The organism is Bradyrhizobium canariense, from assembly GCF_019402665.1.
Taxonomy (GTDB): domain Bacteria; phylum Pseudomonadota; class Alphaproteobacteria; order Rhizobiales; family Xanthobacteraceae; genus Bradyrhizobium; species Bradyrhizobium canariense.
Genome location: NZ_VSST01000075.1, coordinates 1 through 53,891, shown reverse-complemented (window position 1 = coordinate 53,891; position 53,891 = coordinate 1). Strand labels below are relative to the sequence as shown.

Below are 53,891 nucleotides of genomic sequence, written 5' to 3'. Positions count from 1 at the left end.
GCAAAGCCCTCGCTTGCGGGAGAGGTCGCGCCGAAGGCGGGTGAGGGCTCTCTCCTCTTGGGGATTCCCAATGTGGAGGCACCCTCTCCCCGACCCTCTCCCGCAAGCGGGAGAGGGAGCGCACCTAGTACGCTTCACGCCTCAATCTCCGCCGCCCCCGCTTTCAGCATTTTTTCCAGCGTTTCCAGCCGGTCGGCTTCCCGCGGCGGCTTGTCCCAGCGCAAGCGGCTGATGCGGGGAAAGCGCATCGCGACGCCGGATTTGTGCCGTGGTGAGCGCTGCAGCCCCTCGAAGGCGACCTCCAGCACCAAGCCCTTGTCCGGCTCGTGCACGACGTGGCGGACGGGGCCGAATTTTTCGGTGGTATTGCGACGCACGAAGCGGTCGATCTGGAGCAGCTCCTCGTCCGTGAAGCCGAAATAGGCTTTTCCGACCGGCACCAGCTCGTCACTGCCCGCACCTGCGGTCCAGACGCCGAAGGTGTAGTCGGAATAGTAGGACGAGCGTTTGCCGTGGCCGCGCTGCGCATACATCAGCACGGCGTCGATGATGTGCGGATCGCGCTTCCACTTCCACCACTGTCCCTTCGGCCGTCCTGGCAAATAGGGTGCATCGCGCCGCTTCAGCATCACGCCTTCGACGGCATCCGCGTCCTCGCCCGCACCGGCGCTCGCGGGATCGGCGCGTGCGGCGGTCAGCGCCTCCCAGCTTGCGAAGGCGACGGTGGGCGACAGATCGATGCGGGGATCGTCAAGCTTGCCGATGAAGGTCTCCAGCCGTTCGCGCCGCTCCGCAAAAGGCAGCTCGCGCAAATCGTTCTCGTCGTCGCCGAGCAGATCGTAGGCGCGCAGATGGATCGGAAACTCCTTGATCAACTTCGGAGACACGAGCTTGCGGTTGAGCCGCTGTTGCAGAACATTGAAACTCTGCACGCGTCCTTCGCGCAGGATCAGAAGCTCGCCGTCGATGGCGCCGGGTAGCCGCAACGACGGCACGAGGTCCGGAAAGCTTCCGGTGATGTCCTCGCCGGTGCGCGAATAGAGGCGCGCGGTGATGCGGTCGTGCTCGTCGCGGCCGGCCACCGCCTGCACGCGGATGCCGTCCCATTTCCATTCGGCGATGTAATCGGCGGGATCGAGCGCGGCGAAATCGGTGTCCTCGATCGCGTGCGCCAACATCACCGGGCGGAACGGGGCGGGATCGCGATTGACCGGCTTGTCGCCGCGGCCTTCCAGCCAGGCGAACAGGTCGAGATAGGGCGGCGCGAGACCGGGCCAGATCAGCTCGACCTCATGCGGGTCCTTGTCACCGAGTGCCGCGGCCGCGGTCTTGGCCAGCCGCGCGGAGATGCCGATGCGCAACGCGCCGGTGACGAGCTTCAACAGCGCCCAGCGGCCGGTCTCATCCAGCTCGTCGAGCCAGCGCTCGAGCTGTTTTGGTAGCTCGGTCTTGCCGAGTGTGCGCAGCGTGGTGACGACCTCGGTCAGCGTCGGCGGCGGTGGATTGTTGTGGTTGCTCGGATGAAGCGCATCGCTGGCATCTCGCCCGCGGTACCCCCCTCCCTGACCCTCCCCCACAAGGGGGGAGGGAACGGTGAGGTTCGTGCATCCATCACTTTGGGAATCGCTGTTAGCTCTCGCGCTCACTGATAGCGCCGCGCGCAACTGCGCTCCCTCCCCCCTTGTGGGGGAGGGCGGGGGAGAGGGGTAGCCCGGAAAAGATTCGTCCTTGTGTGCATTCCGCTTCGGCCACATCAGCGCCACCGTTTCCGAGAGGTCGCCGACATAATCGTAAGACAATCCGAACAGCACCGGATCGGTGCGCGACGCGATCAGATCTCGGATCAGCGCGGGCTTGGCGTGCTTGAAGCTCAGCGCGCCGGTCAGCGCGGCCAGGGCATAGCCGCGATCAGGATCGGCGACCTCGCGAAAATAACTTGTGATCAGCCGCAGCTTGTTGTTGCGGCCGGGCTCGTAGGCGAGGCGGTCGAGAAGTTCGGCGAAGCGGTTCATGCTTCGGCCTCGTCAGCGAGCGGCGTCTCGGTCTCCTCCTCGTTGCCATAGCCGACCAGATCGAGCGGCCGTGCCTGCAAACCCTTGCTTTGGCACCAATGCACCAGCGCGTCTTCCTGGCCGTGGGTGACCCAGATCTCGCCGGCGCCGGTCGCGGCGATCGTGGCGGTGAGGCCGTCCCAATCGGCGTGATCCGAGATCACCAGCGGCAGCTCGATGCCGCGTTGCCGCGCGCGGGCGCGCACCCGCATCCAGCCGGAGGCGAATGCCGTGACTGGATCGGGAAACCGCCGGGTCCAGAGATCGGACGTCGCAGAGGGCGGCGCCAGCGTGATGGTGCCGGCAAGTGCCGCCTTCTTGACGCCCTTCACCGGCCTGAGATCGCCGAGCTCGATTCCGCGGCTCTGATAGTAATGCGTGATCTTCTCCATCGCGCCATGCAGATAGATCGGCACGTCGTAACCCGCTTGGCGCAGCAGTGCGATCGCGCGTTGCGCCTTGCCGAGCGAATAGGCGCCAACGAGATGCGCGCGCTCCGGAAACAGCGCCACCGATGCCAGCAGCTTCTTGACTTCGTCGGCGGCATCGCCATGGCGAAACACCGGCAGGCCGAACGTCGCCTCGGTGATGAAGACGTCGCAGGGCACGAGCTCGAACGGCGTGCAGGTCGGGTCGGGTGCATCCTTGTAGTCGCCGGAGGCGACGATGCAGGTGTCCTTGCAGGTCACCGCGACCTGCGCCGAACCGAGCACATGGCCGGCCGGGTGAAACTTCACGCTGACATCGCCGAGCCGGATCTCCTCGCCATAGCGGATCGCTTGTGTCGAGCCGGCAAAATTCTCGCCATAGCGCAGCCGCATCATGTCCAGCGTTTCCTGCGTCGCCAGCACCGCGCCGTGGCCGGCGCGGGCATGATCGGAATGGCCGTGGGTGATCACGGCCCGCTCGACCGGCCGGACGGGGTCGATATGGAAGCCGCCCGGCTTGCAGCATAGGCCGGCGGCAACTGGCAGCAGGATGTCTTGCGGACGCATGCCTGATATATAGGTTGCGACCCCGCATCTTCGAGTCATCACCGCTTCGTTCCCTGGTTCCCCAATGCCCCTGCGCCTGTTCCTGACCTCCGGCGATCTCATGGCCGACCGCCGCTTCGAGTTCGCGCGCGATCTCCAGCTCAAGGGCGATCTGGCGGCTGCCGCCGACCTGCTGGAGCAGACCATCGAGCTTGCGCCGAATTTCACCTCGGCCTGGTTCACGCTCGGCGAAATCCGCGCGCAACTCGGCGAGCGCGACAAGGCGATTGCGGCCTTTCGCAAATCGCGCGAGTCCGACCCGGGCGATCAGCATGGCGCTCATCTGCATCTGATACGCCTCGGCGATGCGCAATTGTCGGAGATGCCGAAGGCCTATGTGCAGGCCTTGTTCGATCAATACGCGCCGCGCTTCGAGCACGTGCTGATCAACGATCTCGGCTATCGCGCGCCCTCGCTGATCTTCAAGGCGGTGGTGGCTGCCCGCGTCGCCGCGAAGAAGCCCGCCCTGTTCAAGCGCGCCATCGATCTCGGCTGCGGTACGGGGCTTGCGGCCGCTGCCTTCGCAAAACAGGTCGACCAGTTCATCGGCATCGACCTGTCGCCCGGCATGGTCAAGGAGGCGCGCGCAACCGGCCTCTATGCCGAGCTCGAAGTCGCCGACATGATCGAAGGCCTGCGCAGCAGGAGCGATGCGAGCGCAAACCTCGTCGTCGCTGCCGATGCGTTCGTCTATCTCCCCGATCTCGCGCCAGTGCTCAGTGAGGCCAGGCGCGTGCTCGCGCCCGGCGGCGTGCTTGCGTTCACGCTGGAGACCCATGACGGCAGCGGGATCGTTCTCGGCGAAGGCCTGCGCTATGCCCATTCGGCGGAATATGTGCGCGATGCGATGGCGCAGGCCGGCCTCAAGGTCCTCACATTGGAGCGGGCCTCGCCACGCACCGAGAACAACGAGCCGGTGCGCGGCCTCGTCGTGGTCGCCGAGAAAACTTGAGTCTAGGCGCTATACGCGACGCTTTGAGCGTCATTGCGTCGCAAAGCCGTGACTTCCCACTTGCGACACGTGCCGCGATGCCAGCACTATGTCCTCGCTAGGGAGAAACAAACAATGACCAAGAATCCATCGCGGCGCGATTTCAGCGCCGCCGCGCTCGCGACCATCGCGGCATCCACCTTGCCCGCGCCCTATGTCTGGGCCGCGGAAAAGAAATACGATGCCGGCGCCAGCGACACCGAGATCAAGATCGGGCAGACCGTGCCGCATTCCGGCCCCGGCTCGCTCTACGGCGTGCTCGGGCGCGTCGGCGAAGCCTATTTCCAGATGCTGAACGAGAAGGGCGGCATCAACGGACGCAAGGTCAAATTCCTCACCATGGACGATGCCTACAGCGCGCCGAAATGCGTCGAGGCGACGCGGCGCCTGGTCGAGCAGGAGGAGGTGCTCGCGCTCTACGGCTCGCTCGGCACCGCACCGCAGACCGCCGTGCACAAATACCTGAACTCGAAGGGCGTGCCGCAGCTGCTGCTCAACACCGGCGCGTCGAAGTGGAATAATCCGAAAGAGTTCAAATGGACCATGGCGGGCCTGCCGCTCTATCCGACCGAGGCGCGCATCCTGGCGCGGCACGTCGTCAGCGTGAAGCCGAACGCGAAGGTCGGCATCCTCTACCAGAACGACGATTTCGGCCGCGACTTCCTGGGTCCCTTCAAGAAAGTGCTGGCCGATGCCGGCGGCACCGCGCAGGTCATCATGGAACAGACCTATGATCTGACCGATCCGACCGTCGATTCCCAGCTCATCAACCTCTCGAAGTCGGGTGCGGACGTCTTCTACAACATCTCCACCGGCAAGGCGTCGTCGCAGTCGATCCGGAAAGTGGCCGAGCTCGGCTGGAAGCCACTGCAGCTGCTCTCGGCCGGCTCGACCGGCCGCTCGATCCTCAATGCCGCGGGCCTCGAGAACGCCGCCGGCATCGTCGCCATCCGCTACAACAAGGAGGTCGGCCTGCCCAAATGGGAGAAGGATCCCGACGTGATGGCGTTCGAGGAGCTGCGCAAGAAGTACACGCCGGCGATCGATCAAGACAACACCATCGCCTTCGCCGGCTACGGCCAGGCCGTCACCATGGGCGAGATCCTGCGCCGCTGCGGCGACGAGCTCACGCGCGCCAACGTGCTGAAGCAGGCCTCCAACCTCAAAGGCTTCCACTCGCCTTATTTCCTCGACGGCGTCACCTACGACTACACGCCTGACGACTACACGCCGATGAAGACGCTCTTCATCTCCACCTTCACCGGCAAGGACTGGGACATCTCCGACAAGCCGATGTCGGAGTAGGGGCGGGCGGGATGCTGTAGGGTGGGCAAAGGCGCACTTGCGCCGTGCCCACCATCTCTCCATGCATTCGGGTGCACATGGTGGGCACGCTTCGCTTTGCCCACCCTACGGGACCACCCCCTCGACGAACCCACCCCCACGGCTTACCTGTGATGCCGTGCCGCCCCGCATCCGCAAATCTCCGGCCGAGCCTGCCGCGCTGCTGCCCGACCACTTCCAGGCGTGGTTCACAGCCCGCGGCTGGTCGCCGCGCGCGCATCAATTGGCGCTACTGGAGAAGGCGCGCGAGGACCGGTCCGCACTGCTGATCGCGCCCACCGGCGCCGGCAAGACGCTGGCGGGATTTCTGCCGACGCTGGTGGAGTTGAGTTCTACGCCCGAAGCTTCGGCGAAATCGGTGATCTCCACCGGCCGCAGTCTGCAACGCACCGGCGGCCTGCACACGCTCTACATCTCGCCGCTCAAGGCGCTCGCGGTCGATATCGCGCGCAACCTCGAGCGTCCCGTCGCCGAGATGGCGCTGCCGATCAAGATCGAGACCCGCACCGGCGACACGCCGACGTCGCGGCGGCAGCGGCAGCGGCGCTATCCGCCCGACATCTTGCTCACGACCCCCGAACAGCTCGCGCTGCTGCTGTCCTCCGACGACGCGCCGTTCCTGTTCTCCTCGCTGAAGCGCATCGTGCTCGACGAGCTGCATGCGCTGGTGACGTCCAAGCGCGGCGATCTTCTCTCCCTTGGGCTCGCGCGGCTGTGGCGACTGGGGCCGCAGATGCGCGCGATCGGCCTGTCGGCGACCGTGGCCGAGCCGGAATCGCTGGCGCGCTTCCTGGTGCCGCAGCCCGGCGGCACGGAAGCGGCGGCCGACATCGTCCTTGCCGGCGGCGCGGCGCCGCCGCTGGTCGAGATGATGGACACGCGCGAACGCCTGCCCTGGGCCGGCCATAGCGCGCGCCACGCGCTTCCCGAGATCTATGAGCTGATCAAGGCGAACAAGACCACGCTGGTTTTCGTCAACACCCGCAGCCAGGCCGAGATGCTGTTCCAGAATCTCTGGAGCATGAACGACGACAACCTTGCCATCGCGCTGCATCACGGCTCACTCGACGTCGCCCAGCGCCGCAAGGTCGAGGACGCGATGTCGGCGGGCAAACTGCGCGGCGTGGTCTGCACCTCCTCGCTCGATCTCGGCGTCGACTGGGGCGACGTCGATCTCGTCGTCAATATCGGCGCGCCCAAGGGCTCCTCGCGCCTGATGCAGCGCATCGGCCGCGCCAACCACCGGCTCGACGAAGCCTCGCGCGCGGTGCTGGTGCCCGCGAACCGCTTCGAGGTGCTGGAGTGCCGCGTCGCGATCGACGCCATCGCGGAGAATGCGCAGGACACGCCGCCGCTGCGCATCGGTGCGCTCGACGTGCTGGCCCAGCACGTGCTCGGCTGTGCCTGCGGCGAGCCGTTTTTCTCCGACGAGCTCTACGACGAGGTGCGCACCGCCGCGCCCTATGCCGATCTCACGCGGCAGGATTTCGACGACGTGGTCGATTTCGTCGCCTCCGGCGGCTACGCGCTGAAGACCTATGAGCGCTTCGCGCGCATCAAGCAGGACAAGGAGGGGCGCTGGCGCGTCGCCAATCCCAAGGTGCGGCAGAGCTACCGGATGAATGTCGGCACCATCGTCGAGGACGACATGCTGAAGGTGCGGCTGGTGCGATCGCGCGGCGGTGGTCAAGGAAAAGCAGGCGGGTCGACGGGCGTGATCGCGCGCGGCGGCAGGCTGCTCGGCGAGATCGAGGAAGCCTTCATCGAAGGCCTCAGCCCGGGCGACACCTTCGTGTTCTCAGGCGAGGTGGTGCGCTACGAGACCCTGGTCGAGGACCAGGTCTATGTCTCGCGCGCCAACGACAAGGACCCGAAGGTGCCGTCCTATATGGGCGGCAAGTTCCCGCTCTCGACCTATCTCGCCGAACGGGTCCGCCGCCTGCTCGATGACGGGCGCGCGTGGGGCGCCTTGCCGGAGCAGGTGCGCGACTGGCTGTCGCTGCAAAAGGACGTGTCGCGCGTGCCGGCGGTGCGCGAACTGTTGGTCGAGAGCTTTCCCCGCGCCAACAAGCATTACATCGTCTGCTATCCCTTCGAAGGCCGTCTCGCGCACCAGACGCTCGGCATGCTGTTGACGCGCCGGCTGGAGCGCGCCCGCGCCCGGCCGCTCGGCTTCGTCGCCAACGAATATGCGATCGCGGTCTGGGCGCTCGGCGACCTGTCCTCCATGATCCGGGACGGCAGGATCGACCTCGATGCGCTGTTCGACCCTGATATGCTCGGCGACGACCTCGAAGCTTGGCTTGCCGAATCCGCGCTGATGAAGCGCACGTTTCGCAATTGCGCGATCATCTCCGGCCTGATCGCGCGCCGTCACACCGGCGAGGAGAAGAGCCGCCGCCAGGTGCTGTTCTCGACCGATCTCGTCTACGACGTTTTGCGAAAACACCAGGCCGATCACGTGCTGTTGCGTGCCGCGCGGGCCGATGCCGCCACCGGCCTGCTCGATCTGCGCCGCCTCAGCGACATGCTGATGCGCATTCAGGGCCGGATCACCCACCGGGAACTCGACCACGTCTCCCCGCTCGCCGTCCCCGTGATGCTGGAAATCGGCCGCGAGTCAGTCTATGGCGAAGCTGGAGACGAGCTCCTGGCGGAGGCCGCCGATGAGCTGGTCAAAGAGGCGATGGGATAACAGCAGGTTTTGACGTGACGGCAGGCGCGCTGGTTTCAGGAGATAACGAGGACATGCGCGTTTCGAATGTCAGCATCAGCAGCGTGACGTTCGTGGCCGATCTTTCCGGGGCACTGTTCTGGGAAGAGCAGCGCCTGCTCGTCGTCTCCGACCTGCATCTGGAAAAAGGTTCCAGCTTCGCCATGCGCGGCGTGCTGCTGCCGCCTTACGACACCATCGCGACGCTCGGTCGTCTCGCTGCTGTCATCTCCCGCCATGATCCCCGAATCGTCATCGCGCTCGGCGACAGCTTTCACGATCGCACCGCGCATGGACGGCTGTCGGCGGAGGATCGCGACGCGGTCGCTGCCTTGCAGGCCGGCCGCGACTGGATCTGGATTTCGGGCAATCACGATCCGGCGCTGCCGCGTGATCTCGGCGGCACCGTCGCCGACGAAGTCGCGATCGGCCCGATCACCTTCCGCCACGAGCCGACCGGCGCGGGCGGCGAGATCGCCGGCCATCTCCATCCCAAGGCCCGCGTCTCCACACGTGGCCGTTCGATGGAGCGACGTTGTTTCGCCTGTGATGGGATGCGCGCCGTGATGCCCGCCTTCGGCGCCTATGCCGGCGGCCTCAGCATCCGCGACGTTGCGTTTGCAAAGATCTTTCCGAAGAACGGTTTTGTCGCGCATTTGCTCGGCGACCGCCGCGTCCACGCGATCGCGGCGTCGCGGTGTTATTGACTAGCTATCGCTTCGATCGGGCTGAACCCTCTCACCACGCGCACACTGCGCTCCCTCCCCCCTTGTGGGGGAGGGCAGGGGAGGGGGGTAGCCCAGGAAAAGTTGCGCGTTGGCGTCGCGCAAACGCGTGTGCGAATCGAGATAGTCCCCGTGTGGTACCCCTCTCCCTAACCCTCCCCCACAAGGGGGGAGGGAACGTACCGGTCTCGCAGCCGCAGATCGCGACTATCGCAACGGTTCACGCCGCCTTCGCCTGCACGTCATCGCAGAACTCTGCCAGCCGATCGGCGAGCCGCAGCGTCGCGGGGCTTGCACCCGGCGCGGCCATCAACGCGACTTCGGTCCGGTTGATTGGCGCAAATCCATCCTTCGCGGTCAGCACGCGGTGGTCGGACTGGATCGCCATCTCCGACAGGATGCTCAGCCCCATGCCGGCAGCGACCGCGGCTTGGATGCCGGCGAGGCTCGATGACGTATAGGACATGTGCCAGATGCGGCCCGCACTTTCCAGCGCGTGGATGGCGCCGGCGCGGTAGAGGCAGCCGAGCGGAAAGCCGATCAGCGGCACCGAGGCGACATCCGCGTGGATCGGATGGCTCTTGCTGGTGACCCAGTGCACCTGCTCCGGCCACACCGCAATTGCGCCCTTCTCACCGGCTGCGCGCTTGAACAATGCGAGATCGAGCTCGCCGCGATCGAGGTCCCGCGCCAGGTTCTTGCTCTGGTCGGCGCGCACATCGAGCCGCAGGCCCGGATGCGAACGCGAGAAGGCGCCGAGCAGTTTCGCCAGCCGGTACGCCGCAAAGTCTTCGGGGATGCCGAGCCGGATCGCGCCTTCGCCGTCGGGCTGGCGCAGCACGTCGCGAGCCTCTTCCGCAAGCGACAACAGCCGCCGCGCATAGGACAGCAGCCGTTCGCCGGCTTCGGTCGGGCGCAAATCCTTGCCGTCACGATGCAGCAGCACCTGTCCGACATCCTCCTCCAGCCGCTTGATCTGCTGGCTGACGGTCGATTGGGTGCGATGGACGCGCTCGCCGGCGCGGGTGAAGCCGCCGGCATCGACCACCGACACGAAGCTGCGCAGGAGCTCCAGATCGAGCATGGGCGCCTCCATTCGAGAATCCACTGAGTAGAAGTTAATCATTTAATTTCCAAATGACAAGCCGGCTCCCTAGATCGAGGGCTCAGGAGATTGTCATGTCGCTCGCCCCCTCGCTTGCCGCTTCCCGCAGCCGCTTCAATACGCTGCCGCTCGCCATCGGCGCGTTCTGCCTGCTCTGGAGCTACGCCTTCGTCGCCGGCAAGATCGGCGTAACCCATTGCCCGCCGCTGATCCTCCTCGCGGCCCGCTTCTCGCTCGCCGGCATCCTGATCCTCGGTGCCACGCTGGCCCGCGGCGACGACTGGTCGCTGTCGTGGCGCGATGCCGCGATCTTCGCCGCGCTCGGCGTTGCCAACAACGCGCTCTATCTCGGCCTCGGCTACACCGGGCTGCAATCGGTCTCCGCCGGCCTCGGCGGCCTGATCGTGTCCGCCAATCCGGTGTTCACGGCGGGCCTCGCCGCGATTCTGCTCGGCGAAGGCATGACGTGGCGCAAGGCGAGCGGCCTCCTGCTCGGCATCATGGGCGTGACCTTGATCGTCTGGCACCGCCTGTCGGTCGGCACCGACTCGCTGCACGGCATCGTGTTCACGCTGGCCTCGCTTGCCTCCCTCGTCGCTGGCACCATTTTGTTCAAGCTGCTCGCGCCAAAGGGCTCGTTGTGGATCGGCAATGGCGTGCAGAATCTCGCCGCCGGCATCGTGCTGACGCCGGTCGCGCTCACCTTCGCTGACGTCCATGCCATCGACTTCACGCCGGGCCTGATCGGCGCTTTCGCCTTCCTCGTGCTCGGCGGCTCGATCATGGCCTACTGGCTCTGGTTTCATCTCCTGAAAGTGTGTGGCGCGACGGCTGCCAGTGCCTATCATTTCCTGATGCCGCCGCTCGGAATGCTGTTCGCGTATCTCGTGCTCGGCGAGCATGTCGAGGCCCGCGATCTGCTCGGAATCATCCCGGTCGCACTTGGCATCTATCTGGTGACGCGGCCCGCAAAATCCGTCTCGTAAGAGGAGTCCATCATGCCCATTTCCATCACCCTGATCGGCGGTCCCACTGCGCTGATCGAGATCGATGGCTTCCGCCTGCTCACTGACCCGACCTTCGATGCGCCCGGCGCCTATCAACTGCCGCATGTGAAGCTGGAGAAGACGATTGGACCCGCGCTGAAGGCCGACGCAATCGGCCCGGTCGACGCGGTCCTGCTCAGCCACGACCAGCATTCCGACAATCTCGACAATTCCGGCCGTGACTATCTGCTTAAAGCGCCGCGCGCGCTGACGACCGAGGCCGGCGCCAAGCGCCTGGGCGGCCATGTCGAAGGCCTCGCGCCATGGGCGACCTCGCATCTGAAAGACGGTGACGGCAATACGCTGACGATCACCGCCACGCCCGCGCGCCACGGCCCGGCCGGCATCGAGCCGCTGTCGGGCGACGTCATCGGTTTCGTGGTGTCGTCGAGCCGGACCGACACCACTTCGGTTTATATCAGCGGCGACACCACCTGGTTCGACGGCGTCGCCGAGGTCGCGCGCCGCTTCAAATGCGGCGTGGTGATGCCGTTCGCTGGCGCCGCGCAAACGCGCGGGCCGTTTCATCTCACCATGGACACCAACGACACCATCGAGACCGCACGCGCCTTCCCCGATGCGATGATCGTGCCGGTTCATACGGAGGGTTGGGCGCATTTCCGCCAGAACGGCGAGGATCTGCGCAAGACGTTTGATGTGCTGGGTTTTGGCACAAGGCTGCGATTGCTGGAGCCGGGGGTGCCGACCGTGGTGCAGGCGCCGTAGCCCCAACTGTCATGCCCCGGCTTGACCGGGGCATCCAGTACGCCGCGGCGGTAGTTGTGAGAGCGAACTGCCTAACGCCGGCCTCTGGAATACTGGGTCGCCCGGTCAAGCCGGGCGACGACGAGAGGAGAGAGCGTAGTTCCCTCAATCCTTCCTGAAAACAATCGACGCCATCCAGCCCGTCATCAGCGCCATCGCGGCGGTGACGAGGCCGTAGATCAGCCCGTTCTGGCGCGCCGTCGTCGCGACGAACTGCTCGAAGCCGACCTTGACGATCTCGAACGCGGTCTCGGTCTTGCCGATGAACGCGCCGTCGGCGAACAGCTTGATCTCGACCTCATAGGTGCCGATCGGCACCTCCGCCGGCAGTGGAATGCCGGTGCGGAACAGGGTCGATGTCAGGAACGTCACCGCGCTCGGATCCTCGCGGTAGAGACCGCGCTGGGTGCGCAGGCGGATGAAGGCGGAGCGGAACGCGTCGTTCGGCACCACATCGGCATAGTCGCCGCTGACGCGTTGGGTCAGCAGCACGTTGTTGAGCCCGATCTGCTGGCGTCGCGCGATCTCGGGCGAGGTGATCGCCTCGAAGGAGCGGTTGGCGAACAATGCGAGATAGCTCGGCACCGCCAGGAACTGGCGGTAGTCGGTGTTGATCCAGATCCCGAAGGTGCGCTCCTTGCGCCGCGTCACCATGTCGGCGCGGGGGCCCATCACGGTGACGACGAGATCGTAGGTCTTGCGGTCAGCGGGCGTAGAGGCGTCCTTCTCGACCGAGCCGAAGAGCACCAGCTCCTCGCCGGAATAGTTCGGCGTCACCGTAACGCGATGGTTGGAGACCGACACGATCAGCCGCTCGGCGCGTGCGACGGAGCCGAGCAGCAGGACAAGCAGGACCGCGAGAGCTGCGCGCATCATCCGTTCACTCCCAGCTCGCGGATGGTGAAGAGATCCTCTGGCCGGATCACCAGCTCGATGGCGAAGCGGACGCCGACCGAGAGGATCAAGAGGCCAAGCAGCAGCCGCAACTGCTCGCCGCGGATCTTCTGGCCGGCGCGGGCGCCGAATTGGGCGCCGGTGACGCCGCCGACCATCAGGATCAGCGCCAGCACCGCGTCGACCAAATGATTGGTCACGGCATGCAGCAAGGTCGCAAACAGCATCGTGACCAGCGTCAGGACCATCGACGTCCCGATCACCGTCGAGGTCGGCACCCGCAGCAAATAGATCATGATCGGCACCAGGATGAAGCCGCCGCCGATGCCCATGATGGCGCCAATGAAGCCGATCAGGATGCCGACGATCACGATCGGAATGACCGAGAGGTAGATCTTGGAGCGCTTGAACCGCATCTTCAGCGGCAGGCCATGGATCCAGTTATGCGTGCGTCGCGGCGGCACCGCGCCGCGCCGGGTCCGCATCAGGGCACGCAGGCCTTCGGAGAACATCAGGCTGCCGACGGTGGTGAGCAGCACGACGTAGGACAGTGCGATCATCAGATCGAGCTGGCCGAGCGCGCGCAGCTGCGTGAAGGTCCACACCCCGAGAGCCGTCCCGGTTACGCCGCCGCATAACAGCACGCTCGCCAGCGCCGGGTCGATCGCGCGTCGCCGCCAATAAGCGAGGGCGCCGGAAAAGGACGAGGCGGCGATGTGGCTTGCGACGGAAGCGACCGCGACTGCCGGTGTGATGCCGATGAAGATCAGAAGCGGCGTCATCAGGAAGCCGCCGCCGATCCCGAACATGCCGGAGACGAAGCCGACCGCCGCGCCCATCGCTAGCACGAGGAAGACGTTGACCGGAAGATCGGCGATCGGGAGATAGAGCTGCATCGAGAGACCACGCTTCCGGCGAGACGGATCGATTGCGCGGAATGCTCGCAGGAGGGCAGAACGATTGCCGCGTCCCTCAATAGCGGAATTCGGTAGCGGGCGGGACCAGGAATTTCGGGCGTGGTGAATGGGGGTGAGGAATCAGATGGCCACTTTTCGTGCGCCGAGGACTTCGCCACGTTCTCCACGGTCATGCCCCGGCTTGACCGGGGCATCCAGTACGCCGCGGCCTTTCCGCATCAAACCGGTGTCTCTCCAATACTGGTACGCCGCCCCGTTGTCGTGAGAGCGAGCTCTTTAACGCCGGCCTCTGGAATACTGGGTCGCCCGGTCAAGCCGGGCGACGACAAGAGGAGAAAGCGTACTAAACCGATTAATGCACCGCCGACGCCGACTTCTTGCTCGCAACCGGCTTCGGCGCCGGCTTCGCGTTGGCCTGCGGCGCGCTGTCCCAGCCGCCGTTCGGGGCCGCAACGTTGACGGCGTCGTCGGGCTGCGGCTCGGCGCTGAAGGTCTGGATCGCGAGCTTGGCGGCGGCGAGCGATTGCGGGTCGAGCCGCTTGGCGACGTCGTCGCGCTTGGTTGCTGCGTCTGCGTCACCCTGGGCGGCGGCGAGTGTGAACCATTTGTAGGACTCGGCGAGGTTCTGCTCCACCCCGATGCCGCGGGCGTAGAGGATACCGAGGTTGAACTGGCTGTCGGCAACGCCACGGTCGGCGGCCTTCCGGAACCACAGTGCCGCGCTCTTGTAATTGGCGCCGCGTCCACCGCCATCGGCATCGAGCACCGCGAGATTGTGCATCGCCTTGGCGTTGCCGCGCTCGGCGGCTTGCGTGTAGTAGCGGCGGGCGATGTCGGCGTCCTTCTTCACGCCGAGACCCTTTTCGTAGAGTGTCCCGAGGCGGAAGGTTGCGGGCACCACGCCGGCCTGTGCCGCGCGGTCGTACCATTTGGCGGCTTCGTCGTAATTCGCGGCCACGCCCTTGCCCTCGGCCAAGCGCACGCCGATCTCGTAGGCTGCGGTCGCATCGCCCTTCATCGCGGCGGTGCGCAAGCCGGGGCCACCGATGCCGTCAGGCAGCTTTTCGCTCGGCGGCACCTGGATCATCGCGAGTTTCGCACGGCTCGTGCCCGACAGCGCGCCGGTGACGTCGCTGGAGGCCGCAGGCGGGGTTGGCGCCGCGGTTTGCGGGATTTCGACCGAAGCGGTGCCGCTCGGGCTCGTCACGGACCCCGGCGCGGCATTGTTCTGCGACTGTTTTCCGATCGGGGTCGGCGAGGTCATCGACGGCGTGACCTGCTCGGGCGTGGCGGGCTTGTTCTCGACCGGCGGCGGGGCCTGCGGCGCGGGCGCGGGCGACGAATTCTCCATCGCCTGCGGCGACGGCGACGGGCTGCTGCCATCGAGCAGGTTCATCGCCATCTTGAAGGTGCCGAGCACGATCACGACCACGCTCGCGCCAACCAGCAGCGAGCGGATCTTCGAGGTGATGGTCGCGCCACCTTCCTGGCCCTTGTCCTTGGCGCGGGCGATTGCGGCCTTGGCGCCACGGGCCGGCTTTTCGGGCGGCTGCGCGGCGGCGGCTTGGGCTGCGCGGCGCGCGGCGGCGATGAAGCTCGACGACGACACCGGCTCCTTGGGCGCGGCCGGGATTTCGCTGATTGCGCTTTCGGACGCAGCAATGCGCTCCGACGACGTGGCGATGCGTGCACCCGGCCGGGTGCCGGGCTCGAGCGGATGATCCGGCGGCAGTTCGGGCGCGAGCGCGGCGCGCGTGGGCGCCGTATGCGGCTCCAGGATTTCGCTGATCGCGCGTGGCGGAACCGGCGGTGCCATCGGCATCGGCGGCGGCGCTGCCGGCGCGGCGGCATGGAATTCGCGCGGCGCGGCGGCGAAGGCGGCTTGCGCCGCCTGCGCGGCGGCCGGATTGGGCAGCTCGGGCTTCGGATCGTATTTCGGGTGCTGCTGTTGCTGCGGCCGCGGCTCGTGCGCCATCGGCGCGGGCGCCATGGGAGCGGCCATCGGCATCGGCTGCGGCGCTGGGGCGGGCGGCGCGGTGCGCACATTGCGCAGATCGCCCTCGATCATCGAGAGACGATCGACGACGTGGCCAAGGGCGTTGTGGACGGCCTCCAGCGAGTCCTGGGTGGTCCGGTTCGTCTCGGCCTGACTGAAGCGGATGTCGGAGAGCTCGCGCTTGACGAGATCGACCATGCCGGACTCGGCAGGGGGCGCGGAGTTGCGGCTCTCGGCCAGCGCCGAATAGGTCGCCTGCTGCCGCTCCAGGTGGCGCAGGATGTCGTGCAGCCCGTCCTCGACGCGGCTGAAATTCCCGTTGCGCGGATCGGAGGCGGCCTCGAGCCGCTCCAGAAGATACGAGACCCGCTGTTCAAGATGAGCAAAGGTCGAAGCCGAGTCGTTGCCGACCTGCATGCGGTCGAAACGGTCGGACAGGGCGCGGATCGCGCTTTCGAGATGCTCGCTGCTCTCGGATGGCTGAGGGCGCTCGCGCGTTTCCAGAGCCGCGGTGAGCGCTGCGATGCGTTGCTCCAGCACCGCAAAGCTGTCGCCTTGGCCGGACGCACGGGTGACCTGGTCGACCTTGGACGACAGCAGCTGCACGTCATCCGAGAGCCGGGCCAGCGCTTCGTTGGAAGCGACGTTGGAGACGATGCCGCGCAGCGCCGAGATCGCGCCTTCGAGCTGGCGGACCGTCGAGGGATCGTCATTGGCGCGCAGGATCAGATCGAGCTTGGCGCCGAGATTGCGGATCGCCTCGTCATAGCCGGTGAGCTGCTCGGCCGGCGTCAGCGTGCGGAGCACCTGCTTGATCTCGGACAGCGCGTGCTCGATGCCGGACAGGACCTGACCGTCGGTGCCGTTGGAGCGGGTCTCGTCGATGCGCCGATGCAGCGAGCGGATCTCGTTCTCGATCGATTCGATCGCGCGGCGCGGCATCGCCTCGGTGATGGCGTTGCGGATCTCCGCAAGCTCGCTGCGGAAACTGTTGATCGCCTGCTCGGTATTGTCGGGGCGCTGGAGCGATTCGATCTGGCTCGTGATCTTGAGCAGATGACGCTCGAGCGCAGAGAAATCCGGCCCCGGCCCCGGCTGCGGTGGCGGCGGAGCGTAGGCAGGCGGCGCGGGGGGCGCGTAAGGAGCTGCCGCAGGCGCGATCGAGGGTGCTGCGCGCGGCGGCATCTGCCTGGGCGTAAAGCCGTCGAGCTCGCTCTGCCGTGCCGTGATCTCGGCGACCGCGACGTCGAACGAAGCGGGGCTCAGGGGCGGTGAGCTGCGATAGACCTGCGCTGCCGCGCGCTCGACCGCATCGGCCTGACGCTGGCGCGTTTCAACGGGTGCCTGCCGCGGTGCCGGAGCCTGCTGCGGTTTCGAAATTTGCGACAGCCGGGCATCGAGCCGCGAGATCGCGTCGTTGAGCTGGCGCGCAACGCCTTGCTCGCGCGAGACGTCTGGTCGCGGAGTATCTTGTCGCGAAGGATCTTGCCGCGGCGCGGGCTTGGAAATCCGTTCGATCTGCTGGGTGATGGCGTCGAGCCGCTGGTGGATGTCGGCGACTTCGCGGCTTTCCTGGCTCGGCACGTGACTCGGGACTTGGCTCGGCAGTTGACTCGGGACGTGCTGGGCTTGCGGACGCTGGTCGTAAAGTCCGCGAAAGTTTGGCGGGGCGGTCTCGCCGAGCGTGGAGTTCAGCCAATCGTTGAGTGACATGCCGGCGCGACGCGCAGCAGCTTCGGCCCGCTCCCGGACGGAGGGATCGATGCCGTCAACACTCCACGATACGCGCGAATTCATGACTATGTCCGGTCCCGACTCCGGCGCCCCACCCGGCGCCTCCAGCCTCCCCACGCGTGCCCGTTGCAAAGACAATCGAATTTGGCGCGGGTCGTCTGCCTCGAAAACCGACTTTTGTCTGTTACGGTAAATAACGGGTTAAGGAACCCGTTGACGGTGTCTTAAAGTTGGCCAGCGGTGTGCGACACCCACCGCTGTCATGCTCCGCGAAAGCGGGGCATCCAGCACGCTGCAGCCCCTCGATTCCAGCCGCGCAGCCTCTGGAATGCTGGATCGCCCGCCCCAGTGCGCAATTGCGCCCAAGGCGAGCGATGACGGCGGAGAGCGTGGCAGCAGCACGCATAACGGTCGGGCTCGACCCGCTCAGCCCTTGCCCTCGCGCTTGCCGTCCTCAAGCGGCACCACGGTGCCGCCAGCGCTCATCGCCGACAGGGCCTCGAGCGCCTCTTCGCAGAAATCGGCCACCATCTGCTCGTGCCGGGCGCCGAGCTGAAGCAGGAGGAGGTTACCGAGGTCGAGCACGCCGGACGCCGCCCCCTCGGGAAAGCGCTTCTTCAGGATGCGCTCGTAGTTCTCGTGGCGATCGCGGTGGTGCTCGAGCCGGGCCATCAGGTCGGTGCGCATGGGCTCGAGGCCGATGCTGTCGAGCGCATGCAGCCGCACCAGGAGGTCGTCCTTGATCGAGGGGGGCGTGCTTGGCCGCGCGGCCCAGTGCCGCAGCGCTGTTCGGCCCTCCGGAGTCAGCGTATAGATCAGCTTATTGGGCTTGCCGGTCTGCACGACCTCGCGGCCCTGGATGTAGCCGCGGTCGCGCAGCTTGGAGAGCTCGCGGTAGATTTGCTGGTGGTCGGCCTTCCAGAAGAAGCCGATCGAGGAATCGAATGTCTTGGCGAGCTCGTAGCCCGTCATCGGATGTTCCGTCAGGCATGCGAGGATTGCGTCGCCCAAAGCCATGACCCGGTCCTCCTGTTCTTGACCTTAACCAATTGGCTTGACTTTATGCGCATCGGCGCATATGCGTCAATGTGCATATGAGGTGATCCAAGAACGAGGGCAAACACCGCCCCGAAAACCCCAATGGAATCAACCTTCGCGCTACTGTGCATGGGGTTGTTTTCGCGTTTTTTGCCGAAGCCTTTAGGGAGGCAGCTGAATGACCGGCCTCGAGTCCTGGTACGGCTACATGAAGTCGCATGACCAGGCAGCGCTCTGGGACCTGCTCCATCCCGACGCGATCTTCGAAAGCCCCGTCGTGCACGCGCCGCAGCGCGGCCGCGACATCACCTTCAAATATCTGGCCAGCGCCGAGAAGGTGCTTGGCGGTCCCGGCTTCACCTATGTCGGCGAATGGAAGAGTGAGAGCGGCGCCGTGCTCGAATTCAAGACCATCATCGACGGCATCGAGATCAACGGCGTCGACATCATCAGTTTCGACGGCGAGGGACGCATCACGCATTTCAAGGTGATGGTGCGGCCGCTCAAGGCCATCAACATGCTGCATCGCCTGATGGCGGAGCAGTTGGCCGCCGCTCAATCCTAAGCCAGCATCATCACTTCAAGGCCTGCCGGGAGACCACCATGCCGATCTACAAAGCCCCCGTCGAAGACGTGAACTTCCTGCTCAACGACGTCTTCCAGATCGACCGCTACGACAATCTGGCCGGCTTCTCCGATGCGTCGAGCGACGTGCGTGAAGCCATTCTCGGCGAAGCCGCCAAGCTCGCCGAAGAGGTGCTGCAGCCGCTCAACCGCGTCGGCGATCTCGAAGGTTGCAAGCGCGCCGATGACGGCAGCGTCACCACGCCAAAGGGTTTCAAGGAGGCGTTCAAGCAGGTCGCCGAGGGCGGCTGGCTCGGCCTGTCGGCGCCGACCGAGTTCGGCGGCCAGGGTCTGCCGGTGACGCTCTCCCAGGCGGTCAACGAATTCCAGATCTCCGCCAACATGGCGTTCTCGATGTATGGCGGCCTCACCATGGGCGCGACCGCGGCGTTGATCGTCCACGGCACGCCGGAGCAGAAGCAGACCTACGTGCCGAAGATGGTGGCCGGCGAGTGGACCGGCACCATGAACCTGACCGAGCCGCATTGCGGCACCGACCTCGGCATGCTCCGCACCAAGGCGGTGCGGCAGGCCGACGGCAGCTTCAAGATCACGGGCACCAAGATCTTCATTTCGGCCGGCGAGCATGACCTCGCGCCCAACATCATCCACCTCGTGCTGGCCCGTATCGAGGGCGCGCCCGCCGGCATCAAGGGCGTGTCGCTGTTCGTGGTGCCGAAATTCATGGTCAATGCCGACGGTTCGGTGGGGCAGCGCAACGGCGTCGTCTGCGGCTCGATCGAGCACAAGATGGGCATTCACGGCAATTCCACCTGCGTGATGAATTACGACAACGCCGTGGGCTGGCTGATCGGCGAAGAGAACAAGGGCATGCAGGGCATGTTCGTGATGATGAACGAGGCCCGCCTCGGCGTCGCCGTGCAGGGTCTCGCACAGTCGGAAGTGGCCTATCAGAACGCGGTCGCCTATGCCCGGGATCGCATCCAGGGCCGTTCGCTCACCGGTGCCAAGGCGCCGGACAAGCCGGCCGATCCGATCATCGTCCATCCCGACGTGCGTCGCACGCTGCTGTCGATCCGCTCCTTCAACGAGGCCGCGCGCGCCTTCGTGATGTGGACCGCGCTGAAGAGCGACGTCGCCCATCGCTCCGAGGATCCCAAGGACCGCCAGGCCGCCGACGATCACATGGGCCTGATGACGCCCGTCCTGAAAGGCTTTCTCACCGATTGCGGCTTCGCCAACGCGGTGCAGGCGCAGCAGATGTATGGCGGCCACGGCTACATCGCCGAGCAGGGCATGGAGCAGTTCGTGCGCGATGCCCGCATCGCCATGATCTACGAAGGCGCCAACGGCATCCAGGCGCTCGACCTCGTCGGCCGCAAGCTGCCGCGCGATGGCGGCCGCGCCATCATGGCGTTCTTCGGCGAGGTCATGGCCTTCGCCAAGGAGAACGGCGGCGACGAGGCGATGAAGTCCTTCATCACCCCGCTCTCGGCTTCGCTCGGCCATCTCCAGCAGGCCACGACGTGGCTGATGCAGAACGCGATGGCGAAGCCCGACAATGCCGGAGCCGCCGCGACCGATTACCTGAATCTCTTCGGTTTCGTCGCGCTCGGCTACATGTGGGCGAAGATGGCGAAGGTGACGCAGGCCAAGATTGCCGAGAGCGGGACGACGCCCTATCTCTCGACCAAGCTCGTCACCGGCCGCTTCTTCATGGAGCGGATGCTGCCGGAGACCGCGGCCAATCTCGCGCGCATCCAGGCCGGCTCCGCCACCATCATGGAGCTGCCGGCGGAAGCTTTCTGAGGATTTTCGCTGCACCAATAATCCGGCCGCGCCGCGGCCCCACCAATAACCGCAATCAGGAGGCTCCCATGGCAGATGCCTATATCTACGATCACGTCCGCACCCCCCGCGGCCGCGGCAAGGCTGACGGCGCGCTGCACGAAGTCACCGCGCTCGCGCTCGCGACCGTGCCGCTCAAGGCGCTCAAGGACCGCAACAACCTGCCGGAAGATTCCGTCGATGACGTCATTCTCGGCGTAGTCGATCCGGTCGGCGAAGCCGGCTCCGACATTGCGCGCTTTGCCGCGCTGAAGGCGGGCCTCGGCGAAGCGGTGCCGGGCGTGCAGATCAGCCGCTTCTGCGCCTCCGGCCTCGATGCCGTGAATTTTGCCGCAGCCCAGGTGATGAGCGGCCAGCACGAACTCGTGATCGGCGGCGGCGCCGAATCGATGAGCCGCGTCGGCATCGGTGCGTCCGGCGGCGCCTGGCCGATGGACCCGTCGATGGCCGTGCCGGCTTATTTCATGCCGCAGGGCATCTCGGCCGATCTGATCGCGACCAAATACGGCTTCTCGCGCGACGATGTCGACGCCTATGCGGTGCAGAGCCAGCAGCGCGCGGCGAAATCCTGGGATGAAGGCCGCTTCGACAAGTCGGTCGTCCCGGTGAAGGACATCAACGGCCTCACCATCCTCGCCAAGGACGAGCACATGCGTCCGTCGACGACGATGCAGTCGCTGGCGCAGCTGCAGCCGGCGTTCACGATGATGGCGCAGATGGGCGGCTTCGACGGCGTCGCGGTGCAGTCGCATCCGGAAATCGAGCGCGTCAATTACGTGCACCACGCCGGCAATTCGTCGGGCATCGTCGATGGTGCCGGCGCGGTTCTGCTCGGCAGCAAGGAAGCGGCTAGCAAATACGGCCTGAAGCCGCGTGCAAGAATCCGCGCATTCGCCAATATCGGCTCCGAGCCCGCGATGATGCTGACCGGCCCGGTCGACGTCACTGAAAAGCTGTTTGCGCGCTCCGGCATGAAGAAGTCGGACATCGACCTGTTCGAGCTCAACGAGGCCTTCGCTTCCGTCGTGCTGCGCTACATCCAGGCCTTCGACATCGACAACGCCAAGATCAACGTCAACGGCGGTGCGATCGCGCTCGGCCATCCGCTGGGCGCGACCGGTGCCATGATCCTCGGCACCGTGCTCGACGAGCTCGAGCGCACCAACAAGGCGACCGCACTGGTGACGCTGTGCATCGGCGGCGGCATGGGCACTGCCACCATCATCGAACGCGTCTAAGGGTAGGGGAGCAACCAGCATGGCTTACAAGAACTTCAAGGTTGAGACCGATTCCGACGGCATCGCGCTTGTCACCTGGGACATCCCGGGCCGTTCGATGAACGTGCTCGACGAGACCTCGACCAGCGAGCTCGACGCGATCGTCAAGGCGACCACGGCGGATGCCGCGGTAAAGGGCGTCGTCATCACCTCCGCAAAGGAAGCGTTCTGCGCGGGTGCCGATCTTTCCATGCTCGAAGGCATGAACCAGGCCTACGCAAAGGTCTTCAAGGAGCAGGGCGAGACGGCGGCGAACCAGATGCTGTTCGAGCAGAGCCGGCGCTTCTCACAGGTGCTGCGCTCGATCGAGACCTCCGGCAAGCCGTGGGCGGCGGCGATCAACGGTCTCGCGCTCGGCGGCGGTTTCGAGATCACGCTGTGCTGCCACTATCGCGTGGCGGCGGAGAATCCCAAGACGCGGCTTGGTCTGCCCGAGGTCAAGGTCGGCCTCTTCCCGGGCGCTGGCGGCACGCAGCGCGTGCCGCGCCTGGTGCCGCCGCAGGAGGCGATGACGATCCTGCTCAAGGGCGATCCGGTCACGGTCGAGAAAGCCAAGGCGCTGAATCTGATTCACGCCGTCGTTCCCGCCGCCGACCTCATCAAGACGGCAAAGGACTGGATCAAGGGCGGCGGCAAGGCCGTCGCGCCCTGGGACGAGAAGGGCTTCAAGCTGCCGGGCGGCCCGGTGTTCTCCAAGGCCGGCATGATGATGTTCCCGGCCGGCAACGCGATCTATCGCCGCGAGACCTACGACAATTATCCGGCCGCACGCGCGATCATGAGCTGCGTCTATGAGGGCCTGCAGCTGCCGATCGACGCCGCGCTCCGTGTCGAGTCGCGCTACTTCACCTCGGTGCTGCGCTCGAAGGAAGCGGCGGCGATGATCCGCAGCCTGTTCCTGTCGATGCAGGAGCTCAACAAGGGCGCGCGCCGTCCGAAGGATGTGCCGCCGACCAAGGTGAAGAAGATCGCCGTGATCGGCGCTGGCTTCATGGGGGCGAGCGTCGGCTATGTCTCGGCCCGTGCCGGTCTCGACGTCGTCCTGATCGATCGCGACCAGGAGAGCGCCGACAAGGGCAAGGCGCATGCGCAGAAGGTGATCGAAGAGCAGATCAAGAAGGGCCGCGCCAAGCCCGGCGACGCAGAAGCCCTGCTCGCGCGCATCACGCCGACCGCGGACTATTCCGCACTGAAGGACGTCGATCTCGTCATCGAGGCCGTGTTCGAGGACCGCAAGGTCAAGGCGGATACCTTTGCCAAGGCGCAGGAGCATATGAAGCCGGACGTGATCTTCGCGTCCAACACCTCGACACTTCCGATCACCTCGCTGGCGGAATCCTTCAAGGACCAGGGCAGGTTCGTCGGCATCCACTTCTTCTCGCCGGTCGAGAAGATGATGCTGGTCGAGATCATCCAGGGCAAGAACACCGGCGATCTCGCGATCGCGACCGCGCTCGACTACGTCCGCCAGATCGGCAAGACCCCGATCGTCGTCAACGACTCCAGAGGCTTCTTCGCCAATCGCTGCGTCGGCCGCTACGTCGCCGAAGGCAACGAGATGTTCCTCGAGGGCGTGCCGCCCGCGATGATCGAGAACTGCGCCAAGATGGCCGGCATGCCGGTTGGCCCGCTCTCGCTGTCGGACGAGGTCGCGCTCGACCTCGGGCTCAAGATCATGAAGGCGACGGAAGCCGACCTCGGCCCCAACGCCATCAATCCTGATCAGAAGAAGCTGATGGTGGAAATGGTCGAGAAGCAGGGCCGACTGGGCCGCAAGAACAGCAAGGGCTTCTACGACTACCCCGAGAAGGGCAAGGGTCAGAAGAGCCTGTGGCCGGGCCTGTCCGCACTGCAGCCCAAGCAGCTCGATCCTGATACGCTCGACGTCGAGGAGCTGAAGCAGCGCTTCCTGGTGGTGCAGGCGGTGGAAGCCGCGCGCACGGTGGAGGATCACGTCATCACCGATCCGCGCGAGGCGGATGTCGGCTCGATCCTCGGCTTCGGCTTCGCGCCGTTCACCGGCGGGACGCTGTCCTACATCGACTTCATGGGCACGAAGAAGTTCGTCGAGCTCTGTCACAAGCTGGAGGCGAAATACGGCTCGCGCTTTACCCCGCCGAAACTCCTCGAGGAGATGGCCGCGAAGGGAGAAACGTTCTACGGCCGCTTCGCTCCGAACAAGGCGGCGGCGTGATTCTCTGAACCGTAGCCGGGACGAAAATTACGAAAGGCCGGATTCTCGATCCGGCCTTTCGCATGTGCGCTCAGGCCGCCTGGATCAATCCTTCCTTCTTCATCGCTTCCTGCACCTGCGGCCGCGCCGCGACTCGGGTCTTGTAGGCGGCAAGGTTCGGCATCGCCGAGAGGTCGAACTTCATCCGGTCGCCCCAGGTCAGCATCGTGAAGAGATAGCCGTCAGCCACCGTGAACTGCTTACCCATGAGGTAGTCGCGGCCGGCGAGCTGACTATCGATGTATTTCAGCTTGCCCATGACGCGGTCCTTGAAGAAGGCCTTGGCCTCGTCGTTCAGCGTCGGCGCGAACATCGGGCCGAAGCTCTTGTGGACCTCCGAGGTGAGGAAGTTGAGCCATTCGAGCAGCTTGTATCGCTCGGAGCTGCCGTGGGCCGGCGCCAGTGCCTTGGCTGAGGCCTGATCGGCGATCATCTGGACAATCACCGGGCCTTCGGTCACGATCTCTCCGCTATCGAGGCCCAGCGCAGGGACCTGGCCCTTGGGGTTCAGCTTCAGATAATCCTCACCGTTTTCGAGCTTCTTGGCCCGGATATCGACCTTGACCAGTTCATACGGCAGGCCGGCTTCCAGGAGCGCGATATGGGGGGATAGCGAGCAGGCACCGGGCGAATAGTACAATTTCATGGAATTTCCTCCTCTTGTTGCTTGGTTCAGGCGAAAGAACGACTACATGCATCTGCTTGAAACAGTCAAGATTGATGCAGCTGCATCGAATAGGGTAAGAGACGGGCGACGAGCTTGAGCGGGACCATGAAACGCAAACCATCGACCGAGGCGACTTCCGCCTGGATCCGCTTGATGCGGGTGCAGAGCCGTGTGCTCAATTGCGTCGAGCAGGACCTGAAGAAGGCCGGCTTCCCACCGCTGGCATGGTATGACGCGCTGCTCGAACTGTCACGGGCGCCCTCGGGCGAGCTCCGGCCGGTCGAACTCGAACGGCAGATGCTGATCCCGCAATATTCGACATCGCGGCTGATCGACCGCCTGGTCGACGAAGGCCTCGCCTCGCGGCGCGAATGCAAGATCGACAAGCGCGGCCAGTTCGTGGAGATCACGGAAGCCGGGCGCGAATTGCAGAAGCGGATGTGGGGCGCCTATTCGGCCGCGATCGAGAAATATGTCGGTTCGAAGCTGTCCGATGCGGATGCCGTGAAGCTCAGCGGTCTGCTCGACCGTCTGGGCTGCTCGTGCGGCGAGATGAAACTGCCGCCTGCCCACGTCAACGAAACCACGCCGTTGCGATGATCGCGCGGCAAACCAGCTCGTCCGTGCAGCCGGTGGCTGCGCGGACCATCCCTGTCACCCACGCGCGTTCGATCGAAGCGCTTTTGATTAGAGTCTGATATGGCGCGAGACCAGATCGATATGACGCCGTTGCAATCGCGTGACGAACTCGTCAAGTGGTTCGAGGAAGGCTGCAAGGACCCGTCCGAATTCCGCATGGGCACCGAGCATGAGAAGACGCCGTTCACGCTCGAAGGCCACTGCCCAGTGCCCTATGAGGGCCCGCGCGGTATCGGCGCGCTGCTCGAAGGCATGAAGCTCCTGCTCGGCTGGGAGCCGATCATGGAGAAGGGCAACATCATCGGCCTCTACGACGTCACCGGCGGCGGCGCGATTTCGCTGGAGCCCGGTGGGCAGTTCGAGCTTTCGGGCGCTCCGGTCGAAAACGTGCACCAGACCCAGAGTGAGCTGATGGCGCATCTGGCGCAGGTGCGCGAGATCGCAACGCCGCTCGGCATCGGCTTCCTCGGGCTCGGCATGACGCCGTCCTGGTCGCGCGCCGACATCCCGGTGATGCCCAAGGGCCGCTACAAGATCATGACCAATTACATGCCGAAGGTCGGCCAGTACGGCCTCGACATGATGTACCGGACCTGCACGGTACAGACCAATCTCGACTTCTCCTCCGAAGCCGACATGGTCAAGAAGCTGCGTGTTTCGCTCGCGCTTCAGCCGGTCGCGACCGCCTTGTTCGCCAATTCGCCGTTTACCGAGGGCAAGCCGAACGGCTTTCTCTCCTTCCGGTCCGAGATCTGGCGCGATACCGACAACGCGCGTGCCGGCATGATGCCGTGGGCATTCGAGGACGGCATGGGCTTCGAGCGCTATGTCGATTACGCGCTCGACGTGCCCATGTATTTCGTCAAGCGCGACGAGGACTACATCGACGTCTCGGGCTCCTCGTTCCGCGCCTTCTTCGATGGTCGCAACAACAATTTGCCTGGGGAACGTCCGACGTTGTCGGACTGGGCCAACCATCTTTCGACGATTTTCCCGGAGGTGCGGCTCAAGCGCTATCTCGAGATGCGCGGCTCCGATGGTGGCCCGTGGGGCCGTCTGCCGGCGCTATCGGCGTTCTGGGCCGGGCTGCTCTACGACGATGTCTCGCTGGATGCCGCCTGGGACTTGGTGAAGCATTGGAGCGCGCATGAGCGCCAGGCCCTGCGCGACGACGTGCCGCGCTTCGGCTTCAAGTCGCGGATCAAGGACCGCTATCTGTTCGAGATCGCCAAGGAGTGCCTCGTTCTGGCACATGCCGGCTTGCGCCGGCGCGGCCGGATCGACCAGCTCGGCCGCGACGAGACCAGGCATCTGGAGCCGCTCGATCGCATCATCGATTCCGGCCGCACGCCGGCTGAGGAGATGCTCGACAAGTTCAAGGGTCCCTGGAACGGCTCGGTGGAACCAGCCTACGCGGAATACGCGTTCTAGGACACAAGACGAGCGGTCGGGAGCCGAGCCGTTCATCGCCCGTACAGGTTTGCGGCGATCAAATGGCCGGCTGAAAAACCCGAGCGTCGTCAATAACTCGAAAGCTGTTCCGATGGGGAAGGGCCGCCTGGCCGTCATGGCAAGCGTCCTGGCAAGCGTCGTGGCCTGCGCTGCGCTGCTTTCGCTCGTGTTTGCGAGCTGGCCTGCGCGTGCCCAGACGGCGTTCGACCGGCCCGGCGGAGACTATTTCAGCACCCCGGTCACGTCGGGCGATCCGGAGGATTGCGCGCTGCTGTGCGAGCGCGACCGCCGGTGCCGCTCGTGGAGCTTCAGCTATCCGGACGTCGAAGGCGGCTCGGCCGTGTGCTGGCTGAAGAACACGGTGCCTGCGCGCGTGCCGGGAAGCTGCTGCATCTCCGGTGTGCGGGGCGCCGGCGTGATCGAGCCGCGCGTCGAAGGCGTGGAGACCTCGATCGACCGCCCCGGCGGCGATTTGCGCAATTTCGAGATGAAGGACGGCGAAGGCGAAGAGGCCTGCAAGGCCGCCTGCACCGCCGACAACAAATGCCGCGCCTTCACCTATGCCCGCCCCGGCTACACCGGACGCGAAGCGCGCTGCTTCCTGAAAAAGGAAATCAAACCGCCGCGGCGGAAGGCGGGGTTCACGTCGGGCGTGGTGAGATAGCATGCAGCTCTCACCACCGTCCTTGCGAGCCACCGGGTCCGCGCGAAGCGCGGCCCGATGACAGGCTCCGCGAAGCAATCCAGAATTGCTTCCGCGGCGGCACTCTGGACTGCTTCGTCGCTTCGCTCCTCGTAATGACGAGGAGGGTAAAGCGGACATCTCACTCCGCCGCGATCACCGTGATCTCGGGCCACAGCGTCTTCCAGCGTGCCGCCTTCGCCGCGTAATTGGCGGCGGAAAAATTCGGCGTCCGATTGGGTCGCACAATCAGCTTCGCGACGTCGTCGAACCCGTGCGGCGCGTAGACGTCGAAATCCCCTCCGGCAGGGCGGATGCCCACCTGCGTATTCTCCGTGAGGAAGCGGTCGATACCGTCGGTCGCGCGCATCAAGGGCTGATAGGGCAGACCGTGCTTGCCGGGATACCAAAGGTGCACGCGCGCCTGGTTGCGGATTTCGACCTTGGGGCCGAGATGCGCGAGCTGTGCGTGCAGCTTGCGGATCACTGCGTCTTCCGCCTCCCATGAGGTGTCGGAATCGAAATAGAACACGTCGTAATCGGCTATGCCGTGATCGATCGGGCGGCCCGTGAGCACGTTCCACACCGTCTGCACCAGGCAGCCCGCGACGAGCCACGCATCCGGCAGCGCGAGGCGATGAATTTCATCGAGGATCGCTGCGTTCAACGGATTTCGCAGGGCGAGAGCCAGAAATTCGTCGCGGACCATCACTATTGCACTCCCTCTCCCGCATGCAGGAGAGAGGTGAGGACGTTCCTGCCTTCAATGCACGGCGGTGAAAAACCGCGCCATGCGAAATCCGGACAGCCAGGTCCACACCGGCTGGCCCCGGATGCCGAGATCCCAGGATCCGAGCACGGCATCCGCGCGGCCGACCAGATTGTCGATCGGCAACATGCCGACGCCGCCGGAGCGCAGGGGCACGCGGCTGTCGGCGGAGTTGTCGCGGTTGTCGCCGAGCACGAAGAGATGGCCCGCCGGCACCGTCACTTCCTGCGTGTTGTCGAGCGGACCGTTGTCGCGCATCTTGAAGATCAGGTGCGAGACGCCATTCGGCAGCGTCTCGACATAGCGATAGGCGGGTTCGCTGCCGCCATTGTCGTCCTCGGCGGCGCCAACGCCGTCCGGCTTCAGCTCGGCGGGGCGGTCATTGACGAAGAGCTGGCCCTGGCGCAGCTGGATGCGGTCGCCGGGCAGGCCCACGACGCGCTTGACCCAGGCCTGCGAGCGGTCGCCGGGCCAGCGGAAGACGACGACGTCGCCCTGCTTCGGCGTCTCCGCGAACACGCGGCCGCTCTCAGGCAGGTTGATCTGGATCGGCAGCGACGAGGTGCCGTAGCCGTAGGGGAATTTCGAGGCGATCAAGGCGTCGCCGATCAACAGCGTCGGCTCCATCGAGCCCGACGGCACGTAGAACGGTTCGGCCAGCGCACCCTTGGCGATGAATACCGCGGCGACGATGCCGGCGAGCTGCACGAGCTGGCCGGCCCAGCCGCTGCCCTTCCGCTTGGTGGTGACAGTTATCTTCTCGACGCTCATCCGCCTGTTCCACCCACCGTAATGCGTTCCATCAACAGCGACGGCTGGCCGACGCCGACCGGCACGCCCTGACCGTTCTTGCCGCAGGTGCCGATGCCGGTATCGAGCGCGAGGTCGTTGCCGATCATGCGGATGCGATGCAAATCGGTCGGCCCGTTGCCGATCAGCATGGCGCCCTTCAGGGGCGCACCGATCTTGCCGTTCTCGATCTTGTAGGCCTCGGTGCATTGAAACACGTATTTGCCCGAGGTGATGTCGACCTGGCCGCCGCCGAAATTCGCGGCGAAGACGCCGTTCTTCACCGACGCGAGGATCTCGGCCGGATCGCGGTCGCCCGCGAGCATGTAGGTGTTGGTCATGCGCGGCATCGGCACATGGGCATAGCCCTGGCGGCGCCCGTTGCCGGTCGGCTTCATATTCATCAGGCGCGCGTTCTGACGGTCCTGCATATAGCCGACCAGGACGCCGTCCTCGATCAGCACGGTGCGGTTGGTCGGCGTGCCCTCGTCGTCGATCGACAGCGAGCCGCGGCGCGAGGCAATGGTGCCGTCGTCGACCACGGTCACGCCCTTGGCCGCGACCTGCTGGCCCATCAGACCGGCAAACGCAGACGTCTTCTTGCGGTTGAAGTCACCTTCGAGGCCATGACCGACCGCCTCATGCAGCATCACGCCGGGCCAGCCGGCCCCGAGCACGACGTCCATCTCGCCGGCGGGGGCGGGAATCGATTCCAGATTGACGAGGGCCTCGCGCAGCGCGCCGTCGGCGGCGTCGCGCCAGGACTTAGCTTCGATGAATTCGGCGTAGCCGGCGCGGCCGCCATAGCCCTTGCTGCCGCTTTCCTGGCGGTCGCCCTGACCGGCGACGACGGAGACGTTGACGCGCACGAGCGGGCGGATATCGCGATAGCTCTCGCCGTCGGGCCGCAGGATCTCGACCACCTGCCAGGTCGCGCCCAGGCTGACGCTGACCTGCCGCACCCGCGGATCCTTGTCGCGCAGATAGGCGTCGATCTCGGCGAGCAGCTTGACCTTGGTCTCGAAGCCGGGGGCATCGAGCGGATTGTCGTCACTGTAAAGCCGCACGTTGGTATGCGCTGGAGGCGCGGCGAAGTTGCCGGAATAGCCACCGCGCACGGCCGCGACCGCGTCCGCAGCGCGAATCAGCGCCGGCAGCGACACGTCCGAGGAATGCGCGTAGCCGACCGCGTCGTCCTTGACGGCGCGCAGGCCAAAACCTTGCGAGGTGTCGTAGGTCGCCTGCTTCAGCCGCCCATTGTCGAACATCAGCGCTTCGGTCTGGCTGTATTCCAGGAACAATTCGCCGTCGTCGGCACCGGCAAGCCCGCGCGCGAGCTCGTTGCGAACCTGATCGCGGTCGAGATTGGCGCGGTCGAGCAGGGAGGTTGTGGCAGGGTTGGTCATGCGTCCGTCCATTATCGGGGGATGTGAGGCAAGATAATGGTTTCCCGGCAGTTCCGCGAGGGGCTTGGCCGTCACATTACGGAAACGATAGGATTGGCACGGGAGTAAGGGGCCCTGACGCGGATGCCGATCGGTGCTATGCTAGTTTCATGAATTACCGAGATATCATCTCGATTGAACCTGGCAAACGCGGTGGGCGACCCTGCATCCGCCACAGCGGATCGCTGTGGCAGATGTGCTCGGCTGGCTGGCTGCTGGCCAGACCCACGCTCAAATCCTCGACGACTTCCCCGAACTGACCGAGGACGATATCCGCGCTTGCCTGGCCTATGCCGCCGACCGCGAGAGGCGATTGGTGACCGCACCGATATGAGGTTGCCGTTCGATCAGAACCTCAGCTTCAAACTTTGCCAGATGATCGCCGACCTTTTTCCGGGTTCGAGTCACGTCCGGTCTCATGGTCTGTCCGAAGTCGCCGACGGTGCGCTTTGGGAGTTTGCGAAGGCAAATGGTTTCGCGATTGTGACCCAGGACGTCGATTTTGCCGAGCTGGCGGGCCTGTTGGGCTCTCCACCCAAAGTGATTTGGCTTCGGGCGGGCAATCAAACGACCGCGACGATTGCGGCTCTGCTTCGCCGGCACGCGCGGACGATTGAGTCTTTCGAGAGCGATGACAGCACTGCCTGCCTTGCGATTTATTAGGCCGTTAGAGCCTATGGCAGCTTGTCATATCCCTCGCCGAGCCCGTTCAGGCTGAGCGGGAAGCCGATGCCTTCTTCCGGGGTCTCGAAGATGATGAAGGTCGCGGTCTTGGCGGTGCGGAGCTGGCCGAGCAGCTTGTCGTCCATGACGACTTCGGCGACGCAGCCATTGGGCAGGCAGCGGACAAAGCCGGCACGGCCGACATCCTGGTTGTCGAGTTTGAGGCCGAGGCCGGAGGGCAGGAGAACGCCGAGGGGGGCGACGACCCGCATCAGGCGGCTCTTCTGGTCGGCGGTCTTGAGAACGATCACGGTCAGGCCGGCGTTGGAGCGGTCTTCGGCCACCACGCTCTGGATCAGGGCGCATTGCTCGGACTGGGCGCCGGGCGGGGTGTCGCAGCGGATCTGCCAGTCGCCATGGACGGAGCGCACCGCGCCCTGCGCATGGGCGAGGCCCGGAAGCGCCAGGACGACGACCGCCGCCAGCAGGGCAGCCAGCATCGTGAGGCCGCCAGCCTGGCTTTTAGCCCGCCTTGCCATGGATCTCGAAAACCCCATCGGGTCGGTCCCTCTGCTCGCCTGGGTCGCTCGCACCCGGCGGACTGATACGGGAATGACGGCGTCTTGAAGGCGATTCGCAAGCAAATTCCACGCCGCCACGGCCGCCGTCGCCCGCACGAATCAGGTTCCTGTGCGGCTGTCCGCCAGTGCCTACCGCGGGCAATTCCGCTGTCAAGCGGCAGCATCCCGGGAAATGGTATTTTTGTCTGATGTTACTAGGAAATATCTTGCGGGTGATGGCTGACAGACGAGGCTCAAGACTGCATTGCGATAGATCAAGAATTATGGTTTGAGAGGCTTGATTTCGGCGTTCTAGCGATCTGGCCCCAATTCCTCTTAGAGGTATTCTTGCGCGGCGGTTTGTCAGACGGGGGGATCGAATAAAGCGTTTCCCGAAAATAGGGGAATGCACTTGGGGTGATTTCGTTAGGGGAGCGCGAACGGCATGAAGATGTCGATGGGCCCGGTGGGCCGGCACTTGCTGGGATTGGCCGTAGCGGGTCTGACGCTGGCGACGGGCGGTGCGGCATTTGCCGAGCTCGGGCAACCGGCTGCGTGGGAGTGGACGCTGCAGCAGTCCGGGTCCCCGGTGATGGACAATATCGTCTGGTTTCACAATTTCCTGTTCGTGCTGATCACGCTGATCACGCTGTTCGTTCTGGCGCTGCTCGTGATCGTGGTCGTGAAGTTCAACGCGCGAGCCAATCCGGTGCCGTCGCGGACCACGCACAACACGCTGATCGAGGTGGCGTGGACGCTCGTTCCGGTGCTGATTCTGGTCGGTATCTCGGTGCCGTCGTTCCGACTCCTGTTCCTCGAGCTCGACGTGCCGAAGGCGGATCTGACCATCAAGGCGACCGGCAAGCAGTGGTACTGGTCCTACGCCTATCCTGATAACGGCAAGTTCGAGTTCGACTCGCTGATGGCCCAGGACAAGCAGCCCCGCCTGCTCGGCGTCGACAATGAGATGGTGGTGCCCGTCAACAAGGTGGTCCGGGTTCAGGTGACCGGGGCCGACGTGATTCATGCCTTTGCGCTGCCGTCCTTCGGCGTCAAGATCGACGCCATTCCGGGCCGGCTCAACGAGACCTGGTTCAAGGCCACCAAGACCGGCATGTTCTACGGCCAGTGCTCGGAATTGTGCGGCAAGGACCACGCCTTCATGCCGATCGCCATCCGCGTGGTGAGCGACCAGGAGTTCGCCTCCTGGGTCGAGACGGCGAAGAAGAAGTACGCGAGCGGCGGCACCAGCACCTACGCCTCCACGGCCGGCCCGACGCAGTGAGCGCCGGGCGAAGGGTTCGAGGAAACTGAAAGCGACATAAGGCGGGACCTCCAGAGGTCCGATCGGGACGCAAGGCAGGATTAGAAAATGGCAACGAGCGCAGCGGCACACGGCGATCACGCGCAAGACCACGGACATGACGAGCACGCCCATCCGACCGGATGGCGGCGCTACGTCTATTCGACCAACCACAAGGACATCGGCACGATGTACCTGATCTTCGCGGTCATCGCCGGCGTCATCGGCGCCGCGATGTCGATCGCGATCCGTGCCGAGCTGATGTATCCGGGCGTGCAGATCTTCCACGAGACGCACACCTACAATGTGTTCGTGACCTCCCACGGTCTGATCATGATCTTCTTCATGGTCATGCCTGCGATGATCGGCGGCTTCGGCAACTGGTTCGTGCCGCTGATGATCGGCGCGCCCGACATGGCGTTCCCGCGCATGAACAACATCTCGTTCTGGCTGCTGCCGGCCTCGTTCGCGCTGCTGCTGATGTCGACCTTCGTCGAGGGCGAGCCGGGCGCCAACGGCGTCGGCGCCGGCTGGACCATGTACGCGCCGCTGTCGAGTTCGGGCCATCCGGGCCCGGCCGTCGACTTCGCGATCCTGTCGCTGCATCTGGCAGGCGCCTCCTCGATCCTCGGCGCCATCAACTTCATCACCACCATCTTCAACATGCGCGCGCCGGGCATGACCCTGCACAAGATGCCGCTGTTCGTGTGGTCGATCCTGGTGACGGTGTTCCTGCTGCTGTTGTCGCTGCCGGTGCTCGCCGGTGCGATCACGATGCTGCTCACCGACCGCAATTTCGGCACGACGTTCTTCAACCCCGAAGGCGGCGGCGATCCCGTGCTGTTCCAGCATCTGTTCTGGTTCTTCGGTCACCCCGAAGTGTACATCCTGATCCTGCCCGCCTTCGGCATGGTCAGCCAGATCGTCTCGACCTTCTCGCGCAAGCCCGTGTTCGGCTATCTCGGCATGGCCTACGCCATGGTCGCGATCGGCGGCATCGGCTTCGTGGTGTGGGCGCACCATATGTACACGGTGGGCATGTCCTCGGCGACGCAGGCCTATTTCGTCGCCGCCACGATGGTCATCGCGGTCCCGACCGGCGTGAAGATCTTCTCGTGGATCGCCACGATGTGGGGCGGCTCGATCGAGTTCCGCGCGCCGATGATCTGGGCGGTGGGATTCATCTTCCTGTTCACCGTCGGCGGCGTCACCGGCGTGGTGCTGGCGAATGCCGGCGTCGACCGCGTGCTCCAGGAGACCTACTACGTCGTCGCGCATTTCCATTACGTGCTGTCGCTCGGTGCGGTGTTCGGTATCTTCGCCGGCTGGTACTACTGGTTCCCGAAGATGTCGGGCTACATGTACAATGAAGGGCTCGCCAAGGCGCACTTCTGGGTCACCTTCATCGGCGTGAACCTGGTGTTCTTCCCGCAGCACTTCCTCGGGCTGTCGGGCATGCCGCGCCGCTATGTCGATTATCCCGACGCGTTCGCGGGCTGGAATCTGGTCTCGTCGGTCGGCTCTTACATCTCCGGCTTCGGCGTGCTGATCTTCCTCTACTGCGTGATCGACGCCTTCGCGAAGAAGGTGCCGGCTGGCGACAATCCGTGGGGTGCAGGTGCGACCACGCTGGAATGGACGCTGCCCTCGCCGCCGCCCTTCCACCAGTTCGAAGTGCTGCCCCGCGTGCAGTAAGCCAATGCTCGCGGCGCCCGTGACGGGCGCCGCGGCTCGACAACCAAGCGAGTCAGTCTAGTGTCCGTCCTCGACCACAACGCCGTCGACATCAATCCCCGCATCTCCGAAGCGGAGGTTGGCGATTACATCGCGCTCCTGAAGCCGCGGGTGATGTCGCTGGTGATCTTCACCGCGCTGGTCGGAATGGCGATGGCACCCGGGCATTTTCACCCGGTGCTGGCCATCACCTCGCTGCTCTGCATCGCCGTCGGCGCCGGCGCGTCCGGCGCGCTCAACATGGCGCTCGAAGGCGACATCGACGCCAAGATGTCGCGCACGGCGAACCGGCCGATTCCGCGCGGCCGCATCACCCGCCCCGAGGCGATGACCTTCGGCATGACGCTCGCCTTCTTCTCGGTGATGACGCTCGGCATCCTGGTCAACTGGATCGCGGGCGCGCTGCTCGCCTTCACCATCTTCTTCTACGTCGTGATCTACACGATCGGTCTGAAGCGCTGGACCGCGCAGAACATCGTGATCGGGGGTGCCGCCGGCGCGCTGCCGCCAGTGGTGGCCTGGGCCGCGGTCACCGGCACGGTCGACGTCGAGCCGCTGCTGCTGTTCGCCATCATCTTCTTCTGGACGCCGCCGCACTTCTGGGCGCTGGCGCTGTTCCGCTCCGACGATTACGCGCGCGCCGGCATTCCGATGCTGCCCAACGTCGCCGGCCCCGACGCAACCCGGCTTCAGATCCTGCTCTATACCATCGTGCTGATCGCGGTCGCTGCTGCGCCCTGGGCGCTCGGCTATTTCGACGCCATCTATGGCATCGTCTCGCTGATCCTCGGCGCCGGCATGCTGGCGTTCGCCGTCAACGTCTATGTGCGTCGCGAGCGTAGCCAATCGCTGCGGGCGACCCGCAAGCTGTTCGCGTTCTCCATCCTTTATCTGTTCGCGCTGTTTGCGACCTTGCTGGCCGAGGTCGTGTTCCGGGCGCTCGCGCCGATGGTAGGGGGCGCATGATCGCAGGAATGGCCGACAAACCCGAGATAGACGGAATCGTCCTCACCGAGGCGCAGAAGAAGAGCCGTCGCCAGCGCTCGATCGCGATCGCACTCGCGCTCGGCGTGCTCGTGGTGCTGTTCTTCGCCGTCACCATGGTCAAGGGGCCGGCCGTGCTCGTCCGGCCGATGTAGGAAACATGGATCAGAAGCCGACCATATCGCAGGATCAGAGCCGGACGGCCGCCAAAGGCCGCAGGCCTTCCAAAGGGCTTGGCCGCGACGTGGTGGTCGCCTCGATCTGCGGCGGCGTGGTCGCGCTGATGGTCGGCGCCTCCTACGCGGCGGTGCCGTTCTACAACTGGTTCTGCCGCGCCACCGGCTTCAACGGCACGACCCAGGTCGCGACCTCGGCGCCGGCCAGCGGTCCGATCGCACGAAAGATCGCGGTGCGCTTCGATTCCAACGTCGCGCCCGGCCTGCCCTGGAAGTTCGAGCCCGAGCAGAGCGAGATCGAGGTCAATATCGGCCAGGTCGTGACCGTCTTCTACACGGTGACCAACCGGGCCGCGCGGACCACCGCAGGCCAGGCCGCCTACAATGTCGCGCCGCTGACGGTCGGATCCTATTTCCAGAAGATCAACTGCTTCTGCTTCACCGAGCAGACCATGGCGCCGGGCGAGAAGCGAGAGATGCCGGTCGTGTTCTACGTCGATCCGTCGATTGCCGACGACCACGAGAACGACGGTCTCAACACGATCACGCTGTCCTACACGTTCTATCCGGTGAAGGATCCGGTGGTGAAGCCGCTCGCGGCCAGCGAAGACGACAAACGCAAGGGAAATCTCTGATCTCCGGGCTCACGCGCCGGGGTTGGACATAAGGGGATAAGTGCCTGACAGGCACGGGATTGAGGAGCGAGACCGCAAATGGCAACGGCGCACACCAAGCATCACGACTACCACCTGGTCGATCCCTCGCCATGGCCCGTCGTCGGCTCCATCTCCGCCTTCATCATGGCGGTCGGCGCGATCACCTGGATGCACCACATGTTCTCGGCTGCGCCGATCATCTTCGGTGTCGGCACCGTCGGTGTGCTCTACACCATGACGAGCTGGTGGGGCGACGTGATCCGGGAAGCCCAGTACAAGGGTGACCACACCCGCGTCGTGCAGCTGCATCACCGCTACGGCATGATCCTGTTCATCGCTTCGGAGGTGATGTTCTTCGTCGCCTGGTTCTGGGCCTATTTCAACGCGGCGCTATTCCCGGCCGACGCCGTCCACGCCACCCGCGATGCGGTGTTCGGCTGTGGTCTCGGGACTGCGGCCGGCGCCTGCGCCGTGCCGGGCACCTGGCCGCCGCACGGCATCGAGACCTTCGATCCCTGGCATCTGCCGCTCCTCAACACGCTGATCCTGCTCACCTCCGGCACCACGGTGACCTGGGCCCACCATGCGCTGCTCGAGAACGATCGCCAGGGCCTGAAGTATGGCCTGATCCTCACCGTCGTGCTCGGCGCGCTCTTCACCTGCGTGCAGGCCTATGAGTACAGCCACGCGGCATTCTCCTTCGGCGGCAACGTCTACGGCGCGACCTTCTTCATGGCGACCGGCTTCCACGGTTTTCATGTGCTGGTCGGCACCATCTTCCTGCTGGTGTGCCTGTTCCGCGCCTATGCCGGCCACTTCACGCCGACCCAGCATCTCGGCTTCGAGTTCGCCGCCTGGTACTGGCACTTCGTCGACGTGGTCTGGCTGTTCCTGTTCCTCTGCATCTATGTCTGGGGACACGGCGCCGAGACCATGGCCCACGGCGCGCACTGAGCGGGCTGACTTCGGATCGAGAAAGGGCGGCCCCGGGGCCGCCCTTTTGCTTTTCTGCGCGCAGGGGTTTCGGCAGAAACTGTGATAGACCCTGTCATCATGAACAAAGCCGACGACACGTCCGAGTCGCAAGCCACCGTCCTGCAGAGCGCGCTGCGCGGGCTTGCCTGCAAATGCCCGCGCTGCGGCCAGGGCAAGCTCTATGCAGGCTTCCTGACGCTTGCGCCGTCCTGCGAGCATTGCGGCCTCGACTACGCCTTCATCGATTCCGGTGACGGTCCGGCGATCTTCATAATCATGCTGGCCGGTGCGATCGTGGTCGGCTGCGCGCTCGTCGTCGAGGTCAAGTACCAGCCGCCGTATTGGCTGCATGCGGTGCTGTGGCTGCCGCTGATCCTTGCGACCACCCTGCTGCCGTTGCGCGCCATGAAGTCGCTGCTGATCGCGCTGCAATTCCACCATAAGGCGGCACCGGGCCGGCTGGTCGACCGCGCGAAATGAACGAGACCGCGCGCAAGCCCCGCGTGGCCGGCTTCGCGCTGTTCACGCTATTCCTGACTGCGGTCTGCATCGTGCTCGGTATCTGGCAATTGCAGCGCCGCATCGCCAAGCACGAGCTGATCGCCGCACTCACCGAGCGTCTCGCGGAGGCACCGGTCGCTCTGCCGCCGCCGGCGCGATGGGCCGCGCTAAGCCCCGCGCGCGATGAATTCCGCCGTGTCAGCTTTACCGCGACCTATGCGCCGTTGCCTGATGCGATGGTCTATTCCCCCGGATCCGCCGTACGCAAGGATGCGTCAGGCCCCGGCACCTGGGCGTTCCTGCCGGCGCGGCTGCCGAGCGGCGAGACGGTGGTGATCGATGCGGGCTTCGTCGAAAATACCATGCAGGATCGCAGCGTCGAGGATCGCGCGGTCAAGAAGCTCGTCACGGGCCAGGCGGTCTCGTTCACCGGCTATCTGCGCTTCCCCGAGGCACCTGGCTGGCTGACCCCGGCGGCGAACCGCGACAAGCGGCTGTGGTTCGTGCGCGATCACGTGGCGATCGCGAGCGCGCTGGGCTGGGGCGCGGTTGCGCCGTTCTATGTCGACCTCGAGCAGCCCGCGCCCGAGAACGGCATTCCGCGGCCGGGGCCGCTCGACGTGCATCTCAAGGACGATCACCTGCAATACGCCATCACCTGGTTCACGCTTGCAGGCGCCGTGCTCATCGCCTTCGCCGTTTGGGCAAGAGGGCGGCGACGGGGCTGAGCTCCGTAGATCCACTCAGGAAACCCAAGGCTATCGCATATGACGTCTGGCGGCGCCAGAGCGAACGCCTCATCCTTCGAGACGACCGCTTCGCGGCCTCCTCAGGATGAGGCTCAGCTGCATCCATCCGCGTTGAAATGCTGCCGCATACTCATCCCTCATCCTGAGGGCCCGCCGCAGGCGGGCGTCTCGAAGGATGGCCGCAGTCGAATATATTTCTTCATATGCGACAGCCCTGCCAGGGAACCCGGTATCGCCCGGGGTTTACCATTCAGCGCACATTCACGAGTGTGGTCCTAAGCCGCCATCGTTTTTCCGCGGCCGACAGGATTGCAGCGTGAGCGATTTCGACCAGATGGGAATTGTCGTCGACTGGGTGGATGCCTGCAGGAAGGGCGACCTCGCGGCGCTCCTCGACCTCTATGCGGACGACGCCCACGTCGAATGCACGTGCAACGGCACGCAGCGCTATCGCGGCCGGAGCGAGCTCGAAGCCTATTGGCAGCCGCGGCTCAGCGCTTTCTCGTCGGTCGGTTTCGGGCTGGAGGAAATCCATCCTGCGCCACACGGCGTCGATCTCGAATATTCCGTCGCCGGCGCGCTACGCTTCCGCGCCTCGTTTTGTTTTAGTCCGGACGGCAAGATCCGCACCACGCTGTGCGAGCCGGCGCGACAGAACGCGCAGCTTGGCTGGGCGTGCTAGAGTTTCCGTCCTGATTAAGTCAGAACCGAACACCAGATTCTGTTTTGACGCGTTTTCTTCACGCGAACTGGTATCCACTTCGCTCGAAAAGGCTCTAGCCGGTGACCGGCGCCTCGCGTGCCGGCTCGGCGGGAAGGCGGCAGCGCACATAAGTCCTGTCGTCCACGCGCAGCAGTGACAGCGATCCGCTGAGTGCGCGCACGCGCTCATGCATGCCGGTCAGGCCGCGGCCGAACACATTACCTTCGGGAAAGCCGCCGCCATCGTCGGAAATCTCGATGACGACCGTCTCCCCGGCGAAGGTCGCCTGCACATGGGCATTGCTGGCGCCGGCATGACGCAGCACGTTGGTCAGCGCCTCCTGAATCACGCGATAGACGGTCTGAGCCAGCGGCCCGCCGATCGCGTTGAGATCCGGATCGATCGTGTCCGTCAGGTCGATAGACGGCGCCTGCTTGCGAAAATTCCGGAGCAGCGTCTGCACGGTGGTCTCCAGACCCAATTCCTCGATGTAGAGCGGTCGCAACCGGTCGAGGATGCGGCGGTTGGTCTGCTGGAGCGCCTCGACCGATTGCAACACATCCTGCGCCGAACTGCCGGGATTTCCCGCCGGGGGCGAGGCGTCGGCCAATGCGATCGTGCCGGCGCGGATGCTGAACAGCAGCGGACCGAGTTCGTCGTGCAGTTCGCGCGCGAGATCGCGCCGCTCGTCGTCCTGGAGCGACACCAGCCGATGCAGCAGGTCGCGATTGTCCTGGCTCAATTGCGCCAGCGTTTCGGCCAGCGCATTGGCCTCCTCGCAGCTTTGCCGGATTTCCGGCGGTCCTCTGACCGGGATCGGCGTTGCGTAGTCGCCGCGCCGCATCCGCGTGAGTCCTTCGCCGAGATCTTGCAGCGGGCGCAGGGCCGATCCCGCGAAAACATAGGCAATGGTGCCGGTGAGCACCATCAGCACGGCAACGAGGATGGTCAGCGCGAGAAAGCCGATCCACTTCTCGAACAGGTCGGCCGACAGGTCCGGCAGGAAGACGAGATCGCCGACACGCTGGCCGCCGATCGTCACCGGAGCCGCCGCGTCCATGTCCGGAATGGTGAGCAGGTCGACAAACCATTGCGGTACGCCATGCGGCTTGCGCAGGCCGCCCCTCGCTGAGGACGCTGGACCCGTCTCCACGGCACGGAATTGGATATCGGAGGAGGTGTCCAGAGAATGGACAAAGGCGTCGAGCGTCTGCCGCGGGTTGTTCGAGGTGCGCAGGGTGTTGTTGAGCGCGGCGGCAATGGTCTGAATCGAACGCCGCCCCGGCTCGTTCTCGTCCGCCAGTTGGCCGGTCGCGAAGGTTTGGAGCAGCACGCCGCCCATGATCAGCGCGGCGAGGAAGCTCAAGCCGAGCGGCAGAAACAGTTGGGTCCTGAACGAGAAGCGTTGCCACATTAGGTCAATTCTAACGCGCGTCAGGGGATTTTGCTCTTTCCATTTGTTCCCGTCGGTTTATGAGTCGAAAAACTAGAGAATTACAATGCAAGATACTGCCAAGCCGGCGACCCGCGTCCTGATTGTCGACGACCATCCCGTGGTGCTGTCCGGTTGCCGCACCCTGTTCGCCACCGACCATTCGATCCGGATCGACGAGGCGACCGACGCCAAATCCGGGCATCGCGCCTATGTCAGCAAGCGGCCCGACGTCACTGTGATCGACATCAGCCTGCCCGACGTCTCCGGCTTTGAACTGATGCGGCGCATTCGTAAGGACGATCCTGACGCCAAGATCATCATGTTCAGCATGAACGACGATCCGGCCTTCGTGGTGCGGGCGGTCGAGCTTGGGGCGCAGGGCTACGTCTCAAAGGGCGACGATCCCCGGATCCTGCTCAAGGCGGTGCGCAAGGTGGTTGCGGGCGACAATTTCATCTCACCGCAGCTCGCGGAAGCCGTGACGTTTTCCGGCGCGGCCATCAAGGCCAATCCTGCCTCGCAGATGACGCCGCGGGAGCTCGAGATTCTTCGCCTGCTGGGTCGAGGCGACAAGATCGTGGAGGTCGCCGAGGCGCTCGGTATCTCCTACAAGACCGTCGCCAACACCACCTCCCTACTCAAGCAGAAGCTCGGTGCCAAGAACCATTCCGACCTGATCCGGATCGCGGTGGAAATCGGGATGAACTGACGCCCGGGCGCCGAACCGGCTGCTCCAGGATGCTGCCGGTTCGGCGGGCGGACCGGTCTCGGCGCTCAGCCGGGCAATGCATGGATAGCGCCGATACCATCCGCCGACACAATGAGCGCAGCCATCGTTCGTTCCCGAACTGTCCGATCGTTCGGGATATAATGGCAGTGCGTGACGCAAGACCGCTCGCGAACGTTTGCCCGCGCCGAAGCGTGTCGGGAAAAACAGGAACATTTTCTCGCACATCCCGTTTTGTCCCTTGACGATGTCGTGACAGCCGACGAAAGCTTGCGCGAACAGTTTTTGCGGGTCGGTGACCCCAAGAGGCCAAACCGGTCTGCACACAACGACAGACCTTCCAAGAGAGGGCTGCGGCATTGCCGCAGCCCTTTTCGTTGGCAGCCTTTTTCCTTGAATGGCCCCAGGCGCGAAGCGGTTTCCTGATGCCGCAAAACACTTTATGGTGGCCCAAAGCCTCTGGCTGTTAACAAGTAATTTCGTAAAATCAAAGGCTTGCGGATCGAGCCCAGGCTCGGCCGGCCTTTGGAGGGCAGTTTGACTCGTTATATCTCGACCCGGGGCGAGGCCCCCGAACTCGGCTTCTGCGACGTGATGCTGACCGGGCTCGCCCGCGACGGCGGCCTGTATGTGCCGGCCACTTGGCCGCAACTCTCGCCTGACGCCATCGCCGGCTTCTTCGGTCGTCCCTATTGGGAGGTCGCGGTCGAGGTGATCCGCCCCTTCGTCGCCGGCGAGATCTCGGACGCCGAGCTCGGCCGCATGGCGAACGAGGCCTACGCCACCTTCCGCCATCCGGCGGTGGTGCCGCTGCGCCAGATGGCGCCGCACCAGTTTGTGCTTGAGCTGTTCCACGGTCCGACGCTCGCCTTCAAGGACGTGGCGATGCAGCTGATCTCGCGGCTGATGGACCACGTGCTCGCCAAGCGCGGCCAGCGCACCACCATCGTGGTCGCGACCTCGGGCGACACCGGCGGTGCTGCGGTCGACGCGTTCGCAGGGCTCGAAAATGTCGATCTCATGGTGCTGTTCCCGCATGGCCGCATCTCCGAGGTGCAGCGGCGGATGATGACGACGACGGGCGCGGCCAACGTCCATGCGCTCGCCGTCGAGGGCAATTTCGACGATTGCCAGGCCATCGTGAAGGCGATGTTCAACAACCATCGCTTCCGCGATGCGATCTCGCTGTCCGGTGTCAATTCCATCAATTGGGCGCGCATCGTCGCCCAAGTGGTCTACTATTTCACCTCCGCCGTTGCCGTCGGCGCACCCGCGCGCGCGGTGGACTTCGTCGTGCCAACCGGCAATTTCGGCGACATCTTTGCCGGCTATGTCGCCAAGCGCATGGGTCTTCCGGTGCGGACCCTGGGCATCGCCGCCAACGTCAACGACATCCTGGCGCGCACGCTGAAGACCGGGATCTACGAGGTGCGCGAGGTCCACGCGACGGCGTCGCCGTCGATGGACATCCAGATCTCCTCGAATTTCGAGCGGCTGCTGTTCGAAGCTGGCGGGCGCGATGCCGCCGGCGTGCGCCGTCTGATGGATTCGCTGAAGCAATCCGGCCGCTTCGTGCTGCCCGATGCGACGCTGGCCGCGATCCGCGAGGGATTCGACGCAGGCCGGGCTGACGAGACCGAGACCGCGGCCGCGATCCGCGCCGCCTGGCGCGAGGCGGGCGAACTGGTCGACCCCCACACTGCGGTCGCGCTTGCGGTCGCCGACCGCGACACCACGGACAGGACGGTTCCCAGCATCGTGCTGTCCACCGCGCATCCGGCCAAATTCCCCGATGCGGTCGAAGCGGCCTGCGGCCAGCGGCCGCAACTGCCGGCCTGGCTCGATGGTCTGATGACCAAATCCGAACACATGAAGGTGATGAAGAACGACCAGGCCGAGGTCGAGCGGTTCGTGCTGTCGGTCAGCCGCGCCGCGAAACAGGGAGTTGCCGGATGAGCGTCGAGATTTCCAAGCTTGCGTCCGGCCTGACCGTCGTCACCGACAAGATGCCCCATCTCGAGACCGCGGCGCTTGGCGTCTGGGCCGGCGTCGGCGGGCGCGACGAGAAGCCCAACGAGCACGGCATCTCGCATCTCCTGGAACATATGGCGTTCAAAGGCACGACGAAGCGCTCGTCGCGCGAGATCGTCGAGGAGATCGAGGCGGTCGGCGGCGACCTCAACGCCGGCACCTCGACCGAGACCACGTCCTATTATGCGCGGGTGCTGAAGGCTGACGTGCCGCTCGCGCTCGACGTGCTCGCTGACATCCTGGCCAATCCGGCCTTCGAGCCCGACGAGCTCGAGCGCGAGAAGAACGTCATCGTGCAGGAGATCGGCGCGGCGCAGGACACGCCTGACGACGTCGTGTTCGAGCACCTCAACGAGCTCTGCTATCCCGACCAGCCGATGGGCCGTTCGCTGCTCGGCACCGCGAAGACCTTGCGTGCCTTCAGCCGCGACTCGCTGCGCGACTATCTGTCGACGCATTACCGCGGGCCGGACATGGTGGTGGCGGCCGCCGGGGCGGTCGATCACAAGCAGGTGGTCGCCGAGGTCGAGCAGCGCTTTGCCAGTTTTGAGGGGACAGCGGGTCCCAAGCCGCAACCCGCGCAGTTCGGCAAGGGCGGCACCAAGGTGGTGCATCGCGAGCTCGAACAGGCGCATCTGACGCTGGCGCTGGAGGGCGTGCCGCAGACCGATCTGTCGCTGTTCTCGCTCCAGGTCTTCACCAACATCCTCGGCGGCGGGATGTCATCGCGGCTGTTCCAGGAGGTGCGCGAGAAGCGCGGCCTCTGTTACTCGATCTACTCGTTCCACGCCCCCTATACCGACACCGGCTTCTTCGGCCTCTACACCGGCACCGATCCGGCCGACGCGCCCGAGATGATGGAGGTCGTGGTCGACATCATGAACGATTCGGTCGAGACCCTGACCGAGGTCGAGATCGCGCGGGCGAAGGCGCAGATGAAGGCGGGGCTGCTGATGGCGCTGGAGAGCTGCTCGTCCCGTGCCGAGCAGCTCGCCCGGCATGTGCTGGCCTATGGCCGGCCCCAGACCGCCGAGGAGCTGGTGGCCCGGATCGACGCCGTCAGCGTCGAATCGACCCGGGATGCGGCGCGTGCACTGCTTTCGCGCAGCCGCCCTGCGGTTGTCGCATTAGGCAGTGGCAGGGGTCTGGACACGGCGGTGTCTTTTGCGGAAGGATTGACCCGGGCACGCGCCAAGGCGCGGCTGCATTAGGAGCCGCGCACGGGTTGATCCGCCCCCGGGAAGCATCACCATGGCCCTCTTTCGCCTGCCATCCAGTGGACCCGCCGCTCTCGCGCCGCGCGGCAACGGCCTGTTGCTACGCGCGCCGCAGATGTCGGACTTCCTGCAGTGGGCCCATCTGCGCGAGTCCAGCCGCGATTACCTGACGCCCTGGGAGCCGATCTGGCCATCGGACGATCTCACGCGCTCCGGTTTCCGCCGTCGCCTGCGCCGCTATTCCGAGGACATCGCCGCGGACCGGTCCTATCCCTTTCTGATCTTCCGGGAGCTCGACGGCGCCATGGTCGGCGGCATCACGCTCGCCAATGTCCGCCGCGGCATCGTCCAGGCCGGCACCATCGGCTATTGGGTCGGGAAGCCCCACGCTCAGCGCGGCTACATGACGGCCGCGCTGCGTGTGCTGCTGCCGACGCTGTTCGGCGAGCTCAATCTGCACCGGGTCGAGGCGGCCTGCATCCCGACCAATGCGCCCTCGATCCGGGTGCTGGAGAAGTGCGGTTTCTCGCGCGAGGGGCTGGCGCGCCGCTATCTCTGTATCAACGGGGTCTGGCAGGACCATTTGTTGTTCGGCCTGCTGCACGAGGATTTCCGCGGCTGAGCCGTTCGTTGATGTGACCAAAGTCTCCTGTGTGCCTGCCTTGGGTTCGCCGGTTTTGACGATATAACGGCGCAACCCGGCCGGTGATCGGCCGTGATGTTGTCATGGAGTGTGGGTGTTGATGGTGCAGGAGCTTCGGTCATCGCGGAATGCGTTGCGGCGGGGGGCAGCGGTCGCGCTGGCGTTGTCGGTTGCGCTCGTCTCCGTCTCGCCGGTTGCGGCGCAGTCGCTGACCGATCGATTCAAGGGCCTGTTCGGCGGCAAGTCGGACGAGCCGGCTCAACCCAAGCCGGCACCTGCGCCAGGCCAGCCGGCGGCCGATGACGATCTTGATTGCCCGCAGGTCACGGTGCGTGCCGGAGCCTCCACCTATGCGGTCGGTGCCACCGGCAAGCCGGCCGTCGGCAACGAGATCCGCTTTCAGGCCACCATCACCAAGATGGCGCGCGAATGCGCCCGCAATGGCGGCGATATCACGGCCCGGATCGGCATCCAGGGCCGCGTCATTGCCGGTCCCGCCGGCGCGCCTGCGACCGTCGAGGTGCCGCTGCGCGTCGCCGTGGTGCAGGGCGGCGTCGGCGAGAAGGTGATCGCTTCCAAGGCCTACCGGACCACGGTCGGAATGTCGGAGGGCGGCAGCGTGCCGTTCACCTTCGTGGCCGAGGATCTGGTCTATCCGATGCCTTCGGCCAAGGACGCCGATAGCTATATCTTCTATGTCGGCTTCGATCCGCAGGCGCTGTCGCCCGAGCCGAAGGCGCGGGTGAAGAAGAAGTAGGGCGGTCTCGTGCCCCGGACGCGGCGCAGGCGCGCAGCGGTGCGACGCAGAGCCGGGGCCCATGTTGCGGTCAGCGTTATCGTGTGAGGCATGGGTCCCGGCTCTGCGGAGCAGCGTTACACGCTGCGCCGCGTCCGGGACACGGGAAGAAGCCATACCAACAAAAAAGCCGGCGCTCATCGCACCGGCTTTTTGATGGGTGAAGGCGAAGCCCCTCAGTTCAGCTTCTGCCTGACTTCGGTGATGCCCTTGGCGAGCAGATCGTCGGCGACCTGGCCCCTGACCGACTGCGACAGGATGGTGGAGGCGGCCTGGACGGCGGCTTCGGCGGCTGCGGCGCGGACATCGGCCACCGCCTGGGCCTCGGCGAGCGCGATCTTGCCCTCCGCGGTCTTGGTACGGCGAGCGACGAAATCTTCCACCTTGGCCCTGGCCTCGGTGGCGATGCGCTCGGCTTCGCTCTTCGCGTTGGCGATGATGTCGGCGGCCTCGCGTTCGGCCGAGGCGGTGCGCGCCTTGTAGTCGGCGAGTACCTTGGCGGCTTCCTGCTTGAGGCGCGTCGCGTCGTCGAGCTCGGCCTTGATGCGATCGGCGCGATGGTCGAGCGCAGTCATGGCCTTCTTGAAGACACCGAGATAGCCGAACCCGACCATCAGGATCACGAAGGCGATGGCGACCCAGGTTTCAGGATCGAAGAACATATCGATTAACCCTTCAAGGACGCATCAACGGCGGCATTGACCAATGCCGCGTCCGGAACCACGCCGGTGAGCTGCTGCACGATGGTGCCTGCCGCATCGGCCGCGATGCCGCGGACGTTGCTCATGGCGGTCGCACGGGTCGAGGCGATGGTCTTCTCCGCCTCGGCGAGCTTGGCCGCCAATTGCTCTTCCAAAGCCTTGCGCTCGGCGTCCGCCTGCGCATTCGCCTTGTCGCGGGATTCGTTGCCGATGGCCTGCGCGCGCGAGCGTGCCGAAGCAAGCTCGCTATCATAGGCCTTCAGCGCCGCTTCGGACTGGTCCTTCAGCTTCTGCGCTTCGGCGAGGTCGCCCTCGATCTTGTTCTGACGCGCCTCGATCGCACCGCCGACGCGCGGCAGAGCGAGCTTGGACACGATCACGTAAAGCGCGACGAAGAAGATCGCGAGCGACACCAGCTGCGAAGCATAGGTGCTGCTCTCGAACGGCGGAAAACCGCCACCGTGGTGACCACCGTCAGCCTCGGTGTGAGCGCCCGCCGCCGGACCTTTTGCGCCGCCATGACTTTCAGCCATGGAGTACTCCTGTTGCTGTCATGCGCGTCGCTTCGGCTGAAGCGGCGCGAAAATCGTCCTCAGAGCGGAACGAACAGCAGCAGCAGCGCGATCAGCAGCGAGAAAATGCCGAGCGCTTCGGTCACGGCGAAGCCGAAGATCAGATTGCCGAACTGGCCCTGAGCGGCCGAGGGGTTGCGAACGGCTGCGGCGAGGTAGTTGCCGAAGATCACGCCGACGCCGACGCCCGCGCCGCCCATGCCGATGCATGCGATGCCCGCGCCGATAAGTTTTGCTGCTGCCGGATCCATTTTAGACTCCTTGGAAGAAAGATTGGGTTTTGGGTGGAAATTCCCCGGACCGCTCAGTGTCCCGGATGAATGGCGTCGTTGAGGTAGATGCAGGTCAGGATCGCAAACACATAGGCTTGCAGGAATGCGACCAGAATCTCGAGAGCGTAAAGCGCGACCGTGAGCGCCAGCGGCAGCACGCCGCCGACCCAGCCAAGGGCGCCGAGCGAGAAGCCGAGCATGGCGACGAAGCCCGCGAACACCTTCAGCGCGATGTGGCCGGCCAGCATGTTGGCAAACAGACGGACGCTGTGGGAGACCGGCCGCAGGAAGAACGACAGGATCTCGATGAACATCACCAGCGGCAGGATGTAGCCGGGGACGCCGTGGGGCACGAAGATCGAGAAGAATTTCAGGCCGTTTTTGGCAATGCCGTAGATCAGCACCGTGAAGAAGACCAGCAGCGCGAGGGCCGCGGTGACGATCAGATGGCTCGAGATCGTGAAGGTGTAGGGAATGATGCCGACCAGGTTCGAAACGCAGATGAACATGAACAGCGAGAAGATCAGCGGGAAGAACTTCATGCCTTCCGAGCCGGCCGTCGAGCGGATGGTCGAGGCCACGAACTCGTAGGAGATCTCGGCGACCGACTGCAGGCGCCCGGGAACCAGCTGCGTGCCGCTGGCGAGCATCAGGATCGAGATGATCGCGACCGCCACCAGCATGTAGAGCGACGAATTGGTGAAGGCGATCGTGTGGTTGCCGATATGGCCCAGGGTGAAGAGAGGCTCGATGTTGAACTGGTGGATCGGATCGATTTTCATCAGCGCGGCATCTCTTGGTCTGCCGGGCGATGCCGGCGGGTCTCGGTCTGCCGGTCGGGCCCGGCCCGTACCGGCTCAAGCCGGCACGATCATTCCTCTCCTGGAGTGGATCGCTTAAGAACCACCGCGCCTGTTTTGACCCGCGCCTGCCGTTCTCACCACATTCACCACGCCGGCGACGAAGCCCAGCAGCAGGAACACGATGAATCCGAAAGGCGACGTCGACAGCAAGCGGTCGAAACCCCAGCCAATCCCCGCTCCGACAACGACCCCGGCGACCAACTCGGAGGATAACCGGAAACCAAGCGCCATCGCCGAGGCTCTGGCCGCTCTGTCTTCACCGTCACCTGCGGGTTGCTCGGTCTTGACGTGGCGGCCGCGAAATTCGGACAACCGCTGATCAAGATTTCCGAGCCGATCGGAAAGCGCAGCTTCCTCGGGCGATCTATCGCGATCTCCATTCTCGCCGTGTCCCGTGCCCTGTGTCATGCAACGAAGACCCGAAACGCCGCGGCTGAATGGAAATTGCGCCCGCCACCCTCAAAAGCCGCGCGGACCATACTGATGGCCCATAATCAAGTCAAGCCAAGTCACGATTGTGTCCATTCCCGTTATGTATCTGATTTATTTGGAAATATTGGCGCGAGCGGCAGCGCTGCACACAGCGTGACGCCGCACCGCAGCAGGTCTCCGCTGGATCGGCGAACGCAGTCGCCATTTCGCCCGGCTGCCGGGATCAAAGGGGGCCTCGCGATCGTTCATGTCAAAGGCGCGTTTTGGGCGGCGGATCGCCTCGCCGGGGTGTAGCATTTGCGAGACGTGCCACCTTTATGAGCGCCATCTTTGGACGTGCGACCGGCGCGTCGTGGCGGAGAACGCGATGAGACCAGCGAATTCATCCCCAGCATCACGGCTTGCGGCGGCGGCGTTCGCCGCGGCGATGGCCATCAGCGTCGGCTGCCTTGCCGCGCAATCCGCGCCCGACAGCGAAAACGGCCGCTACAGCATGACCCCCATCCCCGAGGGCGTGCTGCGGCTCGACAGCCGCACCGGCACCGTGTCGACCTGCACCCGGAGCGGCGCCGGCTGGGCCTGCTACGCGGTACCCGATGAACGTACCGCGCTCGACGCCGAGATCGGCAGGCTCCAGGCCGAAGTCGAGATGCTGAAGGAACGGCTTGCGGCGGGGCCGACCGTGTCAGGCAAGATCGACGAGGCGCTGCCGAAAACCGATCCGCTCAAGAAGGCGGAGCCGCAAGCACGAGAACCAAGGGCCGCCGAGGGCGAGCGCAGGATCGAGATCCCGCTGCCGAGCGACCAGGACGTCGATCGCGTGATGTCGTTCCTGGAAAAAGCCTGGCGTCGCCTGATCGACATGGCCAACCGCGTGCAGAAGGACGTCTCGGGGAAGATTTAGCGCGTGGTGAGATGCCGTAGGGTGGGCAAAGGCGCGAAGCGCCGTGCCCACCATTTGCGTCTCCGTTGAGTGAGTCGGTGGGCACGCTTCGCTTTGCCCACCCTACGGCAGCTTTCCGAATTGAGAGTGATGATGATGACATCAGCCAAATCCATCTCGCGCTCGGCGCCGTCGTCAGGGCCGGCCACCACCATCGCATCTTCGCTGCTGACCGTGCAGACGCCGGGGTGCGGCTTCAGCGACCTCACCGCCGAGGCGGCGCGGTTCATCGCCGACGTTCATGCGCGGGACGGCGTGCTCACGCTGTTCATCCGTCACACCTCGGCGTCTCTGACAATCCAGGAGAATGCCGACCCGTCGGTGCTGGTCGACCTCACTACGGTGCTGGCGCGGCTCGCGCCCGACGATGAAGATGCGGGCTGGACTCACGACACCGAAGGGCCGGACGACATGCCGGCGCATATCAAAACCATGCTGACGGGGACATCGCTCCAGGTGCCGGTGCTGAACGGCAGGCTGGCGCTTGGCACCTGGCAGGCGATCTATCTGATCGAGCATCGCGCCCGCCCGCACCGGCGCGAGGTGGTGCTGCAATTCCTCGGCAGCAATCACTAGAGCGTTTTCGAGCGAAGTGGATCCCGGTTCGCGTCAAGAAAACGCGTCAAAACAAAGAATCCGGAGTTCAAAACAAAACCGGCCGCGGAGACCGCGGCCGGTTGGTGTTGATCTCGATCTGCGTCGATCAGGTCGACTTGATGTCGACGTCCTTGGTCTCCGGCAGGAAGAACAAGCCGATCACGACGGTAATCGACGCGAAGATGACCGGATACCAGAGGCCCGCATAGATATCGCCCGTCGAGGCCACGATGGCGAAGGCGGTCGCCGGCAGCAGGCCGCCGAACCAGCCGTTGCCGATATGGTAGGGCAGCGACATCGAGGTGTAGCGGATGCGGGTCGGGAACAGTTCGACCAGCATCGCGGCGATCGGGCCGTACACCATGGTGACGAAGATCACCAGGACGAACAGCAGTCCGACAACCGCCGCCACCTGCGGACGGAAGATGTCGAACGGATGCGCCATCTTCACGATGCCCGCATCGCCGGCCTTCGGATATCCGGCTGCCTGCACGGCGGCGAGGACTGCCGGATTGCCGTCCTTGGCGTTGGCGTAGGCAACTTCCTTGCCGTTGACCATCACCTTCACGCCGGAGCCGGCCGGACCTGGCGTGGTCGAGTACTTGACCGAGGATTGCGACAGGTAGGCACGCGCGGTGTCGCAAGGCGAGGTGAAGACGCGGGTGCCGACCGGGTTGAACAGGTCGCCGCAACCTGCGGGATCCGCCACGACGTCGACCTTGACCGACTCGATCGCCTTTTCCAGCGCCGGGTTGGCGTTGGTGGTGATCATCTTGAAGATCGGGAAGAAGGTCAGCGCCGCGATCAGACAGCCGCCGAGGATGATCGGCTTGCGGCCGATCCTGTCGGAGAGCATGCCGAACACGATGAAGAAGCCGGTCCCGAGCAGGAGCGACCAGGCGATCAGCAGGTTGGCGGTGTAGCCGTCGACCTTGAGGATCGATTGCAGGAAGAACAGCGCGTAGAACTGGCCGGTGTACCAGACCACGCCCTGGCCCATCACGCCGCCAAGCAGCGCCAGCAGCACGAGCTTGCCGTTCTGCCAGTTGCCGAAGGCTTCCGTCAGCGGGGCCTTCGAGCTCTTCCCCTCGTCCTTCATCTTCTGGAAGATAGGGGATTCGTTGAGGCGGAGCCGGATCCAGACCGAGACGCCGAGCAGCAGCACGGAGACGAGGAACGGAATGCGCCAGCCCCATGCCGCGAAGTCGGGTTCGCCGAGCGCGGAGCGCGTGAACAGGATCACCAGCAGCGACAGGAACAGGCCGAGCGTCGCCGTGGTCTGGATGAAGGAGGTGTAGTAGCCGCGCTTGCCGTTCGGAGCATGCTCCGCGACGTAGGTCGCCGCACCGCCATACTCACCGCCGAGCGCCAGGCCCTGGGCGAGACGCAGCGCGATCAGGATGATCGGGGCCGCGATGCCGATGGTCGCCGCATTGGGCAGCAGGCCGACGATGAAGGTCGACAGACCCATGATCAGGATGGTGACGAGGAAGGTGTATTTGCGGCCGACGATGTCGCCGACACGGCCGAACACGATTGCGCCGAACGGGCGCACCAGGAAGCCCGCCGCGAAGGCCAGCAGCGCGAAGATGTCGCGGGTTGCCGGCGGATAGGCCGAGAAGAACTGCGCACCGATGATGCTAGCCAGCGAACCGTAGAGATAGAAATCGTACCACTCGAAGACGGTACCGAGCGAGGAGGCGAGAATGACGAACCGTTCGTCCTTCGTCATCCCTCCCGCGCCTGCTTGAGACACAGCCAATGTCGACATGTTGAGTCGCTCCCCGAAAAATCGTTTCCTCGCGCCCTGGATGTCCGGTCATGCCGGATCAACCCAAGCCTTGCCCCCAAGGTAACATTGGCGTGAAACCCGCCCCAATACGACTTTCGGCCTTTCGCACTGACGCTCGCCTGACGCCGCGGCCGTTCCATCCGGCAACATAGTGCCGGCCTGTGGATTAACCCCGTTGCCGCAAAGGGATAATGTCCACTTGCATGCCACGGCTGGTCGGGAAACAATTGACCAAGGCCCTGCGCCGGCCTACTGGCCCGGTGCGATTGCCAGCAAGAGAACGATGAACGCTCCCTCGACCCATCTCGTCATTGCCGATGACCATCCATTGTTCCGCGCCGCGCTGCGGCAGGCGGTGGCGGGCGTCCTGAGCTCGGCCAGGATCGACGAGGCTGGATCGTTCGAGGATCTGACCAAACTTTTGGAACAGACCTCCGACGTCGACCTGATCCTGCTCGACCTCTCGATGCCCGGGATCTCCGGCTTTTCCGGCCTGATCTATCTGCGCGCACAATATCCGGCCATTCCGGTGGTGATCGTCTCGGCGTCCGACGACAGCGCCACCATCCGCCGCTCGCTCGATTTCGGCGCCTCCGGTTTCATTCCGAAGCGATTCGGCGTCGAGACCTTGCGCGACGCCATCCTCAAGGTGATGGAGGGCGACGTCTGGGTTCCCGCCGACACCGATCTGTCGGCGGTCGCCGATCCCGACATGACGCGCCTGCGCGACCGGCTGGTGACGCTGACGCCGCAGCAGGTCCGGGTTCTGATGATGCTGTCGGAGGGATTGCTCAACAAGCAGATCGCTTATGAACTCGGCGTCTCCGAGGCCACCATCAAGGCGCATGTCTCCGCGATCCTGCAGAAGCTCGGCGTCGAAAGCCGGACCCAAGCCGTGATCGCCGCCGCGAAGATCGCCGGCGGCCAGTGGAAGCAGGGCACCCCGACGGGGTGAGCCTGGAAGAGGGCCTCTCGCAGCCTGTAGCCCGGATGAGCGAAGCGACATCCGGGACCGCTAGTGCGGCTAGCTAGCGAAAACCCCGGATTACGCTTGCGCTCCATCCGGGCTACCGGATCTTGCTGTGTCGCTCCCCCTGTCAATCCGCCGCCGCAAAAATATTCCACTT

General features: G+C 65.0%; 51 protein-coding genes. 32 read left to right on the top strand and 19 right to left on the bottom strand.

The window, feature by feature from the left end; genetic code table 11:
• Positions 1-134: 134 nt before the first annotated feature.
• The gene (locus FXB41_RS33415) at positions 135-2,012 is read right to left on the bottom strand and encodes an ATP-dependent DNA ligase (protein WP_219684771.1); all 1,878 of its coding nucleotides are present in this window, start codon (positions 2,010-2,012) and stop codon (positions 135-137) included.
• Positions 2,009-3,046 carry a ligase-associated DNA damage response exonuclease gene (locus FXB41_RS33410; protein ID WP_219684775.1) on the bottom strand — a complete coding sequence of 346 codons (1,038 nt, stop codon included), beginning with the start codon at positions 3,044-3,046 and terminating at the stop codon, positions 2,009-2,011. The genes FXB41_RS33415 and FXB41_RS33410 overlap by 4 nt, the downstream gene beginning before the upstream one ends.
• Positions 3,047-3,110: 64 nt before the next feature.
• Here FXB41_RS33410 and FXB41_RS33405 point away from each other — a divergent pair, with 64 nt between their 5' ends.
• From FXB41_RS33405 to pdeM, 4 genes are all read left to right on the top strand, one after another.
• The gene (locus FXB41_RS33405) at positions 3,111-4,037 is read left to right on the top strand and encodes a methyltransferase domain-containing protein (RefSeq protein WP_007599385.1); all 927 of its coding nucleotides are present in this window, start codon (positions 3,111-3,113) and stop codon (positions 4,035-4,037) included.
• 114 nt (positions 4,038-4,151) lie between these two features.
• Entirely contained in the window at positions 4,152-5,381 is a 1,230-nt protein-coding gene (locus tag FXB41_RS33400) for an ABC transporter substrate-binding protein (RefSeq protein ID WP_219684770.1), read from the top strand.
• A 157-nt stretch (positions 5,382-5,538) separates the two neighbouring features.
• Entirely contained in the window at positions 5,539-8,115 is a 2,577-nt protein-coding gene (locus FXB41_RS33395) for a ligase-associated DNA damage response DEXH box helicase (protein WP_219684769.1), read from the top strand.
• A 53-nt stretch (positions 8,116-8,168) separates the two neighbouring features.
• Positions 8,169-8,840 carry a ligase-associated DNA damage response endonuclease PdeM gene (gene pdeM, locus FXB41_RS33390; protein ID WP_219684768.1) on the top strand — a complete coding sequence of 224 codons (672 nt, stop codon included), beginning with the start codon at positions 8,169-8,171 and terminating at the stop codon, positions 8,838-8,840.
• A 238-nt stretch (positions 8,841-9,078) separates the two neighbouring features.
• Here the strand turns inward: pdeM and FXB41_RS33385 are convergent, their stop codons facing one another.
• Entirely contained in the window at positions 9,079-9,942 is an 864-nt protein-coding gene (locus tag FXB41_RS33385) for a LysR family transcriptional regulator (protein ID WP_219684767.1), read from the bottom strand.
• 95 nt (positions 9,943-10,037) lie between these two features.
• On the opposite strand from FXB41_RS33385, the gene FXB41_RS33380 reads away from it, so the two are divergent.
• Together FXB41_RS33380 and FXB41_RS33375 are read left to right on the top strand one after the other, a co-directional pair.
• Positions 10,038-10,949 carry a DMT family transporter gene (locus FXB41_RS33380; protein WP_219684766.1) on the top strand — a complete coding sequence of 304 codons (912 nt, stop codon included), beginning with the start codon at positions 10,038-10,040 and terminating at the stop codon, positions 10,947-10,949.
• A 12-nt stretch (positions 10,950-10,961) separates the two neighbouring features.
• Entirely contained in the window at positions 10,962-11,735 is a 774-nt protein-coding gene (locus FXB41_RS33375; protein ID WP_007599397.1) for an MBL fold metallo-hydrolase, read from the top strand.
• 144 nt (positions 11,736-11,879) lie between these two features.
• On the opposite strand, the gene FXB41_RS33370 is transcribed toward FXB41_RS33375, so the two are convergent.
• The 4 genes from FXB41_RS33370 to FXB41_RS33355 form a co-directional block, all read right to left on the bottom strand.
• The gene (locus tag FXB41_RS33370; RefSeq protein WP_219684765.1) at positions 11,880-12,650 is read right to left on the bottom strand and encodes a TIGR02186 family protein; all 771 of its coding nucleotides are present in this window, start codon (positions 12,648-12,650) and stop codon (positions 11,880-11,882) included.
• Complete coding sequence (locus FXB41_RS33365) at positions 12,647-13,564, bottom strand: sulfite exporter TauE/SafE family protein (protein ID WP_007599400.1); 918 nt, start codon at positions 13,562-13,564, stop codon at positions 12,647-12,649. The genes FXB41_RS33370 and FXB41_RS33365 overlap by 4 nt, the downstream gene beginning before the upstream one ends.
• 373 nt (positions 13,565-13,937) lie before the next feature.
• Positions 13,938-17,378, bottom strand: a complete 3,441-nt coding sequence (locus FXB41_RS33360) for a tetratricopeptide repeat protein (protein WP_219684764.1) — start codon at positions 17,376-17,378, stop codon at positions 13,938-13,940.
• A gap of 363 nt (positions 17,379-17,741) precedes the next feature.
• Positions 17,742-18,332 (bottom strand): PadR family transcriptional regulator, encoded by a 591-nt coding sequence (locus tag FXB41_RS33355; RefSeq protein ID WP_219684763.1) that lies wholly within the window; start codon positions 18,330-18,332, stop codon positions 17,742-17,744.
• Between the two features lie 199 nt (positions 18,333-18,531).
• On the opposite strand from FXB41_RS33355, the gene FXB41_RS33350 reads away from it, so the two are divergent.
• From FXB41_RS33350 to FXB41_RS33335, 4 genes are all read left to right on the top strand, one after another.
• Positions 18,532-18,918, top strand: coding sequence for a nuclear transport factor 2-like protein (locus FXB41_RS33350; protein WP_219684762.1), 387 nt, complete (start codon positions 18,532-18,534; stop codon positions 18,916-18,918).
• 38 nt (positions 18,919-18,956) lie between these two features.
• Positions 18,957-20,747, top strand: a complete 1,791-nt coding sequence (locus tag FXB41_RS33345; protein ID WP_219684761.1) for an acyl-CoA dehydrogenase C-terminal domain-containing protein — start codon at positions 18,957-18,959, stop codon at positions 20,745-20,747.
• A 68-nt stretch (positions 20,748-20,815) separates the two neighbouring features.
• Entirely contained in the window at positions 20,816-22,024 is a 1,209-nt protein-coding gene (locus FXB41_RS33340) for an acetyl-CoA C-acetyltransferase (RefSeq protein ID WP_219684760.1), read from the top strand.
• Between the two features lie 19 nt (positions 22,025-22,043).
• Positions 22,044-24,257, top strand: a complete 2,214-nt coding sequence (locus FXB41_RS33335; protein WP_219684759.1) for an FAD-dependent oxidoreductase — start codon at positions 22,044-22,046, stop codon at positions 24,255-24,257.
• 70 nt (positions 24,258-24,327) lie between these two features.
• Here the strand turns inward: FXB41_RS33335 and gstA are convergent, their stop codons facing one another.
• On the bottom strand, positions 24,328-24,942 hold the full coding sequence (gstA, locus tag FXB41_RS33330; protein WP_027515262.1) for a glutathione transferase GstA: 615 nt from the start codon (positions 24,940-24,942) through the stop codon (positions 24,328-24,330).
• A gap of 126 nt (positions 24,943-25,068) precedes the next feature.
• Here gstA and FXB41_RS33325 point away from each other — a divergent pair, with 126 nt between their 5' ends.
• The 3 genes from FXB41_RS33325 to FXB41_RS33315 all read left to right on the top strand — a co-directional run bounded on the left by FXB41_RS33325 (position 25,069) and on the right by FXB41_RS33315 (position 27,718).
• A complete protein-coding gene (locus tag FXB41_RS33325) occupies positions 25,069-25,563 on the top strand; it encodes a MarR family winged helix-turn-helix transcriptional regulator (protein ID WP_007599417.1) in 495 nt (164 codons plus the stop codon).
• A gap of 99 nt (positions 25,564-25,662) precedes the next feature.
• Positions 25,663-27,033: a glutamate--cysteine ligase gene (locus FXB41_RS33320; protein ID WP_007599418.1), complete on the top strand. Its 1,371-nt coding sequence runs from the start codon at positions 25,663-25,665 to the stop codon at positions 27,031-27,033.
• A gap of 112 nt (positions 27,034-27,145) precedes the next feature.
• Complete coding sequence (locus FXB41_RS33315; RefSeq protein ID WP_219684758.1) at positions 27,146-27,718, top strand: PAN domain-containing protein; 573 nt, start codon at positions 27,146-27,148, stop codon at positions 27,716-27,718.
• Positions 27,719-27,878: 160 nt separating this feature from the next.
• On the opposite strand, the gene FXB41_RS33310 is transcribed toward FXB41_RS33315, so the two are convergent.
• Genes FXB41_RS33310 through tldD form a run of 3 tightly spaced genes read right to left on the bottom strand, consistent with a single transcriptional unit; the run spans position 27,879 to position 30,700 of the window.
• The gene (locus tag FXB41_RS33310) at positions 27,879-28,445 is read right to left on the bottom strand and encodes a nucleotidyltransferase family protein (protein WP_219684774.1); all 567 of its coding nucleotides are present in this window, start codon (positions 28,443-28,445) and stop codon (positions 27,879-27,881) included.
• Positions 28,446-28,499: 54 nt separating this feature from the next.
• Entirely contained in the window at positions 28,500-29,276 is a 777-nt protein-coding gene (gene lepB, locus FXB41_RS33305; protein WP_007599422.1) for a signal peptidase I, read from the bottom strand.
• Complete coding sequence (gene tldD, locus FXB41_RS33300) at positions 29,273-30,700, bottom strand: metalloprotease TldD (protein ID WP_219684757.1); 1,428 nt, start codon at positions 30,698-30,700, stop codon at positions 29,273-29,275. Before tldD ends, lepB begins: the two co-directional genes overlap by 4 nt.
• Before the next feature lie 226 nt (positions 30,701-30,926).
• Here tldD and FXB41_RS33295 point away from each other — a divergent pair, with 226 nt between their 5' ends.
• On the top strand, positions 30,927-31,073 hold the full coding sequence (locus FXB41_RS33295) for a DUF433 domain-containing protein (protein WP_246754522.1): 147 nt from the start codon (positions 30,927-30,929) through the stop codon (positions 31,071-31,073).
• On the top strand, positions 31,070-31,402 hold the full coding sequence (locus FXB41_RS33290; RefSeq protein WP_219684756.1) for a DUF5615 family PIN-like protein: 333 nt from the start codon (positions 31,070-31,072) through the stop codon (positions 31,400-31,402). Before FXB41_RS33295 ends, FXB41_RS33290 begins: the two co-directional genes overlap by 4 nt.
• An 11-nt stretch (positions 31,403-31,413) precedes the next feature.
• On the opposite strand, the gene FXB41_RS33285 is transcribed toward FXB41_RS33290, so the two are convergent.
• Positions 31,414-31,959: an invasion associated locus B family protein gene (locus FXB41_RS33285; protein WP_007599430.1), complete on the bottom strand. Its 546-nt coding sequence runs from the start codon at positions 31,957-31,959 to the stop codon at positions 31,414-31,416.
• Between the two features lie 448 nt (positions 31,960-32,407).
• On the opposite strand from FXB41_RS33285, the gene coxB reads away from it, so the two are divergent.
• From coxB to FXB41_RS33240, 9 genes are all read left to right on the top strand, one after another.
• On the top strand, positions 32,408-33,247 hold the full coding sequence (gene coxB / locus FXB41_RS33280; protein WP_007599432.1) for a cytochrome c oxidase subunit II: 840 nt from the start codon (positions 32,408-32,410) through the stop codon (positions 33,245-33,247).
• A gap of 87 nt (positions 33,248-33,334) precedes the next feature.
• Positions 33,335-34,960 (top strand): cytochrome c oxidase subunit I, encoded by a 1,626-nt coding sequence (gene ctaD, locus FXB41_RS33275; protein ID WP_007605061.1) that lies wholly within the window; start codon positions 33,335-33,337, stop codon positions 34,958-34,960.
• A gap of 60 nt (positions 34,961-35,020) precedes the next feature.
• Entirely contained in the window at positions 35,021-35,965 is a 945-nt protein-coding gene (locus tag FXB41_RS33270; protein ID WP_219684755.1) for a heme o synthase, read from the top strand.
• A complete protein-coding gene (locus FXB41_RS33265; protein WP_007599435.1) occupies positions 35,962-36,138 on the top strand; it encodes a cytochrome c oxidase system small membrane protein in 177 nt (58 codons plus the stop codon). The genes FXB41_RS33270 and FXB41_RS33265 overlap by 4 nt, the downstream gene beginning before the upstream one ends.
• Before the next feature lie 5 nt (positions 36,139-36,143).
• Positions 36,144-36,794 (top strand): cytochrome c oxidase assembly protein, encoded by a 651-nt coding sequence (locus tag FXB41_RS33260; protein ID WP_007599436.1) that lies wholly within the window; start codon positions 36,144-36,146, stop codon positions 36,792-36,794.
• Positions 36,795-36,872: 78 nt separating this feature from the next.
• Positions 36,873-37,769 carry a cytochrome c oxidase subunit 3 gene (locus tag FXB41_RS33255; RefSeq protein WP_219684754.1) on the top strand — a complete coding sequence of 299 codons (897 nt, stop codon included), beginning with the start codon at positions 36,873-36,875 and terminating at the stop codon, positions 37,767-37,769.
• Between the two features lie 99 nt (positions 37,770-37,868).
• On the top strand, positions 37,869-38,270 hold the full coding sequence (locus FXB41_RS33250) for a DUF983 domain-containing protein (protein ID WP_007599438.1): 402 nt from the start codon (positions 37,869-37,871) through the stop codon (positions 38,268-38,270).
• Positions 38,267-39,019 (top strand): SURF1 family protein, encoded by a 753-nt coding sequence (locus FXB41_RS33245; RefSeq protein ID WP_219684753.1) that lies wholly within the window; start codon positions 38,267-38,269, stop codon positions 39,017-39,019. The genes FXB41_RS33250 and FXB41_RS33245 overlap by 4 nt, the downstream gene beginning before the upstream one ends.
• A 337-nt stretch (positions 39,020-39,356) precedes the next feature.
• Entirely contained in the window at positions 39,357-39,722 is a 366-nt protein-coding gene (locus tag FXB41_RS33240) for a nuclear transport factor 2 family protein (RefSeq protein WP_007599441.1), read from the top strand.
• A 94-nt stretch (positions 39,723-39,816) separates the two neighbouring features.
• Here FXB41_RS33240 and FXB41_RS33235 read toward each other — a convergent pair whose 3' ends face one another.
• Complete coding sequence (locus tag FXB41_RS33235) at positions 39,817-41,157, bottom strand: histidine kinase (RefSeq protein ID WP_219684752.1); 1,341 nt, start codon at positions 41,155-41,157, stop codon at positions 39,817-39,819.
• A gap of 85 nt (positions 41,158-41,242) precedes the next feature.
• On the opposite strand from FXB41_RS33235, the gene FXB41_RS33230 reads away from it, so the two are divergent.
• The 5 genes from FXB41_RS33230 to FXB41_RS33210 all read left to right on the top strand — a co-directional run bounded on the left by FXB41_RS33230 (position 41,243) and on the right by FXB41_RS33210 (position 46,553).
• On the top strand, positions 41,243-41,887 hold the full coding sequence (locus FXB41_RS33230) for a response regulator transcription factor (protein ID WP_007599443.1): 645 nt from the start codon (positions 41,243-41,245) through the stop codon (positions 41,885-41,887).
• 555 nt (positions 41,888-42,442) lie between these two features.
• Positions 42,443-43,861: a threonine synthase gene (thrC, locus tag FXB41_RS33225; RefSeq protein WP_219684751.1), complete on the top strand. Its 1,419-nt coding sequence runs from the start codon at positions 42,443-42,445 to the stop codon at positions 43,859-43,861.
• Positions 43,858-45,147, top strand: coding sequence for a M16 family metallopeptidase (locus FXB41_RS33220; RefSeq protein WP_007599446.1), 1,290 nt, complete (start codon positions 43,858-43,860; stop codon positions 45,145-45,147). The genes thrC and FXB41_RS33220 overlap by 4 nt, the downstream gene beginning before the upstream one ends.
• Positions 45,148-45,187: 40 nt before the next feature.
• The gene (locus FXB41_RS33215) at positions 45,188-45,775 is read left to right on the top strand and encodes a GNAT family N-acetyltransferase (RefSeq protein ID WP_007599447.1); all 588 of its coding nucleotides are present in this window, start codon (positions 45,188-45,190) and stop codon (positions 45,773-45,775) included.
• 121 nt (positions 45,776-45,896) lie between these two features.
• Positions 45,897-46,553 carry a hypothetical protein gene (locus FXB41_RS33210; RefSeq protein ID WP_219684773.1) on the top strand — a complete coding sequence of 219 codons (657 nt, stop codon included), beginning with the start codon at positions 45,897-45,899 and terminating at the stop codon, positions 46,551-46,553.
• Between the two features lie 215 nt (positions 46,554-46,768).
• On the opposite strand, the gene FXB41_RS33205 is transcribed toward FXB41_RS33210, so the two are convergent.
• The 5 genes from FXB41_RS33205 to FXB41_RS33185 all read right to left on the bottom strand — a co-directional run bounded on the left by FXB41_RS33205 (position 46,769) and on the right by FXB41_RS33185 (position 49,408).
• On the bottom strand, positions 46,769-47,254 hold the full coding sequence (locus tag FXB41_RS33205) for a F0F1 ATP synthase subunit B family protein (RefSeq protein ID WP_219684750.1): 486 nt from the start codon (positions 47,252-47,254) through the stop codon (positions 46,769-46,771).
• Positions 47,255-47,259: 5 nt separating this feature from the next.
• Positions 47,260-47,826, bottom strand: coding sequence for a F0F1 ATP synthase subunit B family protein (locus tag FXB41_RS33200; protein ID WP_007599450.1), 567 nt, complete (start codon positions 47,824-47,826; stop codon positions 47,260-47,262).
• Positions 47,827-47,885: 59 nt separating this feature from the next.
• Positions 47,886-48,116 (bottom strand): F0F1 ATP synthase subunit C, encoded by a 231-nt coding sequence (locus tag FXB41_RS33195; RefSeq protein WP_007599451.1) that lies wholly within the window; start codon positions 48,114-48,116, stop codon positions 47,886-47,888.
• A gap of 53 nt (positions 48,117-48,169) precedes the next feature.
• The gene (locus tag FXB41_RS33190) at positions 48,170-48,919 is read right to left on the bottom strand and encodes a F0F1 ATP synthase subunit A (protein ID WP_007599455.1); all 750 of its coding nucleotides are present in this window, start codon (positions 48,917-48,919) and stop codon (positions 48,170-48,172) included.
• 114 nt (positions 48,920-49,033) lie between these two features.
• A complete protein-coding gene (locus FXB41_RS33185) occupies positions 49,034-49,408 on the bottom strand; it encodes an AtpZ/AtpI family protein (RefSeq protein ID WP_007599457.1) in 375 nt (124 codons plus the stop codon).
• A 391-nt stretch (positions 49,409-49,799) separates the two neighbouring features.
• Between FXB41_RS33185 and FXB41_RS33180 the strand changes: the two genes are divergently transcribed.
• On the top strand, positions 49,800-50,336 hold the full coding sequence (locus tag FXB41_RS33180; RefSeq protein ID WP_219684749.1) for a hypothetical protein: 537 nt from the start codon (positions 49,800-49,802) through the stop codon (positions 50,334-50,336).
• A 135-nt stretch (positions 50,337-50,471) separates the two neighbouring features.
• Positions 50,472-50,951, top strand: coding sequence for a secondary thiamine-phosphate synthase enzyme YjbQ (locus tag FXB41_RS33175; protein ID WP_219684772.1), 480 nt, complete (start codon positions 50,472-50,474; stop codon positions 50,949-50,951).
• Positions 50,952-51,078: 127 nt separating this feature from the next.
• On the opposite strand, the gene FXB41_RS33170 is transcribed toward FXB41_RS33175, so the two are convergent.
• Positions 51,079-52,704, bottom strand: a complete 1,626-nt coding sequence (locus FXB41_RS33170; RefSeq protein WP_198288262.1) for an MFS transporter — start codon at positions 52,702-52,704, stop codon at positions 51,079-51,081.
• A 343-nt stretch (positions 52,705-53,047) separates the two neighbouring features.
• Here FXB41_RS33170 and FXB41_RS33165 point away from each other — a divergent pair, with 343 nt between their 5' ends.
• On the top strand, positions 53,048-53,719 hold the full coding sequence (locus tag FXB41_RS33165) for a response regulator (RefSeq protein WP_007599462.1): 672 nt from the start codon (positions 53,048-53,050) through the stop codon (positions 53,717-53,719).
• The last annotated feature ends 172 nt before the right edge of the window (positions 53,720-53,891 follow it).

Bases quoted from the DNA above. Each gene is read 5' to 3' on its own strand.
- FXB41_RS33415 (WP_219684771.1), bottom strand. From the start codon at position 2,012: ATGAACCGCTTCGCCGAACTTCTCGACCGCCTCGCCTACGAGCCCGGC.
- FXB41_RS33410 (WP_219684775.1), bottom strand. From the start codon at position 3,046: ATGCGTCCGCAAGACATCCTGCTGCCAGTTGCCGCCGGCCTATGCTGC.
- FXB41_RS33405 (WP_007599385.1), top strand. From the start codon at position 3,111: ATGCCCCTGCGCCTGTTCCTGACCTCCGGCGATCTCATGGCCGACCGC.
- FXB41_RS33400 (WP_219684770.1), top strand. From the start codon at position 4,152: ATGACCAAGAATCCATCGCGGCGCGATTTCAGCGCCGCCGCGCTCGCG.
- pdeM (WP_219684768.1), top strand. From the start codon at position 8,169: ATGCGCGTTTCGAATGTCAGCATCAGCAGCGTGACGTTCGTGGCCGAT.
- FXB41_RS33385 (WP_219684767.1), bottom strand. From the start codon at position 9,942: ATGCTCGATCTGGAGCTCCTGCGCAGCTTCGTGTCGGTGGTCGATGCC.
- FXB41_RS33380 (WP_219684766.1), top strand. From the start codon at position 10,038: ATGTCGCTCGCCCCCTCGCTTGCCGCTTCCCGCAGCCGCTTCAATACG.
- FXB41_RS33375 (WP_007599397.1), top strand. From the start codon at position 10,962: ATGCCCATTTCCATCACCCTGATCGGCGGTCCCACTGCGCTGATCGAG.
- FXB41_RS33370 (WP_219684765.1), bottom strand. From the start codon at position 12,650: ATGATGCGCGCAGCTCTCGCGGTCCTGCTTGTCCTGCTGCTCGGCTCC.
- FXB41_RS33365 (WP_007599400.1), bottom strand. From the start codon at position 13,564: ATGCAGCTCTATCTCCCGATCGCCGATCTTCCGGTCAACGTCTTCCTC.
- FXB41_RS33360 (WP_219684764.1), bottom strand. From the start codon at position 17,378: ATGAATTCGCGCGTATCGTGGAGTGTTGACGGCATCGATCCCTCCGTC.
- FXB41_RS33355 (WP_219684763.1), bottom strand. From the start codon at position 18,332: ATGGCTTTGGGCGACGCAATCCTCGCATGCCTGACGGAACATCCGATG.
- FXB41_RS33350 (WP_219684762.1), top strand. From the start codon at position 18,532: ATGACCGGCCTCGAGTCCTGGTACGGCTACATGAAGTCGCATGACCAG.
- FXB41_RS33345 (WP_219684761.1), top strand. From the start codon at position 18,957: ATGCCGATCTACAAAGCCCCCGTCGAAGACGTGAACTTCCTGCTCAAC.
- FXB41_RS33340 (WP_219684760.1), top strand. From the start codon at position 20,816: ATGGCAGATGCCTATATCTACGATCACGTCCGCACCCCCCGCGGCCGC.
- FXB41_RS33335 (WP_219684759.1), top strand. From the start codon at position 22,044: ATGGCTTACAAGAACTTCAAGGTTGAGACCGATTCCGACGGCATCGCG.
- gstA (WP_027515262.1), bottom strand. From the start codon at position 24,942: ATGAAATTGTACTATTCGCCCGGTGCCTGCTCGCTATCCCCCCATATC.
- FXB41_RS33325 (WP_007599417.1), top strand. From the start codon at position 25,069: ATGAAACGCAAACCATCGACCGAGGCGACTTCCGCCTGGATCCGCTTG.
- FXB41_RS33320 (WP_007599418.1), top strand. From the start codon at position 25,663: ATGGCGCGAGACCAGATCGATATGACGCCGTTGCAATCGCGTGACGAA.
- FXB41_RS33315 (WP_219684758.1), top strand. From the start codon at position 27,146: ATGGGGAAGGGCCGCCTGGCCGTCATGGCAAGCGTCCTGGCAAGCGTC.
- FXB41_RS33310 (WP_219684774.1), bottom strand. From the start codon at position 28,445: ATGGTCCGCGACGAATTTCTGGCTCTCGCCCTGCGAAATCCGTTGAAC.
- lepB (WP_007599422.1), bottom strand. From the start codon at position 29,276: ATGAGCGTCGAGAAGATAACTGTCACCACCAAGCGGAAGGGCAGCGGC.
- tldD (WP_219684757.1), bottom strand. From the start codon at position 30,700: ATGACCAACCCTGCCACAACCTCCCTGCTCGACCGCGCCAATCTCGAC.
- FXB41_RS33290 (WP_219684756.1), top strand. From the start codon at position 31,070: ATGAGGTTGCCGTTCGATCAGAACCTCAGCTTCAAACTTTGCCAGATG.
- FXB41_RS33285 (WP_007599430.1), bottom strand. From the start codon at position 31,959: ATGGGGTTTTCGAGATCCATGGCAAGGCGGGCTAAAAGCCAGGCTGGC.
- coxB (WP_007599432.1), top strand. From the start codon at position 32,408: ATGAAGATGTCGATGGGCCCGGTGGGCCGGCACTTGCTGGGATTGGCC.
- ctaD (WP_007605061.1), top strand. From the start codon at position 33,335: ATGGCAACGAGCGCAGCGGCACACGGCGATCACGCGCAAGACCACGGA.
- FXB41_RS33265 (WP_007599435.1), top strand. From the start codon at position 35,962: ATGATCGCAGGAATGGCCGACAAACCCGAGATAGACGGAATCGTCCTC.
- FXB41_RS33260 (WP_007599436.1), top strand. From the start codon at position 36,144: ATGGATCAGAAGCCGACCATATCGCAGGATCAGAGCCGGACGGCCGCC.
- FXB41_RS33255 (WP_219684754.1), top strand. From the start codon at position 36,873: ATGGCAACGGCGCACACCAAGCATCACGACTACCACCTGGTCGATCCC.
- FXB41_RS33250 (WP_007599438.1), top strand. From the start codon at position 37,869: ATGAACAAAGCCGACGACACGTCCGAGTCGCAAGCCACCGTCCTGCAG.
- FXB41_RS33245 (WP_219684753.1), top strand. From the start codon at position 38,267: ATGAACGAGACCGCGCGCAAGCCCCGCGTGGCCGGCTTCGCGCTGTTC.
- FXB41_RS33235 (WP_219684752.1), bottom strand. From the start codon at position 41,157: ATGTGGCAACGCTTCTCGTTCAGGACCCAACTGTTTCTGCCGCTCGGC.
- FXB41_RS33230 (WP_007599443.1), top strand. From the start codon at position 41,243: ATGCAAGATACTGCCAAGCCGGCGACCCGCGTCCTGATTGTCGACGAC.
- FXB41_RS33220 (WP_007599446.1), top strand. From the start codon at position 43,858: ATGAGCGTCGAGATTTCCAAGCTTGCGTCCGGCCTGACCGTCGTCACC.
- FXB41_RS33215 (WP_007599447.1), top strand. From the start codon at position 45,188: ATGGCCCTCTTTCGCCTGCCATCCAGTGGACCCGCCGCTCTCGCGCCG.
- FXB41_RS33210 (WP_219684773.1), top strand. From the start codon at position 45,897: ATGGTGCAGGAGCTTCGGTCATCGCGGAATGCGTTGCGGCGGGGGGCA.
- FXB41_RS33205 (WP_219684750.1), bottom strand. From the start codon at position 47,254: ATGTTCTTCGATCCTGAAACCTGGGTCGCCATCGCCTTCGTGATCCTG.
- FXB41_RS33200 (WP_007599450.1), bottom strand. From the start codon at position 47,826: ATGGCTGAAAGTCATGGCGGCGCAAAAGGTCCGGCGGCGGGCGCTCAC.
- FXB41_RS33195 (WP_007599451.1), bottom strand. From the start codon at position 48,116: ATGGATCCGGCAGCAGCAAAACTTATCGGCGCGGGCATCGCATGCATC.
- FXB41_RS33190 (WP_007599455.1), bottom strand. From the start codon at position 48,919: ATGAAAATCGATCCGATCCACCAGTTCAACATCGAGCCTCTCTTCACC.
- FXB41_RS33185 (WP_007599457.1), bottom strand. From the start codon at position 49,408: ATGACACAGGGCACGGGACACGGCGAGAATGGAGATCGCGATAGATCG.
- FXB41_RS33180 (WP_219684749.1), top strand. From the start codon at position 49,800: ATGAGACCAGCGAATTCATCCCCAGCATCACGGCTTGCGGCGGCGGCG.
- FXB41_RS33175 (WP_219684772.1), top strand. From the start codon at position 50,472: ATGACATCAGCCAAATCCATCTCGCGCTCGGCGCCGTCGTCAGGGCCG.
- FXB41_RS33170 (WP_198288262.1), bottom strand. From the start codon at position 52,704: ATGACGAAGGACGAACGGTTCGTCATTCTCGCCTCCTCGCTCGGTACC.
- FXB41_RS33165 (WP_007599462.1), top strand. From the start codon at position 53,048: ATGAACGCTCCCTCGACCCATCTCGTCATTGCCGATGACCATCCATTG.